Annotated in this window: 52 protein-coding genes (2 of these 52 running past the window's edge); 41 read left to right on the top strand and 11 right to left on the bottom strand. The window is 32.5% G+C overall.

What is annotated here, in order from left to right:
- Together P3U32_RS11160 and P3U32_RS11155 are read right to left on the bottom strand one after the other, a co-directional pair.
- Positions 1 to 188: the 5' end (the start) of a quaternary amine ABC transporter ATP-binding protein gene (locus tag P3U32_RS11160; RefSeq protein WP_323703247.1), read on the bottom strand. The gene continues 850 nt to the left of window position 1, outside the view; the window shows 188 of its 1,038 coding nt (coding positions 1–188); the start codon lies at positions 186 to 188; its stop codon lies off the left edge, out of view.
- A 371-nt stretch (positions 189 to 559) separates the two neighbouring features.
- Entirely contained in the window at positions 560 to 1,411 is an 852-nt protein-coding gene (locus tag P3U32_RS11155) for an oxidoreductase (protein ID WP_323703245.1), read from the bottom strand.
- Between the two features lie 61 nt (positions 1,412 to 1,472).
- On the opposite strand from P3U32_RS11155, the gene panB reads away from it, so the two are divergent.
- Positions 1,473 to 2,279, top strand: a complete 807-nt coding sequence (gene panB, locus P3U32_RS11150; protein WP_323703243.1) for a 3-methyl-2-oxobutanoate hydroxymethyltransferase — start codon at positions 1,473 to 1,475, stop codon at positions 2,277 to 2,279.
- On the top strand, positions 2,279 to 3,121 hold the full coding sequence (gene panC / locus P3U32_RS11145; protein ID WP_323703242.1) for a pantoate--beta-alanine ligase: 843 nt from the start codon (positions 2,279 to 2,281) through the stop codon (positions 3,119 to 3,121). The genes panB and panC overlap by 1 nt, the downstream gene beginning before the upstream one ends.
- Positions 3,122 to 3,989: 868 nt before the next feature.
- On the opposite strand, the gene P3U32_RS11140 is transcribed toward panC, so the two are convergent.
- A complete protein-coding gene (locus P3U32_RS11140; protein WP_323703240.1) occupies positions 3,990 to 4,745 on the bottom strand; it encodes a DeoR/GlpR family DNA-binding transcription regulator in 756 nt (251 codons plus the stop codon).
- A gap of 208 nt (positions 4,746 to 4,953) precedes the next feature.
- Between P3U32_RS11140 and P3U32_RS11135 the strand changes: the two genes are divergently transcribed.
- From P3U32_RS11135 to P3U32_RS10980, 32 genes are all read left to right on the top strand, one after another.
- Entirely contained in the window at positions 4,954 to 6,408 is a 1,455-nt protein-coding gene (locus P3U32_RS11135; RefSeq protein ID WP_323703239.1) for a CoA-acylating methylmalonate-semialdehyde dehydrogenase, read from the top strand.
- A 15-nt stretch (positions 6,409 to 6,423) separates the two neighbouring features.
- A complete protein-coding gene (gene iolB / locus P3U32_RS11130; RefSeq protein WP_323703238.1) occupies positions 6,424 to 7,242 on the top strand; it encodes a 5-deoxy-glucuronate isomerase in 819 nt (272 codons plus the stop codon).
- A gap of 13 nt (positions 7,243 to 7,255) precedes the next feature.
- Positions 7,256 to 8,215 (top strand): 5-dehydro-2-deoxygluconokinase, encoded by a 960-nt coding sequence (gene iolC, locus P3U32_RS11125; protein WP_323703237.1) that lies wholly within the window; start codon positions 7,256 to 7,258, stop codon positions 8,213 to 8,215.
- Positions 8,216 to 8,228: 13 nt separating this feature from the next.
- Positions 8,229 to 10,142, top strand: a complete 1,914-nt coding sequence (iolD, locus tag P3U32_RS11120) for a 3D-(3,5/4)-trihydroxycyclohexane-1,2-dione acylhydrolase (decyclizing) (protein WP_323703236.1) — start codon at positions 8,229 to 8,231, stop codon at positions 10,140 to 10,142.
- Between the two features lie 15 nt (positions 10,143 to 10,157).
- Complete coding sequence (gene iolG / locus P3U32_RS11115; protein WP_323703234.1) at positions 10,158 to 11,177, top strand: inositol 2-dehydrogenase; 1,020 nt, start codon at positions 10,158 to 10,160, stop codon at positions 11,175 to 11,177.
- Between the two features lie 10 nt (positions 11,178 to 11,187).
- Positions 11,188 to 12,072, top strand: coding sequence for a myo-inosose-2 dehydratase (gene iolE, locus P3U32_RS11110; protein WP_323703232.1), 885 nt, complete (start codon positions 11,188 to 11,190; stop codon positions 12,070 to 12,072).
- A 57-nt stretch (positions 12,073 to 12,129) separates the two neighbouring features.
- Positions 12,130 to 13,719, top strand: a complete 1,590-nt coding sequence (locus P3U32_RS11105) for a solute:sodium symporter family transporter (protein WP_323703230.1) — start codon at positions 12,130 to 12,132, stop codon at positions 13,717 to 13,719.
- Positions 13,720 to 13,728: 9 nt separating this feature from the next.
- Positions 13,729 to 14,751, top strand: a complete 1,023-nt coding sequence (gene iolG, locus P3U32_RS11100) for an inositol 2-dehydrogenase (RefSeq protein ID WP_323704882.1) — start codon at positions 13,729 to 13,731, stop codon at positions 14,749 to 14,751.
- Between the two features lie 27 nt (positions 14,752 to 14,778).
- Positions 14,779 to 15,621 carry a class II fructose-bisphosphate aldolase gene (locus P3U32_RS11095; RefSeq protein WP_323703228.1) on the top strand — a complete coding sequence of 281 codons (843 nt, stop codon included), beginning with the start codon at positions 14,779 to 14,781 and terminating at the stop codon, positions 15,619 to 15,621.
- Between the two features lie 466 nt (positions 15,622 to 16,087).
- The gene (locus P3U32_RS11090; RefSeq protein WP_323703227.1) at positions 16,088 to 16,756 is read left to right on the top strand and encodes a response regulator transcription factor; all 669 of its coding nucleotides are present in this window, start codon (positions 16,088 to 16,090) and stop codon (positions 16,754 to 16,756) included.
- Complete coding sequence (locus P3U32_RS11085) at positions 16,753 to 17,901, top strand: sensor histidine kinase (protein ID WP_323703226.1); 1,149 nt, start codon at positions 16,753 to 16,755, stop codon at positions 17,899 to 17,901. The genes P3U32_RS11090 and P3U32_RS11085 overlap by 4 nt, the downstream gene beginning before the upstream one ends.
- Before the next feature lie 78 nt (positions 17,902 to 17,979).
- Complete coding sequence (locus tag P3U32_RS11080; RefSeq protein WP_323703224.1) at positions 17,980 to 18,786, top strand: COG4705 family protein; 807 nt, start codon at positions 17,980 to 17,982, stop codon at positions 18,784 to 18,786.
- Between the two features lie 104 nt (positions 18,787 to 18,890).
- A complete protein-coding gene (locus tag P3U32_RS11075; RefSeq protein ID WP_323703223.1) occupies positions 18,891 to 19,601 on the top strand; it encodes a phosphatase PAP2 family protein in 711 nt (236 codons plus the stop codon).
- 268 nt (positions 19,602 to 19,869) lie between these two features.
- Complete coding sequence (gene galU, locus P3U32_RS11070) at positions 19,870 to 20,733, top strand: UTP--glucose-1-phosphate uridylyltransferase GalU (protein WP_323703221.1); 864 nt, start codon at positions 19,870 to 19,872, stop codon at positions 20,731 to 20,733.
- A gap of 17 nt (positions 20,734 to 20,750) precedes the next feature.
- Complete coding sequence (locus tag P3U32_RS11065; RefSeq protein ID WP_323703220.1) at positions 20,751 to 22,397, top strand: phospho-sugar mutase; 1,647 nt, start codon at positions 20,751 to 20,753, stop codon at positions 22,395 to 22,397.
- A gap of 295 nt (positions 22,398 to 22,692) precedes the next feature.
- Entirely contained in the window at positions 22,693 to 23,361 is a 669-nt protein-coding gene (locus P3U32_RS11060; protein ID WP_323703219.1) for a Wzz/FepE/Etk N-terminal domain-containing protein, read from the top strand.
- Between the two features lie 14 nt (positions 23,362 to 23,375).
- Positions 23,376 to 24,065, top strand: coding sequence for a polysaccharide biosynthesis tyrosine autokinase (locus P3U32_RS11055; protein ID WP_323703218.1), 690 nt, complete (start codon positions 23,376 to 23,378; stop codon positions 24,063 to 24,065).
- A 2-nt stretch (positions 24,066 to 24,067) separates the two neighbouring features.
- Positions 24,068 to 24,829 carry a tyrosine-protein phosphatase gene (locus tag P3U32_RS11050; RefSeq protein WP_323703217.1) on the top strand — a complete coding sequence of 254 codons (762 nt, stop codon included), beginning with the start codon at positions 24,068 to 24,070 and terminating at the stop codon, positions 24,827 to 24,829.
- 53 nt (positions 24,830 to 24,882) lie between these two features.
- The gene (locus tag P3U32_RS11045) at positions 24,883 to 26,652 is read left to right on the top strand and encodes a polysaccharide biosynthesis protein (protein WP_416361250.1); all 1,770 of its coding nucleotides are present in this window, start codon (positions 24,883 to 24,885) and stop codon (positions 26,650 to 26,652) included.
- Positions 26,653 to 26,695: 43 nt separating this feature from the next.
- Positions 26,696 to 27,724, top strand: a complete 1,029-nt coding sequence (locus P3U32_RS11040; RefSeq protein WP_323703214.1) for a nucleoside-diphosphate sugar epimerase/dehydratase — start codon at positions 26,696 to 26,698, stop codon at positions 27,722 to 27,724.
- Positions 27,725 to 27,733: 9 nt separating this feature from the next.
- Positions 27,734 to 28,846 carry a polysaccharide biosynthesis C-terminal domain-containing protein gene (locus tag P3U32_RS11035; RefSeq protein WP_323703213.1) on the top strand — a complete coding sequence of 371 codons (1,113 nt, stop codon included), beginning with the start codon at positions 27,734 to 27,736 and terminating at the stop codon, positions 28,844 to 28,846.
- A 1-nt stretch (position 28,847) separates the two neighbouring features.
- Positions 28,848 to 29,972 carry a non-hydrolyzing UDP-N-acetylglucosamine 2-epimerase gene (wecB, locus tag P3U32_RS11030; RefSeq protein WP_323703211.1) on the top strand — a complete coding sequence of 375 codons (1,125 nt, stop codon included), beginning with the start codon at positions 28,848 to 28,850 and terminating at the stop codon, positions 29,970 to 29,972.
- Between the two features lies 1 nt (position 29,973).
- Positions 29,974 to 31,059, top strand: a complete 1,086-nt coding sequence (locus P3U32_RS11025; protein ID WP_323703209.1) for a glycosyltransferase family protein — start codon at positions 29,974 to 29,976, stop codon at positions 31,057 to 31,059.
- Positions 31,046 to 32,452, top strand: coding sequence for a capsular biosynthesis protein (locus P3U32_RS11020; RefSeq protein ID WP_323703207.1), 1,407 nt, complete (start codon positions 31,046 to 31,048; stop codon positions 32,450 to 32,452). Before P3U32_RS11025 ends, P3U32_RS11020 begins: the two co-directional genes overlap by 14 nt.
- Positions 32,453 to 32,468: 16 nt before the next feature.
- A complete protein-coding gene (locus tag P3U32_RS11015; protein ID WP_416361225.1) occupies positions 32,469 to 33,011 on the top strand; it encodes an acyltransferase in 543 nt (180 codons plus the stop codon).
- A gap of 3 nt (positions 33,012 to 33,014) precedes the next feature.
- The gene (locus P3U32_RS11010) at positions 33,015 to 34,262 is read left to right on the top strand and encodes a lipopolysaccharide biosynthesis protein (RefSeq protein ID WP_323703205.1); all 1,248 of its coding nucleotides are present in this window, start codon (positions 33,015 to 33,017) and stop codon (positions 34,260 to 34,262) included.
- A gap of 1 nt (position 34,263) precedes the next feature.
- On the top strand, positions 34,264 to 35,508 hold the full coding sequence (locus P3U32_RS11005; RefSeq protein WP_323703204.1) for a nucleotide sugar dehydrogenase: 1,245 nt from the start codon (positions 34,264 to 34,266) through the stop codon (positions 35,506 to 35,508).
- 14 nt (positions 35,509 to 35,522) lie between these two features.
- Positions 35,523 to 36,728 carry a glycosyltransferase family 4 protein gene (locus P3U32_RS11000; RefSeq protein ID WP_323703203.1) on the top strand — a complete coding sequence of 402 codons (1,206 nt, stop codon included), beginning with the start codon at positions 35,523 to 35,525 and terminating at the stop codon, positions 36,726 to 36,728.
- A gap of 11 nt (positions 36,729 to 36,739) precedes the next feature.
- Positions 36,740 to 37,297, top strand: coding sequence for a sugar transferase (locus P3U32_RS10995; RefSeq protein ID WP_323703202.1), 558 nt, complete (start codon positions 36,740 to 36,742; stop codon positions 37,295 to 37,297).
- The gene (locus P3U32_RS10990) at positions 37,297 to 38,157 is read left to right on the top strand and encodes an NAD-dependent epimerase/dehydratase family protein (protein ID WP_323703200.1); all 861 of its coding nucleotides are present in this window, start codon (positions 37,297 to 37,299) and stop codon (positions 38,155 to 38,157) included. The genes P3U32_RS10995 and P3U32_RS10990 overlap by 1 nt, the downstream gene beginning before the upstream one ends.
- Positions 38,158 to 38,416: 259 nt before the next feature.
- Positions 38,417 to 38,743, top strand: coding sequence for a hypothetical protein (locus P3U32_RS10985; RefSeq protein WP_323703199.1), 327 nt, complete (start codon positions 38,417 to 38,419; stop codon positions 38,741 to 38,743).
- A 191-nt stretch (positions 38,744 to 38,934) separates the two neighbouring features.
- Positions 38,935 to 41,268: a CDP-glycerol glycerophosphotransferase family protein gene (locus P3U32_RS10980; protein ID WP_323703198.1), complete on the top strand. Its 2,334-nt coding sequence runs from the start codon at positions 38,935 to 38,937 to the stop codon at positions 41,266 to 41,268.
- A gap of 51 nt (positions 41,269 to 41,319) precedes the next feature.
- Here P3U32_RS10980 and P3U32_RS10975 read toward each other — a convergent pair whose 3' ends face one another.
- Positions 41,320 to 41,922 carry a DJ-1/PfpI family protein gene (locus tag P3U32_RS10975; RefSeq protein WP_323703197.1) on the bottom strand — a complete coding sequence of 201 codons (603 nt, stop codon included), beginning with the start codon at positions 41,920 to 41,922 and terminating at the stop codon, positions 41,320 to 41,322.
- A gap of 108 nt (positions 41,923 to 42,030) precedes the next feature.
- A complete protein-coding gene (locus P3U32_RS10970; RefSeq protein ID WP_323703195.1) occupies positions 42,031 to 42,846 on the bottom strand; it encodes a MerR family transcriptional regulator in 816 nt (271 codons plus the stop codon).
- A 153-nt stretch (positions 42,847 to 42,999) separates the two neighbouring features.
- On the opposite strand from P3U32_RS10970, the gene norA reads away from it, so the two are divergent.
- Positions 43,000 to 44,145 carry a multidrug efflux MFS transporter NorA gene (norA, locus tag P3U32_RS10965; protein WP_323703194.1) on the top strand — a complete coding sequence of 382 codons (1,146 nt, stop codon included), beginning with the start codon at positions 43,000 to 43,002 and terminating at the stop codon, positions 44,143 to 44,145.
- A gap of 540 nt (positions 44,146 to 44,685) precedes the next feature.
- Here norA and P3U32_RS10960 read toward each other — a convergent pair.
- Together P3U32_RS10960 and P3U32_RS10955 are read right to left on the bottom strand one after the other, a co-directional pair.
- Positions 44,686 to 45,828 carry a bifunctional cystathionine gamma-lyase/homocysteine desulfhydrase gene (locus tag P3U32_RS10960; RefSeq protein ID WP_323703192.1) on the bottom strand — a complete coding sequence of 381 codons (1,143 nt, stop codon included), beginning with the start codon at positions 45,826 to 45,828 and terminating at the stop codon, positions 44,686 to 44,688.
- Entirely contained in the window at positions 45,821 to 46,726 is a 906-nt protein-coding gene (locus P3U32_RS10955; RefSeq protein ID WP_323703190.1) for a PLP-dependent cysteine synthase family protein, read from the bottom strand. Before P3U32_RS10955 ends, P3U32_RS10960 begins: the two co-directional genes overlap by 8 nt.
- A gap of 215 nt (positions 46,727 to 46,941) precedes the next feature.
- Here P3U32_RS10955 and P3U32_RS10950 point away from each other — a divergent pair, with 215 nt between their 5' ends.
- The 4 genes from P3U32_RS10950 to mhqD all read left to right on the top strand — a co-directional run bounded on the left by P3U32_RS10950 (position 46,942) and on the right by mhqD (position 49,644).
- Positions 46,942 to 47,373, top strand: coding sequence for a MarR family winged helix-turn-helix transcriptional regulator (locus P3U32_RS10950; protein WP_323703188.1), 432 nt, complete (start codon positions 46,942 to 46,944; stop codon positions 47,371 to 47,373).
- Positions 47,374 to 47,446: 73 nt separating this feature from the next.
- On the top strand, positions 47,447 to 48,409 hold the full coding sequence (gene mhqE / locus P3U32_RS10945; RefSeq protein ID WP_323703187.1) for a ring-cleaving dioxygenase MhqE: 963 nt from the start codon (positions 47,447 to 47,449) through the stop codon (positions 48,407 to 48,409).
- A gap of 20 nt (positions 48,410 to 48,429) precedes the next feature.
- Complete coding sequence (locus tag P3U32_RS10940; protein WP_323703185.1) at positions 48,430 to 49,038, top strand: flavin reductase family protein; 609 nt, start codon at positions 48,430 to 48,432, stop codon at positions 49,036 to 49,038.
- Between the two features lie 15 nt (positions 49,039 to 49,053).
- Entirely contained in the window at positions 49,054 to 49,644 is a 591-nt protein-coding gene (mhqD, locus tag P3U32_RS10935) for a methylhydroquinone degradation carboxylesterase MhqD (RefSeq protein WP_323703180.1), read from the top strand.
- Between the two features lie 465 nt (positions 49,645 to 50,109).
- Here the strand turns inward: mhqD and P3U32_RS10930 are convergent, their stop codons facing one another.
- On the bottom strand, positions 50,110 to 51,408 hold the full coding sequence (locus tag P3U32_RS10930) for a YhgE/Pip domain-containing protein (protein ID WP_323703179.1): 1,299 nt from the start codon (positions 51,406 to 51,408) through the stop codon (positions 50,110 to 50,112).
- A gap of 155 nt (positions 51,409 to 51,563) precedes the next feature.
- On the opposite strand from P3U32_RS10930, the gene P3U32_RS10925 reads away from it, so the two are divergent.
- Positions 51,564 to 52,184 carry a TetR/AcrR family transcriptional regulator gene (locus P3U32_RS10925; protein WP_323703177.1) on the top strand — a complete coding sequence of 207 codons (621 nt, stop codon included), beginning with the start codon at positions 51,564 to 51,566 and terminating at the stop codon, positions 52,182 to 52,184.
- 896 nt (positions 52,185 to 53,080) lie between these two features.
- Complete coding sequence (locus P3U32_RS10920) at positions 53,081 to 54,499, top strand: MFS transporter (protein WP_323703176.1); 1,419 nt, start codon at positions 53,081 to 53,083, stop codon at positions 54,497 to 54,499.
- Positions 54,500 to 55,091: 592 nt separating this feature from the next.
- Here the strand turns inward: P3U32_RS10920 and P3U32_RS10915 are convergent.
- From P3U32_RS10915 to P3U32_RS10905, 3 genes are all read right to left on the bottom strand, one after another.
- Complete coding sequence (locus P3U32_RS10915; RefSeq protein ID WP_323703174.1) at positions 55,092 to 56,489, bottom strand: DHA2 family efflux MFS transporter permease subunit; 1,398 nt, start codon at positions 56,487 to 56,489, stop codon at positions 55,092 to 55,094.
- 89 nt (positions 56,490 to 56,578) lie between these two features.
- Entirely contained in the window at positions 56,579 to 57,019 is a 441-nt protein-coding gene (locus P3U32_RS10910) for a winged helix DNA-binding protein (RefSeq protein ID WP_323703173.1), read from the bottom strand.
- Between the two features lie 9 nt (positions 57,020 to 57,028).
- Positions 57,029 to 57,671, bottom strand: the 3' portion of a protein-coding gene (locus P3U32_RS10905) for an arylamine N-acetyltransferase family protein (RefSeq protein ID WP_323703172.1). 143 nt of this gene lie beyond the right edge of the window; only the last 643 of its 786 coding nucleotides appear in the window; its start codon lies off the right edge, out of view — the gene reads right to left on this strand; it ends in the stop codon at positions 57,029 to 57,031.

The raw sequence follows: 57,671 nt of genomic DNA, 5'->3' as shown, positions 1-57,671 counted from the left end.
CCGGAAAGACCCATAACAACGAATATCTCACCATCTTCAATTGTGAAGTTGGCATTTTTTACGGCGACTGTTGAACCAGTTTCTTTAAGGATTTCATCTTTAGATTTATTATCCTTAAGTAAAGATTTAACTTGGTTATTGTAATTGCCGAAGACTTTTGTAACGTTCTTAATTTCTATCTTGCTCATAATAACCAGTCCCTATTCATTTTATTGGTATACTTATAACGCTATCACAACAAAATTCAATAATCAAATTAATAAAGTACAATTTTTTAGTCAAAATAATATTATTTAAAACACTTAAAAATAACCGTAATTAATTATTTTAAAAAATATTCAATCGTGTTTGTTCCTTTGTTATACATAAAGAAAGCGCTTTTATTAATATAAAAATCCGGAAATCTTCATCTTAAAAATAAGCGCTAAAATTTATAAAGTTTGTTAGAAAAGTTTAATTTTATTTTTTTATAATAGGGTATTATGTCATAAAATTCACGATTAAATATATTACATTTTACCCATTAATTAATATATTAAACTCTCGTTTTTGTAAAATTTCAATCAAAAGTATTTAATAGTGCATAAGTACTATCGAGGTACGGTGTGTTGAGCTGATGTTTTTTACTTAAATGATACATATAACCTTGAATATATTGCGTTTCTAATGGCCGATGATTAATCATATCGTAGTACATGCTTGTGCCCATTTCATCTGGGTAGCCTTCATATATTCGCATAATACTTTCTTCTAAATTGTTGTCGAAAGAGACACCTTCAGCTTGCGCAATCAGCTTTCCTTCTATTAATAAATTGAAACAAAGTGATTTTATTTTTTCTGATTGTAAAACTTTTGCAGGTTGTCTCGTTAGAGCGGTAACCGTGTTAATTCCTAAATTCACGATCAGTTTATACCAAACTTGTTGTGCATAATCTTCTAGACATTCGATGTTAAGGAGACTATTTTGTGTCATCTGTTGAAGCGATAAAGTATGGTCATTAATCGGTAATTTAAGTGTCCAATCTCGATAATGCGTGATAAGGGAACCGTCTTTTTGCCCACTAATGTAAACGACTGCTTGATATTTATGAGGATGGTTTAATTTTTCTAGCTGTCCATAGCCATTTTGCGTTAAAATAATAACGCTATCTGCGTGTATGATATTGGATACGTATGGCATAATCGCATCGAGTTGTGTCGTCTTAACTGCTATGAATAATATATCGACGTTGCTATGCGTATCTTGTAAGGCATGAACGGGAATTTCGTGATGTTTCTTTTCATTATAATCTTGAAAAGTGACAGTCGAGTTTTCTTTTCCAAATAAAGTGACATGTTGACCAGATTCAATCAATGCAAATGCAATAGCTGAACCCACTGCGCCAGGACCAATAATTCCAAACTTTTTCATTTAATAATTTCCTTTCAATGGTAATATATACATAATAACAAAATATAAGTAGGTGGTACGTATGAAAACAATAAAACAATTGTTAACAATGAAAGAACAAAAAGAAAAAATTACAATGGTTACGGCATATGACTATCCAAGTGCAAAACAAGTGGAACAAGCGGGTATTGATACAATTCTTGTAGGTGATTCATTAGGTATGGTTGTACTTGGCTACGACAGTACAGTTCAAGTGACAGTAGACGATATGATTCATCATACGAAAGCAGTTAGAAGAGGCGCACCAGATAGTTACATTATTATAGATGTCCCATTCGGTGCTGTAGGTATTGATCATACAACAGATATGCAAAACGCAATTAAACTATATAAAGAAACAACAGCAAACGCAGTGAAGATTGAAGGCTTTCATTTGAAATTAATTGAAGGCTGTACGCAAATTGGTGTACCTGTTGTTTCACATCTAGGATTGACACCTCAAACGGTAGGTATTACAGGATATAAATTACAAGCTGGATCAAAGGAAGAAGCAGAGCAATTAATTATACATGCTAAAGAAGTTGAAGCAGCAGGTGCTGTCATGCTTGTATTAGAAGCTATACCAAGTGATTTAGCGGAGGTTATCAGCACACAATTAACGATTCCTGTCATCGGAATAGGTGCAGGAAATGGAACAGATGGCCAAGTATTGGTTTATCATGACCTTTTAAATTATGGTTCAGAGCATGTCGCTAAATTTGTTAAGCAATATGGTGACTTTTCAACGGGTGTAGATGCATTAAAACAATACAATCAAGAAGTTAAAAGTGGGGCATTCCCTTCAGAGGCATATACTTATAAGAAGAAAGTGATGGGAGAGAAAGAATAGTGACACAAGTAGTTGAACAAATTAAAGAAATGATGCAGATTTCATCGACCAATAAATCGAATGGGAAAAGTATTGGTTTCGTACCAACGATGGGCGCATTACACGATGGACATTTAAAAATGATGAAACAAGCCATTGAAGAGAATGATATAACCGTCGTGAGTATTTTTGTAAATCCATTACAATTTGGACCAAATGAAGATTTTGACGACTATCCACGTCCATTTGAAAGTGACTTAGAAAAGTTAAAACAAATCGGTGTGGATTATGTGTTTCATCCTTCAGTAGAGGAAATGTATCCTGGCGAATTAGAAATGACAATCACAGTTGGCCGTTTAGCAGAAGTGTTAGAAGGGAAAAAACGACCAGGACACTTTGACGGTGTGGTTACAGTAGTGAACAAATTATTTAATATTGTAGATCCAACACGCGCATACTTCGGTAAAAAAGACGCACAACAACTCGCGATTATTGAGAAAATGGTGCATGACTTCAATCATCAAGTCGAAATTGTACCAATAGATATTGTAAGAGAAGCGGACGGATTAGCGAAAAGCTCAAGAAATATATATTTAACTGACGAAGAACGAGCAGAAGCGGTTCATTTATCTAAAAGTTTAGCAATAGCTCAAGAGATGTACGAACAAGGAGAAAGAGAAAGTAAAACACTCATTGCCGCGATTACACAATATTTAGAACAAAACGTGAGTGGAGATATTGTAGAAGTCGCTATTTATAGTTATCCAGAGTTAGTAGAACAACAAACGATACAAGGACAAATCTTTATATCATTAGCCGTTAAATTTAGCCAAGCAAGACTCATAGATAATATAATTATTTGATCTGAGAGATAGTGTAGGGCGTTTTATGGAGATGAGATGGTCAACTTTAGACAGGACGTTTTGGAAAAGTGAGTGAGTCGTAGATTAACTTATGAATTAAGCGACGAGATGGGTAAAGTTGTAGATTAACTCCTGAATTAAGCGACGAGATGGGTAAAGTTGTAGATTAACTCTGTGGTTAAGCGACGAGATGGTTGAAGTCGTAGATTAACTTTGTAATTAAGCGACGAGATTGCTGAAGTCGTAGATTAACTTTGTAATTAAGCGACGAGAAGGTTAAAGTCGTAGATTAACTTTGTAATTAAGCGACAAGATGGCTAAAGTCGTAGATTAACTCCTGAATTAAGCGACGAGATGGTCAAAGTTGTAGATTAACTATGTAATTAAGCGACGAGATAGCTAAAGTTGTAGATTAACTTCGTAATTAAGCGACGAGATAGGTGAAGTCGTGAGTTAATGCCGAAGTTAATCCAAGAGAATGACAAAGTCGTGAGTTAACGCCGAAGTTAATCCAAGAGAAGCCTTAAGTCGTGAGTTAACGCCGAAGTTAATCCAAGAGAATCCCAAAGTCGTGAGTTAATACCGAAGTTAATCCAAGAAAAGGCTCAAGTCGTGAGTTAACGCCGAAGTTAATCCAAGAGAATCCCAAAGTCGTGAGTTAATGCCGAAGTTAATCCAAGAGAATCCCAAAGTCGTGAGTTAACGCGAAAGTTAATCCAAGAGGCAGGCCGAGTTATACTTCAAGTCATCAATCTTAGCTCATTAAAAATAAAATCAGTGTCAAAATACACTTCGATACGCCAATAACTTAAATAAAACATCAAAAAAGCGCACCTTTAAATTCACTTTAAAGGTGCGCTTTTTATATTTAATATTCAACTGAGATATTGTGTTCATTACAGTATTGGCTTATATCTTGAGGTGGGGTCTGGTCGGTGATTATTTTATCGATGTCTTTAAGATTGCAATATGTTAATAAAGTTGATTGACCCATTTTACTATAATCTGCGAGTACATAGGTTTCTTTTGCTTTTTTAGTAATGTGTTGTTTGATTAGATTTTCTTCCATTTCAGAGTTAGATAATCCGTTAGAAATATTTACGCCAGTTGCGGCCATGAAGCATTTGGTTATATTAAATCTTGTTAATAGTAAATTCGAATCTATACCAATAAATGATCTTGTTCGTGGTTTGTATTTTTCGCCAATAATAAATAAAGTTACATTTTCGAATTGAGATGCTTTATTCATAATATCCAAGCTGTTTGTAATGATAGTAAATGCCAGTTTCTTATCGACATAATCTAATATATGTATCGTCGTTGTACCAGTATCTACATAAACGATGTCGTTCGTTTCAATTTGTTTAGCAGCAAGCTGACCTATATATTTTTTGGCGTTGAAATTTTCAACGTTTCTTTCTTGATAATCGACGGCTTTATATTCCTCTTCGACGACTTCGATGCCTCCGTATACCTTTTTTACGATATTCATCTCTGCCAATAAATTCACATCACGTCTAATTGTGTTTACAGATACATTGAAAATTTCTTTCAATTCATCAATAGATGCGGTTTTGTTCTTCTTTATGAATGATTCGATTTCATAAATACGTTTTGATTTCATATGCGATTCCCCCATTTCTTACAATATACCCAAAAATTAGATGATTAACAACTATAAATATTAATAACTTACTCAAAAGTTGACATATTATTCAGTATATTATAATATAATCTCAACAAGTAACCAATAGTTAATCAAAATATACTCATTTTTTTAAATGTTCATGTAAGCGGTTACTTTATAAAAATAATAACTGGAGGATTTTAAAATGGCAGAAATCTTAAAGAATTATATTAATGGTGAATGGAAAGCGTCGAAAAGTAAGGAAACTATAGATGTTTTAAATCCAGCGACAAAAGAAGTTATTGCGAAAGTACCTGTTTCGACTAGAGAAGAATTAGACGAAGTAGCAAAAATTGCACACGAAGCTTTTCAAGAGTGGAAAGAAGTAGCGGTACCTAAACGTGCAAGACTACTATTCAAACTTCAACAATTGTTATTAGAAAATAAAGAAGAATTAGCAGAAATTATCACTAAAGAAAACGGAAAAAATACTACTGAAGCACTTGGTGAGGTTCAACGAGGTATTGAAAATGTTGAATTTGCTGCAGGAACACCTTCATTAATGATGGGAGACTCATTATCAAGTATTGCAACAAATATTGAAGGAACAAGCTATAAATATCCAGTAGGTGTTGTTGGTGGTATTACACCATTTAACTTCCCAATGATGGTTCCTTGTTGGATGTTCCCAATGGCGGTTTCATTAGGTAACACATTTGTGATTAAGCCATCTGAAAAAACACCGTTACTCGTAAACAGACTTGCGGAACTAGTCGAAGAAGCAGGTTTTCCTAAAGGAGTGTTTAACGTTGTACATGGTGCACACGATGTTGTAAATGGTATTTGTGAAAATGAATTTATTAAAGCTGTATCATTTGTTGGATCTAAACCAGTGGGTGAATATGTCTATAAAAAAGCAACTGAAAATTTAAAACGCGCGCAATGTTTAACTGGTGCTAAAAACCATACAATCATTTTAAATGATGCTGATATTGATGGTGCGGTTAAGGATGTTATAGGAGCAGCATTTGGTTCTGCAGGAGAAAGATGTATGGCCGCTGCAGTTGTTGCAATCCAAGAAGATGTATATGAAGAATTTAAAGAAAAACTTGTTCAAGCTTCAAAAGATATCATCATCGGAAATGGTATTGAAGATAACGTATTCTTAGGACCTGTTATCAGAGAAGAAAATGTCGAACGTACATTGAGTTACGTTGATCAAGGTGTTGCTGAAGGTGCAAAACTTGTGCTAGACGGTAGAGAAGACAATAACGAAGAAGGATATTTCGTTAAACCAACTATTTTTGAAGACGTAACAACGGACATGAAATTATGGAAAGATGAAATTTTTGCACCAGTTTTATCTATTGTAAAAGTCAAAAATTTAAAAGAAGGAATCGCTTTAGCGAATCAATCTGAATTTGCGAATGGTGCGTGCTTATTTACGGATAGTGCTTCATCTATTAGATATTTCAGAGAGAATATCGATGCAGGCATGTTAGGTATTAATTTAGGTGTACCAGCTCCGATGGCGATATTCCCATTCTCAGGTTGGAAATCATCATTCTATGGTTCATTACATGCGAATGGTAAAGACAGTATTGATTTCTACACACATCGCAAAGTTGTAACTGCACGTCATAGTAATCCACAATTTTAAGGAGTGAATAAAGACATGTCACGATTATTAAATAAACCTGTACATCATCCATTAAGTGATGATGTACAAGTGATACATGATTTGAAACCAGATGATATTCATTTAGATTATATAGGATTTAAGGTGCTCGATATTCGATCAGGAGGAAGTTACGAAGAAACAACAGGTGATTTCGAATTATGCATCGTCGCTTTAACTGGAAATATCGACGTATCTGACGGAGAAGAAACGTATAAAGACTTAGGAACAAGATCATCAGTATTTGAAAAAATACCTACAGATAGCATCTATATTTCTAAAAATCATAACGTGAACATTAAAGCGAATAGTGATGCTAGAGTCGTATTTTGTTATTCTCCTGCAGATGAACAAAGAGAAACTAAACTTATCCCTGCATCTGAGAATTCTGTAGAGGATCGTGGAAAGTATTCTAACAAAAGGCATGTGCATAATATCTTGCCAGATACACATACAGCAAGTGAAAAATTATTAGTTGTAGAAGTTTATACGGATCAAGGTAATTGGTCGAGTTATCCACCACATAAACATGATGTTGATAATTTACCGAATGAATCATTGCTAGAAGAGACGTACTATCATGAAATGAATCCAAGTAAAGGCTTTGTATTTCAACGAGTATTCACTGATGATCGTTCTTTAGATGAAACAATGACTGTTGAAAATGGTGACGTGGTTGTTGTACCAGAAGGTTATCATCCCGTTGCAGTTCCTGATGGATACGACGGTTATTACTTAAATGTTATGGCAGGACCGAAGAAAGTATGGAAATTTTATAATCAACCCGATCACGAATGGATTATCGATCGCGTATAAGGAGTGCACATAAATGAATAACAAAAAACATATTGTAGCCATTGGTCGTGCTGCAATCGATTTAAACGCAAATGAAATCAATAGACCTATGGAAGAAACATCAACTTTCACGAAATACGTAGGTGGTTCACCAGCAAATATCATGATTGGTACTGCTAAATTAGGTTTAGATGTTGGGATGATTGCTAATGTATCAGATGATCAACATGGCAGATTTATTACGAACTATTTTGAAAAAGTAGGTGTCGATACATCACAAATAAACGTCGATGAAGATGGACATAAAATAGGTTTAACTTTTACAGAAATAAAAAGCCCTAAAGAATCGAGTATTTTAATGTATAGGGAAGAAGTGGCGGATTTATATATTGCGCCTGAACAAGTAGATGAATTGTACATTAAGAATTCGGAATATTTGCTCATTTCAGGAACAGCATTATCAAAATCACCTTCAAGAGAAGCGGTATTAAAAGCGTTGCTCATCGCAAAAAAACATGATGTGAAAATTATTTTTGAACTGGATTACAGACCATATAGTTGGAAAAACGAAGAAGAAACGTCTATTTACTATGAATTAGTTGCGAATCAATCTGATGTGGTCATCGGAACGAGAGACGAATTCGACATGGTTGAACATTATAAATCAAAAACAGATCAAGAGATTAGCGCTTTATTATTCGAAGAACAACCGAATTTAGTTGTCATTAAGCACGGTGTGCAAGGATCACATGCTTTTGATAAAGAAGGTAATACATTTGAAGGTAAAGCGTTCAAAGCGAATGTTGTGAAGACGTTTGGCGCTGGTGATTCTTATGCAGCAGCATTTATTTACGCACTTGTGAAAGGTAAAACAGTTGAAGAAGCATTGAAATATGGTGCGGCCTCAGCAGCAATTGTTGTGAGTAGCCATAGTTCATCAGAAGCGATGCCGACTGTAGATAAGATAGAGCAATTAATTAAAGAACAATCATAAGGTGGTGTGCAATATGATCAAAACAGTGAAATTAACGACTGGAGAAGCAATTGTTAAATTTTTAACAAAACAATACATTTCTATCGATGGAGAAGAATCGAAATTTGTTGAAGGTGTTATGAATATATTCGGACATGGTAATGTGCTTGGCATAGGTGAAGGCTTATCACAATATCAAGATGAATTGAAGATTATTCAAGGTAAGAATGAACAAGGCATGACTCATACGGCTGTTGGATTTAGTAAACAATCCTTAAGAAAGAAAATATTTGCGGTGACATCATCAGTCGGACCAGGTTCAGCAAATTTAGTAACAGCTGCAGGAACTGCATTAGCAAATCATATACCAGTCCTATTGTTACCTGGTGATACATTTGCAACACGTCAACCTGATCCAGTATTACAACAAATTGAACATGCCCATAGTATTGGCATCACAACTAATGATGCGTTAAAACCAGTTTCTAGATATTTTGATCGGATAACGCGACCAGAACAAATCATGTCAGCTTTAATCCGCGCGTTCGAAGTCATGACGAATCCTCAGACAGCTGGGCCAGTAACGTTAGCTTTAAGTCAAGACGTACAAGGTGAAGTATATGATTTCCCTGAATCATTTTTTGAAAAGCGTGTTCATTATGTTGATAGACTAACGCCTTCATTAAGATCGGTAGAAGCGGCTGTAGAACGATTGAAAGAAGCCAAACAACCACTATTAATTGTAGGTGGTGGGGCTAAATATTCAGAAGCACAAGCTATCATTGAGACACTTATGGATCAAACGAATATACCAATGGCTGAAACACAAGCTGGTAAAGGAACGGTCGCAACATCACATCCATTAAATCTAGGTGGTTTAGGTGTGACAGGTAACTTAGCAGCTAATGTATATGCAAAGGATGCAGATGTAATCGTAGGTATAGGCACGCGCTATTCAGACTTTACAACAAGTTCTAAGACAGCGGTTAACTTTGATGCAGCCCAATTCATCAATATTAATGTTAACAGAGTAGATGCTTATAAGTTAGATGCTTTGCAAGTAGTAGGCGATGCACAAGCTTCTCTTGAACAGATCACGAAACTACTAAGCGAACATCAATATAAAACTTTATCTAAAGTTAAGCATTTGAAACAGCAATGGCATAAAGAAAGAACAAGGCTATCTCAAGTTAATATCCATAATAAAGATTTTGAAGCTGAAATTGCAGGTCATTTTGAACAACAAGCATTAAATAAATATGTAACTTCATTACAAACAGAACTGCCTCAAACAAATGCGCTTATAAAAGTAAATGAAGGCATAGATAAAGATGCAATTATAGTCGCAGCGGCTGGATCATTACCTGGAGATTTAGAAAGATTATGGGAGACAGACGTGTTCAATACTTACAACATGGAGTACGGTTACTCAACGATGGGATATGAAATCGCAGCAGCAGTTGGTGCTAAAATTGCGAACCCAAATAGTGAAGTGTATGCACTCGTCGGCGATGGTAGCTTTCTAATGTTACATACCGAATTAGTAACTGCACTGCAATATAACTATAAAATTAATATTGTGCTCTTTGATAATAGTGGATTTGGTTGTATTAATAATCTACAAATGGGTAACGGTAGTGAGAGTTTTTGTACCGAATTTAACGATTACAACGGAAATGTAATGAATATCGATTATAAGAAAGTTGCAGAAGGGTATGGCGCAGTTTCTTATAGTGTAAACAACCTTGAATCGTTAGAAGAAGCACTGAAAAAAGCAAAAAAAGAAACAAAATCGACGCTCATAGAAATCAAAACGTTGCCTAAAACAATGACAGATGGTTATGAATCATTTTGGAACGTAGGTGTCTCTGAACACAGTACGAAATCATCCATTAAAGAAGCTTTTAAAGAAAAAGCAGAATCAATGAAGACAGCAAAACAATATTAATTGGAGGCCAAGCTCATGTCACAAATAAAAATTGGTCAAGTTGGATTAGGTAGACTTGGAAAAGTACATGCTGGAAACATTGTGAACCATGTCAAAAATGCAGAATTATATGCTGTAACGAGTGTGGTTGAAGAAGAGTTGGTATACGCAAAAGAATCATTAGGCGTCGAAAAGTGCTATACATCTTATTCTGAAATGATTGAGGACACTGATTTAGATGCTGTCGTTATCGCTTCTCCAAGTGGATTTCATTCAGTTCAAATCACTCAAGCATTAGAAAAAGGTCTTCATGTCTTCTCAGAGAAACCAATTGGTCTTGATTTAGAAGACATTCAACAAGTTGTTGAAAACATTAATGACAACCAAGATAAAGTACTCCAATTAGGATTTATGCGAAGGTTTGATGAGTCCTATCAGTTTGCTAAAGAATCCATACAAAATGGAGATTTAGGAAAAATCACAACGATGAGATGTTATGGCATAGATCCTAGTACAGGATTAAATAGCTTTATAAATTTTGCGAAAAGCAGTGCGAGTGGTGGCATCTTTTTAGACATGTCTATTCATGATATCGATCTTATACGTTGGTTTACAGGTTCAGAGTTTAAGACTGTTTATTCCCTAGGAAATAATATAGCGGCACCAGAACTATCTGAATGTGATGAACTTGAAACAGGCGCTTGTTTAGCTGAATTAGAAGATGGCACAATAGCTTATTTATTAGCTGGAAGAAATGCGCAACACGGTTATCATGTTGAAACAGAAATTATTGGTACTGAAGGAATGATAAGAATCGGTAATGCACCGGAGAAAAATTTAGTCACTTTATATGACAAAAATGGTGTAGTAAGACCGACTTCAAGTCATTTTCCAGAACGTTTTAAAGCAGCATTTATTAATGAATTAAATGCTTTTGTAAATGCTATAAATGAAAAAGAAGCATCAACGGTCACTGGCGTTGACGGATTGAAGAGTACAGAAGTTGCAATTGCTATGCAAAAATCTTTTGAACAAAAAAAAATAATTAAGTTATGAGGTGAATGAAATGACTAAAGATATACGATTTGCTTGTGCACCAATTGCATGGACAAATGATGATATGCCTGAATTAGGACATGAAAATTCATTTGAACAATGTATTAGTGAAATGGCGCTTTCTGGTTACGAAGGCACTGAAATTGGTAATAAATATCCGAAAGATCCAGATGTATTGAAATCATTTTTGGAACCTAGAGGATTGTCCGTAGCGAGTGCTTGGTTGAGTTTGTATTTAACTTCAGAACCGTATGAAGTGACTGAAGCTGCATTTATCAAACATAGAGATTTCTTACATGCACTCGGCGCGAAAGTCATTGTCGTTTCAGAACAAGGTAATAGTATACAAGGTGATTTGAAAAAAGCTTTATTTAAAGAAAAACCTGTATTTACCGATAAAGAGTGGCAATTACTTGTTGAAGGATTGGAGAAGTTAGGAACTTTAGCACAAGAAAAAGATATGAAAATCGTGTACCACCATCACATGGGGACAGGTATTCAAACGACGAAAGAAATCGATGAACTTATGGAAAGAACGAATAAAGATAAAGTTTCTCTCTTATATGATACTGGACACCTAGTGCTATCTGGAGAAGATCCGATAGATATATTTAATCGACATGAAGATAGAATTAAGCACATACATTTTAAAGATGTTAGACCAGATGTGAAAGAAGCTGTCGATAAAGAATGTAAATGTTTCTTAGATGGGGTAAGACAAGGGATGTTTACAGTACCAGGTGACGGCGTTATAGATTTTAAACCGATATTAGACTTAATTTATCAATCGAATTATAGCGGATGGGTTGTTGTTGAAGCTGAACAAGATCCAGCAGTTGCCAATCCATTTATATATGCTAAAAAAGCAAAAGATTATATTGCACAATATCAATAAAAATAAATAAACACAAAGGTGTAGGAGTTGAAATGCTTCTAAAGGGAGAGGGTTATCATGAGTATGTTTGCGGCAATTTCATTTGTATTAGTAATATTTTGTGTAGGTTTATATGCTTACTTACGAAGCAGGAAGATTGATACACAAAATTCTGATGGATTCTTTATGGGTGGAAGAAGTTTAACAGGATTTACAATCGCTTCAACAATTATTATGACGAATCTTTCTACTGAACAAATCGTCGGTCAGAATGGTCAGAGTTTCATGGCTGGTATGGAAGTGATGGCTTGGGAAGTAACTTCGGCAGTTGCGATCGTTATCTTGGCGCTCGTATTTTTACCCAGATACTTTAGATATGGTGTAGATACGATTTCTGATTTTATAGAAATGAGATTTGATACATTTACTAAAAGACTCGTATCGCTGTTGTTTATCTTTACATATGTTGTATCTTTCTTACCGGTTGTACTTTATTCAGGTGCACTTGTATTTAATAAGATATTCAATGTAAGTGAATTGTTAAACATCAGTGACATGACTGCAGTAATTGTTATATCTACAGGAATTGGTATTGTAGGTATCATTTACTTGTTTATTGGCGGATTATCGTTAAGTGCCCACAGTGACTCAATTTATGGAGTTGGATTAATTGTAGGTGGATTAGCTATACCTGTTTTAGGATTAATACTGTTTGGAGATGGCAGTTTATTGAAAGGTTTCGATAAAGTTGTTCAGAATACACCAGAAAAACTGAATTCACTTGGTGCAATCGATTCGAAAATCGTACCTTGGCCAACGTTATTCTTCGGTATGTTCTTTAATAACTTATTCTTCTGGTGTACAAATCAGATGATCGTTCAAAAAGCACTTGCAGGTAAAAATCTTAAAGAAGCCCAAAAAGGTGCGATGTATGTAGGTGTATTTAAGATATTTGGTGCATTGTTCTTAGTATTCCCAGGTGTATTAGCTTTCAATATGTTAGGGGATAAAGTAACGAATCCTGATAATGCATATCCGATGTTAGTAAATGAGGTTTTACCTGGATGGGCTTATGGTCTATTCGGTGCAGTTATATTTGGTGCGATACTTAGTTCATTTGTTGGATCTTTAAATAGTACCGCAACGTTGTTCTCGTTAGACTTCTATAAATCAGTAATTAATAAAGAAGCTTCTAATAAACAAGTTTCTCGTGTTGGTAGAATTATTACGATTGTAGTCGGTGTAATTGTTGTTATTATTGCACCAATGATTTCACTATTTCCACAAGGTTTATACGCAGTCGTGCAAGAATTTAATGGTATTTATAATATGCCGCTATTAGTACTTGTACTGGTAGGATTTTTCGTTAAACGTACATCACAGCTTGGCGCTAAAGTGATGTTTATTTTACACATTATTTTGTATGCGCTTTCAAAAGTATTAATTACAGAAATACACTTCTTATATGTATTGAGTGTGTTGTTCTTTATCGATTTACTCGTAGTATTGTTATTCAATAAATGGAAACCATCTGATGAGTTTGATTTCAATGTGAATTACGCAAAGGTAGATATTACGCCTTGGAAACATAGATATTTAGTCGGTGTAATTATCATTTGTGTTGTTATATTCACGTATATCTTATTCTCACCACTTGGATTAGCATAGGAGGAAAAAATTATGACACTTACATTTGGCGTGGTAGGCGCAGGAAGAATTGGTCAGTTGCATATCAATTATTTAAGAACACATAAAGACGTTAGGATTAAATGGATTTCAGATTTATATTGTGACAAACTGACAGACTGGATTGAACAAGCAGGTATAGAAAATAAAACGAAAGATCATATGGATATTATTAATGATCCAGAAGTTGATGTTGTTGTGATTTGTTCTCCAACTGATACACATGTGGATATTATTAAAGCAGCATGTGAAAAAGGTAAGCACATATTCTGTGAGAAGCCGATTAGTTTATCTTTAGATGAAGCGAAAGAAGCATTAGAAGCGGTTCAACAAGCAAACGTTAAATTACAAATGGGCTTTAATAGACGATTTGATAGAAACTTTAAACAGCTTCAAAACATTTTAAATAATGGTGAACTTGGAAATATTCAAACATTGAGGATTACTTCTAGAGATCCAGAGCCACCACCAATTGAATATATTAAACGATCAGGTGGTCTATTTATGGATATGATGATCCATGACTTTGATATGGCGAGATACTTAATGCAATCTGAAATAACTGAAGTGTATGCTACTGGAGGTGCATTGGTAGATCCAGAAATAGCGAAATATGATGATATAGATACAGCGTTAGTAACACTTAAATTTGAAAATGGCTCAATGGCAGTTATTGAAAATTGCAGAAGAAGTGTATATGGATATGACCAACGCGTTGAAGTGTTAGGAGATAATGGCGCAATTGATATTGGTAATGAACAAGCATCCACATTGAACTATCATCGTGCAGAAGGTATTTCTAAAGATAATCCACCGTATTTCTTCTTAGAAAGATATAGTGAAGCTTATAAAGTTGAAGTAGACGGATTTATTGATGCGATATTAAATGATACAGATGTATTATGTTCGATTGAAGACGGTTATAAAGCACAAGAAATAGCAATGAAATGTAAAGAATCATTATTAGCAAATGAACCAAAATCACTCGTAACTGGCCATTCAAAAACACTATAAAGACAAAGAAAGGTGGAACGTTAATTAATGAATACATTTATACAAGAAGCGAAACAATCACATTACGCCATTCCTCAAATTAATGTTAATGGATTAATATGGATAGAATGTATTTTGAAAGCAGCAGAAAAAACACGTTCCCCAATTATTTTAGGAACGACAGACAAAGTTATTGAGTTTCTTGGCGGTTATGATTTCATCTGTAAAACAATCAAAAATAAAGTCGCATCAATGGATATAACAGTTCCAGTGATTATTCATCTTGACCATGGATTAACAGTAGAAGGATGTAAGCAAGCAGTAGATGCTGGATATGATTCAGTCATGTTTGATGGTTCGAAACTCCCTATTGAAGAAAATATTGCACAGACAAAAGAAATTGTGGAGTATGCACATAAACATCAAGTTATTGTTGAAGGTGAAGTTGGTGCTATTGGTGGTAATGAAGATGGTGTCATTGGGAATGTACAATATGCACGTTTAGAAGATTGTATTAGACTTGCAGAAGAAGCGAATTTAGATACACTTGCCCCAGCACTTGGATCTGTACATGGTAAATATCAAGGAGAGCCCAATTTAGGATTTGATGAAATGCAAGAAATTCAAGATGCCATTAATATCCCCCTAGTATTGCATGGCGCATCAGGAATTTCAGATGAAGATTTAGTAAAAGCAATTAAACTTGGACATGCCAAAATTAATTTTAATACAGAAATTAATATCGCATGGAGTCAACAATTGAGACAGACACTGACAGATAACCAAGAAATGTTTAATCCCCAACAAATATTGACACCAAGTAAAGCAGCGATACAAGAAACAGTAGAATCCATCATTTATAAATGCTTATCAAATCATCAAGTAGAATAAATAGATTTAATAACGACGTCAGCCTACATTGTATCTCGGACAATGTAGGCTGATTTTTAATGTGAGAGAAGGGAAGGATGAGTAAAGTCGTAGATTAACTTATGAATTAAGCGACGAGATGAGTAAAGTCGTAGATTAACTCTGCAATTAAGCGACGAGATGGTCAAAGTCGTAGATTAACTCTCGAATTAAGCGACGAGATGATCAAAGTCGTAGATTAACTCTCGAATTAAGCGACGAGATGATCAAAGTCGTAGGTTAACTCTGCAATTAAGCGACGAGAATGCCAAAGTCGTGAGTTAATGCCGAAGTTAATCCAAGAGAAGTTCAAAGTCGGGAGTTAATGCCGAAGTTAATCCAAGAGACCATCCCACATCACATATTCACCAACTGATACCACCACAATCAACCTAAAATGTGCAATTTAAAATCAAGAGAATTATAATATCCATTAAGAGGTGAAACGATGAAAGTTCTACTTATTGAAGATAATGAGACGTTAGGTGGTTTCTTAAAAGATATATTGGAGTTGAAACAATATTCTGTTGAGTGGTTACAAGATGGAATAGATGTTGATTTGTATTTTGCACATAGTGGATACGATATAGTACTCGTAGATTGGATGTTACCTTCATGCTCTGGGATCGAAATTATACAAATGTTGCGAAATAAGAAAGTACATGTACCTATTATTATGCTGACGGCCAAATCTGAACTTGATGATAAAGTAGAGGGATTAATGTCTGGTGCAGATGATTATTTAACTAAGCCGTTTGAAATAGAAGAACTAGAGGCAAGGATGATTGCTGTTACGAAACGTTATCAATCTGCATATCAAAATCAAAAATCAATTGGCAATGTAACATATGATTTTGTTAATCATCAATTTTCGGTTAATGGTACTTTAATAGATTTAACTAGGAAAGAATATACGTTACTTGAATTGTTATTCTTAAATCATACTGTTTCAAGAGATATGATGTTAGCGAAAATATGGTCATCGGATCAAATTGTTGGCGATAATAATATCGATGCACTTGTTCGATTACTGAAAAAGAAACTTCAAAGTAACAATACTGACCTGGAAGTTAAAAGTATTCGTGGTATTGGTTACAAATTGGATGTGAAAAAATGAAGACGTATGATTTTAAAAATGTATTTATAAGGTATGTTATTTTATTATCAGTCATCATGTTATTTATCTATGTATGTTTGACGATTATTTTTAATTGGCAAGTGAATAGTGAGATTAAGGAATCATCAACTAAAGAGCTTTCTAGTTTAAAAGCATCGTTGAATGAAGGTGAAATCATCAATAAAGGTACACTTTATTTCACTTTAAAAGATAATAAGATTATGCAAAATAAAACGGATGCTTCGCAAAAGACTTTGTACGCACAAATTGTTAAAAACAAAGATAAAAACTTCAATTGGAAATACGATTCGGAAGTCTATCACATTAATTATGGGAAAATGACGGATGGGTCAAAACTATATAGTTTCACTAATATCACAGATTATGAAGAGACAAAGCAATTACTTAATAATTTATTAGTGTTACTGTTTATTGTGACGGTTATACTTATTGTTGGCGCTGCATATTATATCGCTATTAAACCAGTGAGAGCATACGAGGCTATGTTAGTTCAACATAAGGAATTTATTCAAAATGCATCTCATGAATTGAAGACACCAATAGCATCATTATCATTAGGTATTGATTATATCAATGCACTAGAAGGAAACAGTTTGACTGAACAAAGTCGAAACTCCTTAAAGAAAATGAAATCGGAAATATCATATGCACAGTCGCTAATTGTAAAAACTTTAAACATAGAAATAAATAAACAGACGACAAGTACAATTGATATTTCGCAATTGCTAGACGACGTTATTGAGCAACAAAATGGTTTGAATGATATTCGAATCCAAAAAGATTATAAAGATGGAATTTTATATAATATAGATTCAGTAATCTTCACACAAATGATTACAATATTAGTTGATAATGCGATTAAACATAATGAAAGCAATATTCAATTGAGAATTAGCGCCAGAAAAACGAAAAAAGGATTAAAAGTCGATGTTGAAGATAATGGCAAAGGTATTCAACAAGATCAACTTAATAAAATATTTGATAGATATTATAAAGTAAATAAAGAAGAGGATGGTTCTGGTATTGGTTTGCACATACTTAAAAGCATCGTCTCTGAAGTGAATGGCACGATATCGGTCGAATCTTCGCCAAATAAAAAAACACGATTTATCTTAAATTTATAAGATAAATCGTGTTTTTTTCAGTTTCATTTCAGTTTTGTACTTTATATTGAACTTAAATAAAACAAAGGAGTTGAAATAATGATTAGAGAAGAACAGTTTTCGAAGACATTATTAAATAAAGTACCTCAAATTACGATTTTCTTTTGGATAATTAAAATATTATGTACAACGGTAGGAGAAACATTTGCGGATTTTATAAACGTTAAATTTGGATTAGGATTGACCGTAACAACAATTATAATGGGCGTTGCGTTAGCAGTTTCGTTATATTTCCAATTTAAATCTAATAAATATAGTCCAGGGATTTATTGGTTGACGGTTGTACTGCTTAGCGTATTCGGGACACTTGTTACAGATAATTTAACGGATAATTTAGGTGTACCACTCATCGTGAGTACAGTGCTGTTTTCAATTTTATTAGCAATTACGTTTATTGTTTGGTATATCAATGAAAAAACACTATCCATTCACTCTATCTATACAGTAAAAAGAGAAATATTCTATTGGATCACGATTTTATTCACTTTTGCTTTAGGTACGGCAGTTGGGGATCTATATTCTGAAGAATTAGGATTTGGATATTTAAATACAGGAATTGTAGTTTCATTAATCATTATCGCTGTTTACTTTGCTTATAAACTTGTAGGTATCAATAGTATCCTTGCTTTCTGGATTGGTTATATTTTAACAAGACCACTTGGCGCATCGTTAGGTGATTTATTGTCACAACCACAATCACATGGCGGTTTAGGACTAGGAACAACGATTACGAGCATCATATTCCTAGTTGCAATCTTAGGTAATATTATTTATCTATCGAAGACGAAAATAGACCATCTAGATGAACCACAGGAAGCAGAAAGAAAGATAGATCCAATACATTAAAATCAAAAATATTTTATAGTAACTTTACTGGGACGGGGCTTTGGAATCTCTGAGGAATAAGGAGATTTTAGTCTCGATCCCATTTTATAATTAGGAGAATTTATATGAATATATCAAGCAACAATCACAAATTTATCAATGTGACATTAAGCATATCCCTCGTCTTATTTTTATTTATATTAATGAGTATTTTAATTCATTCACCATTATTGAAAGTGATTGATACAGCGGCGCATGATTGGTTTCTAAATCATTCAGGATCTCCTGTAATGAATTTTCATAGTGGATGGCTGACAGGGTATTTCACAATATTTGCGCGATATTGCGACATTCCAACAATTATCGTAATTACAATATTTATCGCTATTTATTATTTCATAAGAAAGCAGTATTTGTTGAGCGTATGGATGATGTCCACAGTTGGGTTTGGGGGCATACTAGGTATAATAATGAAGCATATGGTACATCGTGAACGCCCAGTTAATCACCTTGCTTTAGATAGTGGATTTTCATTTCCGAGTGGTCATTCACTTGCAAGTACAATGCTCGTTATGATTGTATTATTATTAATTATTAATATAAAAAAGACCTCATTAAGATTAACGATTCGTTATGCCACATTGATTATTTGGATTAGCATATTGGTTAGTCGTTTATACTTTAACGCACATTATTTATCAGATGTAGTTGGAGGCGTTACATTTAGTGCATTCTGGGTGTTGTTACTATTTAATCTTTATCTATTTATTAATGAAAAGGTAACTAACAAAATATCACGTAACAAACCAATGATGAATACGCACAAAACAATTTAAATATAAATCGTACGATTAAAAGAGATAATCTCGTGAAATTTAGAGAATTTCTCTTTTTTTAGATTAACTCCTATACAAAATATAGAGTAGTCATCAGTTTTCACATATGGCGTTAGTTTTATAGCGAATTATGATAAAATTACGAATGGATATATATTTTACATAAGAATGATTAATGACGTTGAAAAAATATAAATGAAATAAAATAACATAGATAAGTGTTGAGTCTTTTTCAAAGTAAAGGTTAACGATGAAAGGATGTTTTAAAATGACGATTAAAAAAGCAATTATACCCGCAGCAGGATTAGGTACACGTTTCTTACCAGCAACAAAAGCAATGCCGAAAGAAATGTTACCTATATTAGATAAACCAACAATACAATATATTGTAGAAGAAGCGGCACGTGCAGGAATTGAAGATATTATCATCGTGACAGGTAAACATAAACGCGCGATTGAAGACCATTTCGATATTCAAAAAGAACTTGAAACAACTTTATTTGAAAAAGGGAAATTGGAATTACTAGATAAAGTACAATATTCAACAAATTTAGCGAATATCTTCTATGTTCGTCAAAAAGAACAAAAAGGTTTAGGTCATGCGATTTATACAGCGAAGCAATTTATTGGTGACGAACCATTTGCGGTACTATTAGGAGATGACATTGTAGAATCTGATAATCCAGCGATAAAACAACTAATGGATAAATACGAAGAAACCGAGAAATCTGTAATTGGCGTACAAACAGTACCTGAAACAGAAACACATCGATATGGTATTATCGCGCCACAATCACAAGATAATCGTTTATATGAAGTAGAAAAATTTGTTGAGAAACCAGCTAAAGGCACAGCACCTTCAAATCTTGCGATCATGGGAAGATATGTACTTTCACCTCAAATCTTTGATTATTTAGAAACACAAACAGAAGGAAGCGGTGGAGAAATTCAATTAACAGATGCGATTGAACGTTTAAATAAAGATGACAAAGTATATGCTTATGACTTTGAAGGTCAACGCTATGATGTTGGAGAAAAAATCGGATTTGTAAAAACAACGATTGAATATGCATTGAAAGATGAAGAAATGCGTGAAGAAATTAAAAGCTATATTCAATCATTAGATATTTAAGCAAAGGAGATAGAACTTTGAGAACACAATGGGAAAGTAAAGTTTCTGATAGCTTAGTCGAAAAATTTTATAAAATTCAATCTGAGAATGAAATTGAAGAAGGATTCACGGATGAATTGTCCTTTGGAACAGCAGGTATAAGAAGTACGTTTGGTATAGGACCGGGACGATTAAATAAATTTACGATTCAAAAATTCGCTCTAGGATTTGCGAAATATTTAAGAAAAGATAGTGAAGATGTAAATGTTTTGATTCATTATGATACAAGACATCTTTCTAAAGAATTTGCTGTAGAAATAGCAAAAGTTCTAGGCACTAATGGTGTTAAGGTGATATTGCCTGAATCATATAAATCAACGCCAGAATTATCATTCGCAGTGAGACACCTTGATACATCAGCAGGAATTATGATTACAGCAAGTCATAATCCTAAAAACTATAATGGTATTAAAGTATATGGTCCAGATGGTGGACAATTGTTGACTGCACCCTCATTAGAATTAAGTGAGTATATTGAGCGTGTCGAAAACCCATTAAATATCGAAACAAAGTTATATGAAGAACTAATTGAAGATAATATGATACAACCATTTCCTCAGACAGTAACTGAAGCGTATAAAGATTCAGTGAAACAATTAGTTGGAGATATTCACTTGAATAATCATAAGACTGTCCTAACAAGTTTACACGGGACAAGCTTACCGTTGTTGTCAGATATACTTGATGATTTATCTTATACGAATTATGTCGTCGTACAAGCACAATCAACACCAGATGGGGACTTTCCAACTGTGAATATTGCTAATCCAGAAATGGAAGACACATTTGATTTAAGTAAAAGACTCGCAGAACTAGAAGATGCACAATTCATCATCGCAACTGATCCAGATGCCGATCGAATTGGTATTGTCGAACGCTATGCAGATGGATCGACTATATACTTCAACGGTAATGAAATAGGATTATTATTATTGAAACTTCGTAATGATGAATTACCTGTAGATAAATCTAAATACATGATTAAATCCGTTGTAACAGGTGCGCTAAGTGAGAAGTTAGCAGAGTCATTAAATATAAATGTTGTAAATGTATTAACAGGATTTAAGTATATTTCAGAACAACTGAAACAATATGAAACAAGTGAGTCTCAACTTGTATTGGCATATGAAGAGAGTCACGGTTATTTAGTAGATGATTTCTCTAGAGATAAAGATGCGATACAAATAGCGGCTTTATTGATTAAATACAAAGCGTTGCTTGATAAACAGGGCCAAACATTTAAAAATGTATTGGATGATATATACAACATTCTTGGTCAATATCAAGATCGAACACTGTCACCGACGTTTGCTGGTGCAGAAGGCAGAAACAAGATTAATCAAATCATGTCACGATTTAAACAGATCGATACGATAGAATTAGATAATTTAAACCCACTTTATATTGAAAATTATATTACACAAGAAAAATTCGAAATATCAAGTGGAAAAACAGAACCAATCACATTACCACAAGCAGATTTAATTAAATTTATCTTCGAAGAAGGTTTCATCGCCGTAAGACCATCAGGTACAGAACCGAAGATGAAGTTGTACTTCTCATTAGATGTGGAAGATTTAGATAAAGTCATAGATGAATTTGAGAGAAAATATGAATTGAAATAGTAGGAATCCCGCTCAACACAGAACGTGTTGAGCGGGATTTTTGTATTCATTTACCAATTATCTCCTTATTAGTAATTTTTGTCTATTAAATACTATAGGTATATAATTTATTCAAAGAGTTAAACTAAATACGATTTAAAATAATTTAAGAATAAATATAAAACAATTGTACTATTTTTGATAGAGTAAAAGAAAAAGTGAATTTTTTGTAAATTTTCATAAATATAATTGTAAATCTAAAGAAATAATGTATAATCAAATTGTATTAAATATAAAGAGGTATTTGGAGGAATTTATGGAAGAATCAATTGATTTAAGCAAGTTATTTACAATTTTAAAGAAAAACATTAAATTTTTAATTATTTTACCAATTGTATTTCTTATTTTGAGTATGGTGATAACGTTTTTATTAATTACACCTAAATATGCATCATCAACTCAAGTCATCGTCAATCAAAAAGAAACAGATAACCAAATGATGGCGCAACAAGTTCAATCGGATCTACAACGTGTTAATACATATTCGGAAATTATTAAGAGTCCGAGGATATTGGATCAAGTATCAAAGAATTTAAAAGGTAAATATTCTAGTAAAGAAATCTCAGGAATGCTAACTGTCAGCAATCAAACAGAGTCTCAAATATTGAATATTACTGTTGAAAACGAAAGTCAGAAAGCTGCTGGTAAAGTAGCAAATGAAATTGCTAATGTATTTAAAAAAGATGTCAAAAAAATTATGAATGTCGATAATGTCTCAGTGTTATCTAAAGCAGACAGTAACGGCAGTAAAGTCTCACCTAAACCACTTATCAATGCTGTGGTTGGTATTTTTTTAGGCTTAATTGTCGCACTAATCATAATTTTCTTGAAAGAAATCTTAGATAAACGCATTAAAACAGAAGAAGACGTTGAAGAAATACTTGGATTACCTGTATTAGGTGTTATTCAAAGATTTGACCAATAGAAGAGGTGAAAAAAATGGCTAAAAAGAAAAATACAAAAATCACTCAACTCATTACTTATGAGAAGCCGAAGTCAGTAATTAGTGAGAAATTCAGAGGTATTCGTTCAAACATATTGTTCTCGACTGCAGATAATAATATGCAATCTTTGTTAGTAACATCTGATATGCCTTCATCAGGTAAATCTACAATGTCAGCCAATATTGCGATTACGTATGCACAAGCTGGCTTTAAAACGTTATTGATTGATGGAGATATGAGAAAACCAACACAACATTATATATTCAAAAAAAATAATGTTAAAGGCTTATCCAGTGTAGTAATTAATAAAAGTACTTTGAACGAAACTGTACAAAGTACGGATATTACAGATTTAAATGTTTTAACATCTGGACCTATTCCACCGAATCCGTCTGAATTGATTGGTTCATCGAATATGCTAGATATATTTGAAACATTAAAGAAAGAATATGACTTTATTATTATTGATACGCCTCCAGTCAATACAGTGACAGATGCACAACTATTTGGTGAATTAGCAAAACATGCCGTTTTTGTTGTTGATGCTGAAAAAAATAATAGAGATTCCGTAAAAAAAGGAAAAACATTATTAGAAAAAGCCGGAACAAAAATTCTTGGTGTAGTACTCAATAAAGCACCATTAGATAAATCATCTAGCTCATACTACTATTACGGAGAAGAATGATTATGATAGACATTCATAATCATTTAATTGTCGGTGTGGATGATGGGGCACAAACAGATGAAGATTTCATTTCATTGATAGAACAAGCACATGACCAAGGGATTACAGGAATTGTATTAACCCCTCATCATTTGCATCCAAGATATGATAATTCATTTGCTGATGTTACTAAAGCTGTTGAGGAATTAAAGCAACGTCAAGAAGTTAAAGATTTAAATATTGACCTGTATCCAGGACAAGAAATTAGAATTACAGACAAGATATTAGATGAGATTGATCAACATAAGTTAAGTGGACTGAATCATTCCAAATATTTACTCATAGAACTACCTTCTAATGAAGTGCCACATTACACCAAACATCTTCTGTTTGAAATACAAGCGAGAGGGTTCATACCGATTATTGCGCATCCTGAACGCAATAAAGCCATTGCGAAAGATATCAATTTACTTTATGAATTGATCAACAATGGTTCGCTGAGTCAACTAACAGCTTCATCACTTATAGGAACACATGGGAAGAACTTACAAAAATTATCAATTCAAATGTTAGAACACAATTTAGTACATTTTATTGCCTCGGACGCACATCACTCGGAAAGAAGACCTTTCAGCATGGATGGGCTTTTTGGCAATTCAAAAACAAAGCATTACGAACCTGAAATTAAACAATTATTAAACAATAATGAAAATTTAATTCAAGACAAAGATATTGCAACGGAAAGACCAATGGAATATAAGAAAAAGCGATTTGGTCTATTTTAATAAAGGAAATCGGGGAATGAGAATTGAGTTATTTATCAACTAAACAAAGACTGATGATGTTATTAATCATTGACTCACTTATTGTTACTTTATCGGTGTTTTTAGGATATTACATCTTAGAACCATTTTTCGCAGGGTATTCGATTAAGTTACTGTTGTTATCCTCATTAATCTTACTTATATCACATCATGTATTTGCGCAAATCTTTGATTTGTATCATAGGGCATGGGAATACGCGAGTGTAAGTGAATTAATATTGATTGTTAAAGCAGTGACCGGATCAATCATATCAACAACAATCATCGTTTCTATTATTATTCAGCACCCACCATTTTTAAGACTTTATTTCATCACTTGGATGATGCATTTGTTACTCATTGGTGGTTCGAGACTATCATGGAGAATATATAGAAAAGCATTTATCAGTAAAGAAGGTAAGAAGAAAGCGACTTTAGTAGTAGGTGGCGGTCGTGGAGGTTCTTTACTTATTAGACAAATGATGAATACACCATACATGGGCATGGAACCAGTATTGGTCGTAGATGATGATCCAAATAAGCAGAAGATGTCCATTACTTCGGGTGTTAAAGTCCAAGGTTATATTAAAGACATACCAAACTTAGTGAAGAAATTTAACATTAAGAAAATTATCATCGCTATACCAACATTGTCACAACAAAGATTAAGAGAAATTAATGGATTTTGTGAAAGATCACAAGTTGAAGTGTTCAAAATGCCAAATATCGAGAATGTGATGTCTGGTGAATTAGAAGTGAATCAACTTAAGAAAGTTGAAGTCGAAGATTTACTAGGACGTGAACCTGTAGAACTAGACATGGCTTCGATTTCGAAAGAACTGACACATAAAACGATACTTGTAACGGGTGCTGGTGGATCTATTGGCTCAGAAATATGTAGACAAGTATGTAAATTCAATCCAGATCGTATATTACTACTCGGCCATGGTGAGAATAGTATTTATCATATTAATCAAGAATTAAGTGGAATTTATAAGGATAAATTTGAAATCATACCAATAATTGCTGATGTTCAAGATAGACAGCGCATGATAGATATTATGCAAACGTACAAACCATATGTCGTATATCACGCAGCAGCTCATAAACACGTTCCATTGATGGAATACAATCCACAAGAAGCCATCAAGAATAATGTGATTGGTACAAGAAATACTGCAGAAGCAGCTAAATTAGCAGAAGTCAGTAAATTTGTAATGGTTTCAACAGATAAAGCAGTCAATCCACCAAACGTGATGGGCGCTTCTAAGAGAGTCGCAGAAATGGTCGTTCAAAGTATGAACAATGAAACGTCAAAGACAGACTTTGTAGCCGTACGATTTGGAAATGTATTAGGTTCAAGAGGATCAGTAATACCATTATTTAAGAAGCAAATAGAAGCGGGTGGACCAGTCACAGTCACACATCCAGATATGACTCGATATTTCATGACAATACCAGAAGCATCGAGACTTGTATTACAAGCAGGTGCATTGGCAACAGGTGGAGAAGTATTTGTATTAGATATGGGTAAACCAGTGAAAATTGTAGACTTAGCAAAAAATCTCATTCGATTAAGTGGATATAACGAAGAAGACATTGGTATTGAATTTAGTGGTATACGACCAGGGGAAAAACTATTTGAAGAATTATTGAATAAGGATGAAATACATCCAGAGCAAGTATACGAGAAGATTTATAGAGGGAAAGTTAAGGAAATTGATATGAGAGAAGTAAATGAAGTTATCGATGAATTACTTAATAATTTCAAAAAAGAAAACATTATCAAGTTTACTAATAACTAAATCAACGCATGTAACATTAAAAATACGATAAATGGGTGAGGAAATGTTCAAAGGAAAAACAATACTAATTACAGGTGGAACCGGTTCGTTTGGAAATGCAGTTATGAAAAGGTTTTTGCACACTGATATTAAAGAAATTAGAGTATTTTCACGAGATGAAAAGAAACAAGATGATTTAAGAAAAAAATATAATAACGATAAATTGAAATTTTATATAGGTGATGTAAGAGACGCTTTAAGTGTTGAAAGTGCAATGAGAGGTGTCGACTTTGTCTTTCATGCAGCAGCATTAAAACAAGTTCCATCTTGTGAATTCTTTCCAATTGAAGCTGTAAAAACGAATATATTAGGTACAGAAAATGTTGTGCAATCAGCAATTAGAGCAAATGTAAAAAAAGTAATTTGTCTTTCCACAGATAAAGCAGCTTATCCAATTAATGCTATGGGAATATCAAAGGCAATGATGGAAAAAGTATTTGTCGCAAAATCAAGAAATGTAGATGAAAGTCAAACGCTTATATGTGGTACGAGATATGGAAATGTTATGGCTTCAAGAGGATCAGTCATTCCTTTATTTATTGAAAAAATATTCAATAATGAGCCATTAACTGTGACAGACCCAGAAATGACAAGGTATTTAATGAGTTTAGAAGAAGCGGTTGAATTAGTGATACATGCATTTAAACATGCTGAAACAGGAGATATCATGGTTCAAAAAGCACCAGCATCAACAGTAGGTGACTTAGCACAAGCATTGTTAGAACTATTTGATGCAAATAATGAGATTAAAATTATTGGTACACGTCATGGTGAGAAAAAAGCAGAAACTTTACTTACAAGAGAAGAATATGCACAAGCAGAAGATATGGGTGATTATTACAGAGTACCTGCAGACTCAAGAGATTTAAATTACGGAAATTACTTTGAAGATGGTAAGGAAGAAATAACTGAAGCATATGAATATAATTCTGATAATACCCATCGATTAACGATTCCAGAAATTAAAGAAAAATTAATGGCACTTGATTATGTTAAAAATGAAGTCGAAAAATATAAAAGCCAAGTAAATTAGGAGGTATTTATGAAGACTATTGTTATAACAGGCGCAAATGGATTTGTAGGGAAAAATTTGAAATACGATTTAATGCAAACAACAGATTATCAAATATTAGAAGTTTCAAGAGAAACTTCTGTTGAAGATAGAAATAAATACTTGATGTCATCTGATTGTATCGTACATTTAGCAGGTGTTAATCGACCTGAGAATGATAGTGAATTTAATGAAGGAAATGTGGAATTATTAGCTGAAATGTTAGAAATCATTAAAGAAAATCCAAATAATCCGAGTATTATTTTATCATCTTCAATACAAGCAAACTCTGAAAATCCTTATGGCAAAAGTAAAAGCAATGCAGAAAAACTGCTAAAGAAATTTTCACAATCAAATGGAAACAATATTTATATTTATCAATTACCAAATTTATTTGGGAAATGGTGTAAACCAAATTATAACTCGGTTATAGCTACATTCTGTTATAACATCGCGAATCATAAAGAAATACAGATTAATGATAGAGAAATTGAATTATCGTTAAACTACATTGATGATGTCATCGTTGAAATTAAAAATGCGATTACCGGTAACCCAACTATCATCGATGGTCAGCCAACTGTATCAAATGTTCATAAAGCAACTTTAGGTCAAATAGGTGATTTAATAAAATCATTTAAAGCTACGAGAGAAAATAGAACATTACCAAAATTAGATAATCCATTCGAAAAAGCATTGTATAGTACATATTTAAGTTATTTACCGACAGATGAATTTAGTTATCCGCTCAAAATGAATGTCGATAACAGAGGGTCATTTACAGAATTTTTGAAAACACCAGATCGTGGACAAGTATCTGTAAATATATCAAAACCTGGAATCGTAAAAGGAAATCATTGGCACCATACTAAAAATGAAAAATTCTTAGTTGTATCAGGTGAAGGTGTAATTCGATTCAGAAAACCTGATACATCAGAAATTATTGAGTATCACGTTTCAGGAGAAAAATTAGAAGTGATTGATATACCGGTAGGATATACACATAATATTGAAAATCTAGGAACTGAAAATATGGTAACGATTATGTGGGTTAATGAAATGTTTGATCCAGAAAATCCAGATACATATTTCTTGGAGGTATAAAATGGAAAAATTAAAATTAATGACAATTGTAGGTACAAGACCTGAAATTATAAGATTATCTGCAACGATCAAAGCATGTGATAAATACTTTAACCAAATACTCGTTCATACAGGTCAAAACTATGACTACACATTGAATCAAGTGTTTTTTGAAGAATTAGAATTAAGAGAACCCAATCATTTTCTTGAAGCGGTAGGAAAAGACTTAGGTGAAACGATGGGTAATATCATTGCGAAATCTTATGAAGTACTAGCTGCAGAACAACCAGATGCATTATTAATCTTAGGAGATACAAACAGTTGTTTAGCTGCAGTATCAGCAAAAAGATTAAAAATACCTGTGTTCCATATGGAAGCGGGAAATCGTTGCTTTGATCAAAATGTCCCTGAAGAAATTAATAGAAAAATCGTTGACCATGTAAGTGATGTGAACTTACCATACACAGAACATAGTAGAAGATACTTGTTAGACGAAGGATTTAAAAAAGAAAACATCTTCGTTACAGGATCTCCGATGCGAGAAGTGTTAGAAGAATATGAAGAGAAAATAAATGGTAGTAAAGCATTAGATACATTAAATTTAGAAAAAAATAAATATATTTTAGTATCTGCACATAGAGAAGAAAACATTGATATTGAAGATAACTTTAATTCTTTAATGAACGCGATTAATGAAATAGCTGAGAAATATCAATTACCAGTTATATATTCAACACATCCAAGAAGTTGGAAGAAAATCGAAGAAAGATCATTTGAATTTCATCCATTAGTAAGACAACTAAAACCATTTGGATTCTTTGACTATAATGCACTTCAAAAAAATGCATTTGTCGTATTATCCGATAGTGGAACACTTTCAGAAGAATCATCAATGTTAAAATTCCCAGGCGTTTTAATCAGAACATCGACAGAACGACCAGAAGTATTAGATAAAGGAACAGTCATCGTTGGAGGAATCAAATACGATAATCTTGTTCAATCAGTTGAATTAGCAAGAGCAATGCAAGAAAACAACGAACCAATGAAAGATGCAATTGATTACTTAGACACAAATGTATCTCAAAAAGTTGTGAAGATTATACAAAGTTATACGGAGATAATTAATAGAAATACATGGGGGAAATAATTTGAAAATATGTATATTAGGTGCAGTTAATATTAAGCACATGACTCTAATTTCACATTATTTAGATAATATTGATTCTTCCAAACATGATGTTGATATTATTTATGTTGATAAATATGGAATTGATGAAGATATTGAGGTGGTCAATAAATATAAGTATTCTATAAAAATTGATCCAAATTGGTCTAAGTTAAAAAAAATAAAAAATTATTATAAATTCAAACCATTTGCAGAAGCTATTATTAAAAAAAATAAATATGATCTTGTTATAGTTTGGGGAACATATACTGGTCATTTGTTCAAAAACTTTCTAATTAGAAATTATAAGGAAAGATATATTTTAAATATAAGAGATTATTTTCATGAAAATAATAAACTTATTTTCAATAGGATGAAAAAATTGATTAATAATAGTTTATTAACAACATTATCATCAGAAGGATTTTTAAAATTTTTACCTGATTCAGAAAAGTATCAGGTCATTTATAGCTTTAATGAAAAAATATTAAAAAATTGTAATAACAAAAATGATATAAGATATGAAAAACCAATAAGAATAAGTTTTATAGGAAATAATCGGTTTTATGATGTCAATAAAAAATTTATGCTTTCATTAAAAAATGATAATCGGTTTTTATTACAATACTTTGGCACAGGATCAGATGTATTAAAGAAATTTGCTGTAGAAAATAATATTAATAATACAAAATTTATAGATGGTTTTCCAATTGAAAAAACATCAGAATTATTAAATGAAACAGATGTATTAAATAATGTTTACGGTAATAATGAAATAGCCTTAGATACCGCACTTTCTATTAGGTTATATTACGCTATATATTTAAATAAACCTATACTAACTTCTGCAAATACGTTCACATCTAAGAAAGCGGAAGAATTGGGATTGGGGAAAGATATAAATGTATATGATGGTGAATTATTGGGTGACATGATTGAGGATTGGTATTTTAATTTGGATTTAATAAAAATTGAGGCATTAACGAATAAGGAATTAATTAGAATCAGTAATGCTAATAACGATTTTTATATAAAGCTAAGAAAGGTACTCGAAAATGAAGCTATTTAATTATTTTTCCATTTGTGTTTCTTTCGTATCTTTATTATTGATTTTATTATTAAATCAAGAGCTATTAATATTACTAATTTTGCCTATAGTTTATTTATTTTCCAAAATACTACTTTCTTCTATTAACAATACTAATATTAAATTTACTAAATTCATCTTTGATTTATATGGTTTCATTAGGTTGGTTGTAATACCAATCTGTATTGTAATGTTTAATGATAAAATAGTTGATAATTTACCATTAGGAATTGATTATTTTGATAAAGGTGCAATATTAATTTGTATTGAATATTTAGTTGGAACAATCTTTTTATTGATTTTGTCATCTTATAGATTTAAAAAAGGGATTATAAATCATCAAAAGTATTCAGATTATACTTTACTGGGAAATAAATTCGTTTATTTAATATTCATTTTGATTTCCTTGGGATTATTTATAGTAATACCAGGTGTTAGAGAAACAGTTTCTTTTTTCGTTATAAAAACTAATGCTACTGGAAGAGGAACTGAAGATGCGTCAAGTATAGTTATATTGGTTAGAATGTGCATACAATTATCATTACTACTAATTTTTGTATTAACTTCTTTACATTTTTATAAAAAGTATATAAAAGTTAATAAAATCATTTATGTGATAATACCGTTAGTTATCGGTCTGATTAATATATGCTTAATTGTAGGTGAAAGAAGGACAGTACAACTTTATACATTAATTGCAGTATTAGCCATTACTTCTATTCTATTTAAGAAGCATAAATTTAAAATTAATATGGTGATAATATCTTCTGGAGTTGTAATATTACTCTTAATGACTCTATATAAAGAGCTATATATATTTAACTATGCTTCGTACAGTGATGCTTTATCAAGTAAAAGTGTATCGGATATTAAATTTGTTGATCAGTTACAATCTTATTTTTATGGACCACATAATGTGGGAGCATCAATAGATTATTTGAATTATTATACAGGTAATATTAAGGAGTTTTTTTACGATCTAGTACGATCAACGTCAGGATTGAATATGTTTGTAAATAAAGATGGGTTAATCACAAGTCAATTATTTAATAAATTAATTTATGGTAATAAACAATTAACCGGACATCTTATCTCAAGTGCGGGTTATGGCTATATATATTTAGGTCCAGTGTTATTCCCATTAATTTTGATTTTTAATCTTACACTATCAACAATTATAGAAAATTTAGTTAAACGTACTAATAAATTAGAAATCATTTTTATTGGAACATATGTTTATATGAGAGTAGCAACAAATATATTTGGAAATCCAATGCCAATAATAAGCATGCTAAGTTCAATCGTTGTTGTATATGGAACTGTTGTATTTATTGCATTTCTAATTAAAAATTTAAAATTAAAGGTGTTGGTATAGAATGATTCGATTCATAATGAAAACTAAATTATTTAGAATTTTAAATTTACCCCTACTATTATTCTACAAAAAAGAATTTTTAACAGGTTATTATTTTAATGAGAAAGTCATGGGATGGTTATGGGCATGGAAGGCAGTGCCTTTTAAAATATTGGGAATTAATAGAAAGTTACCATGGCCAGCAGATATTAGTGTTCGAATCCATAAACCTCAAAATATAATATTTGATCATAATGATATTAATATATTTCAATCACCAGGTACCTATTTCAATAATTTTTCTGCAAAAATTTATATTGGTAGTGGAAGTTATATAGCACCTAATGTAGGAATAATTACAGCAAATCATGATTTTAAAAATCTTGAAAAGCATTTAGATGGTAAGGACGTTCACATCGGAAAAAATTGTTGGATAGGTATGAATTCAGTTATTTTACCAGGAGTAAAATTAAAGGATAATACCATAGTTGGTGCAGGCTCAATTGTTACTAAAAGTTTTGAAGAAGGCAATATTGTAATTGCTGGAAATCCAGCGAAAATAGTAAAAAATTTGGTGTAATTAATGAGTAAAAATAAATTTTTAAATGATTCTTTAATTATGGTTTTGTCGAGTGGGATAGCACAAATTATTTTAATAGCAACTATACCAATTATTTCAAGATTATATTCGCCAAGTGAATTTGGTGTATTCACTATTTTTTCGAATGTCGTAACAGTGTTAATTCCTATTATTAATGCTAGATATGATTTATTAATCATAACTGCTAAAAGTGATAAAAGAGCTAACATTCTTTCATCAATTAGTTTTGTAATATCTTTAATAATAATATTGATTTTGCTTCCTGTGGCTGGTGTTTATATTGTTCTACATCCGGAATATATGCTTGAAACTATATTAGTGATTGTCATTTTGTTATTAGTTAGTCTTACTAATATTTTCACTAGTTATTTAAATAGAGAGAAAAATTATAAAATGCTTGGAATTATAAATATATCTCGAGCATTGTTTATGTCATTAATACAAATCATATTAGGATATATGTACTTTGGAAGTGTAGGGTTAATAATTGGTTTTGCTTTTTCTTATATTGCAGGAGTTACAATAGGATATAAATCATTTAAAAACCACTTTAAAATTATAAAAAATAAAAATCAAATCATTAACGAATTTATCAAGAATAAAAATCAATTAATATTTTCTACTCCTTCGATATTTTTGAACAGTCTGTCTTTTTCAGTTGTAATATTTTTTATAGGTATTTTATTTACAAATGAAGATGTTGGTATTTATGGAATGGTCACAAGAATTCTTGGTGTACCGATCACAATAATAACCTTAGGGCTGTCAAAAATTTTTATGCAAAGTTCACACGAAAATTATATGTCAACGGGTAGTTTTCGAGGTCAACTAACTAGTATTTCAGGAATATTAATTGTTTTGAGTTTATTTTTGTATCTTCCATTCTACTTTATTAATGATAAATTAATTACTGCTATTTTAGGTAGTGATTGGGTAGATACAATTTTTATTATCAAAATTGTTATTCCAATGTTTATGATAAGAATGATTGTATCGACAGTATCATTATCAGTTATTGTATTTAATAAACAACATATAGAGTTAATATTCCAATCTATATTTTTAGGGGTAACAATTGTTGGTTACTTTTTAACCGTAAATATAGGGCTAAGTTTTCTAGAATTTATAGTGTTTAATAGTATTGGTATGTTTTTAGCTTATCTTGCTTTTTATATCATGATTTATATTAATGCTAAAAATAAAAATTTTAAGGTAAAAGAGGAAAAATAATATGAAATTAACAGTAATCGGGTTAGGTTATATTGGTTTACCCACTGCACTATTATTTGCATCAAAAAATGTAGATGTAGTAGGTGTAGATGTAAATGAATCTGTTGTAAATAAATTAAACAATGGACAATTACATATTGAAGAAAACGGGATGGAAGAGTTGCTAGTACAATCTTTAGATTCTAAAAAATTTAAAGCTTCTACAACAGTTGAAGAAGCTGATTACTACATTATTGCTGTACCAACACCTCATTTAGAAGATAACTCTTGTGATGTTTCTTATTTAAAGAGTGCTGTTGAGAAGTTACAAGGTGTTATCAAAAAGGGTGACACAGTGATCGTTGAATCTACAATTGCTCCAAGAACTACAGAAGATGTTGTTCAACCAATGATAGAATCTTATGGATTTGAAGTTGGGAAAGATGTTTATTTAGCACATTGTCCTGAAAGAGTATTACCCGGGAAAATTATTCATGAGATGGTTCATAATAATAGAATTATTGGTGGTATTACAGATGCATGTACTAAAAAAGCTATAGATTTATATAAAGTTTTAGTTCAAGGAAAGCTTCTAGAAACGAAAGCAAGTACTGCTGAAATGTCTAAATTAATGGAAAACACTTATAGAGATGTGAATATTGCGCTAGCAAATGAATTAGTAAAAATTAGTGATACTTTAAAAGTAGATGCATTAGATGTAATTAAACTTGCTAATGAACATCCTCGTGTGAATATACATTTACCAGGACCTGGAGTAGGTGGTCATTGTCTTGCTGTTGATCCTTACTTTATTGTTGCAAGTGATGAAAAAAATGCTCAGATTATTTCTAAATCTAGAGCAATCAACAATAGTATGCCGAGTTTCGTAATTGAGAAGGTAAATGAAATTATGAAATCAATTAAGGGTAAGAAAATCACAGTATTAGGTTTAACTTATAAAGGTAATATCGATGATATTCGTGAATCACCAGCTTTAGATATATATCATGAATTAAAGTTGAAATCTGAATTCGAAGTTGTAGCACAAGATAGTCATGTCCATTTAGATTGGGTTGAAAATGATATTGAAAAAGCACTAAACGATAGTGATTTAGCATTAGTTTTAACAGATCATAATGAATATAAAAATATATCGGTGGAAGTTCTTTCTGCAATGAAAAACAAAGTTATATTTGATACTAAAAATATAGTTAACTCGGATGATTCAGTTACTTATTATAATTTTAATAATATTTATGAAATCTAAAGAAGAGGTTGATTATGAAAAATAAAAAGATATTAATCCTTTGTCAGTATTTTTATCCTGAATATGTATCTTCAGCAACATTACCAACTCAAATGGCAGAAGATTTAGTTGAAAAGGGTTTAAATATTGATGTAATGTGCGGATGGCCATATGAATATGCTAAATCAAAAAAAATAGTAAAAAAAGAAACATATAAAGGGATAAATATTAGAAGGTTAAAATATGCTCAGTTTAACAATAAATCTAAAGTAGGAAGAATCGTTAATTTCTTCTCATTATTTACAATGTTTTTAGTAAATATGCCTAGAATGTTGAAGTATGATCATATCCTTGTATATTCTAATCCACCGATTCTACCGTTAATTCCAGATTTATTATATAGAATTCTTAAAAAGAAATATTCGTTTGTGGCTTATGACATTGCTCCAGATAATGCGATTAAAACAGGCGCAACAAAGCCAGGTAGCATGATTGATAAAGTAATGAAATATATTAATAAGCATGTTTATACAAATGCAAAGCACGTAATCGTATTAGGAACAGAAATGAAAAATTATGTTTTAAGTAATAAAATTTCTGAGAATGAAGATAATATTCACGTTATTCCTAATTGGTATGATGAAAAAGCAGTAAATAACGAAGAAGTTTTAAACGAGAAGTTTCAAGAAATACGAAGTAAATATAATAAGATATTACTTTATAGCGGGAACATGGGGCAACTGCAAGATATGGATACGATTATGAAATTCTTAGATTCTGTTAAAGGCAATAGTGAGATATTTACAATCTTATGTGGACATGGAAAAAAACAAGACGAAGTAAAACAATATATTAAAAATCAAAGTATTGATAATGCAGTCGTATATGATTTCTTAACAGGTACAGATTATTCTGACGTATTAAATATTGCTGATTGTTGTATTGTTTCATTAGTCGAAGAAGGTACAGGTCTTGGCGTTCCTAGTAAAAATTATGCCTATCTAGCAGCTGGAAAGCCACTGATAGCGATAATGAATAAAGAAACTGATATTGTGAAACAACTCATAGATTATAATGCTGGAATTCAAGTAGAAAATGGCGATTTTTCAGAAATGAAAAAATTTATTGAAACTAATAGTACTGAAAATCTTAAAGTAATAGGAACAAACGCATATCATTTATTTAAAGATAATTACACAAGAAAATTAAGTACAGAAAAATATTTTGAATTATTAAAGTGAGGTCATAAGGGATGAAAAGATTATTTGATTTTTTTAGTTCGCTTTTTGTGATTCTAGTTGCTTCTCCGATTTTAATGATAACGTCAATAATCATTAAATTAGAATCTAAGGGTCCAATTGTATTTAAACAAAAAAGACCTGGTTTAAATAATAAGATATTTAATATTTATAAATTTAGATCTATGAAAGTAGAAACACCAGATGTAGCAACAGATAAAATTGATGCAAGTATGTATATTACAAAGTCAGGGCGCTTTATTAGAAAAACGTCTATAGATGAATTACCTCAATTATTTAATATCATCAAAGGTGATATGTCTGTAGTTGGTCCACGACCTGCGCTATACAATCAATATGATTTAATTGAAAAAAGAACAAGTGAAAATGTACATACAGTTAAGCCGGGGCTAACTGGTTTAGCACAAGTAATGGGTAGAGATGACATTTCAGATGATCAAAAAGTGCAATATGATAAATATTATGTTGAAAATCAAAACTTTACTTTAGATATGTTTATTATTTATAAGACAATCAGAAATACGATAACTTCTGAAGGTGTGAAACATTAATGAGTAAATCAATATTAATCACTGGAAAGCATGGTTATGTAGGTAATCGTTTAGAACAGTATTTAACAAATCAGGATTACTTAGTAGAAAGTATTAGTGTAAGAGGAAATGAGTGGAAGCATTTAGATTTTGGAAAGTTTGATGTTATTATTCATCTCGCTGCACTTGTACATAATAATGAACCAAATGCTAAAATGGTTGATTATATGAATGTTAACTATCATTTAACAAGAGAATTAGCTGAAAAGGCTAAAACAGAAGGTACAAAACAATTTATATTCTTCAGTACAATGTCAGTATTTGGTGTCGAAGGGAAAATTGGAGAAAATATAACGATTGATAGAAATACAGCTAAGAAGCCAACAACAGAATATGGTATTTCTAAACTACGAGCAGAAGAAAAATTATATGAAATGAAATCTTCAAAATTTAAAATAGCAGTAGTTAGACCGCCAATGATATATGGATCGGAAGCACCAGGGAATTTTCATAGATTAATTCAAGTTTCGAAATTATTACCTTTATATCCTCAAATTGATAACCAACGTAGTAGCATTTATATAGAGAATCTAGAAATCTATATTGGTGAATTGATTCAGAAAGAAAGTTCAGGAACTTTCCATCCACAAAATCAATATTATTTAAATACTAATGTAGCTATAGTTAAAATGAGAGAATTAAATAATAAGAACAGTAAAATTTTGAAGTTACCTAGTAGTTTAATAAAATTATTTTCAAAGGTTAGCTTTTTAAATAAAATTTATGGAAATTTGGTATATGATCACAATATAGATAGCTTCAGCATAGAAGAAAAATTTATAAATGAAGATGCAACATATAGCAGAACTATTTTAAATTAAATATTAAGCACTACCGATAATCAAATCCAAAATGGATACGATATGGGTAGTGCTTTTTATTATGGAGACTAACAGGCTATGAAACATCAAACTGTCTATTTCAAAATATTGTATATTAAAAAAGATTTAATCTTAATGTAATTGTTTACATTTCGTATATTTGTAAATTTAAGATTAAAATTGTAAATGTAAATTTTACAAATGTGATAAATTGTAGTTTAATATTAATATTGCTTAAAATTTGAGGAGAGATTCAACAATGAGAAACATCATTCTCGTAGTGATCATTTTTTGCTTAACTATTGCATCTGCTTGGTATATGGAAACAACTGATCATTCAGAACATAGCAAAAAAGGAAGCAAAAAAGAAAAAACTGAACAAGTTAAAAAGAAAAATCAAGCCAATGATTTAAATATTAAAAATCAAAAAGATTTATCTAAAGTGATTTATAGTCACAAAGATGAGCAGACTAAAATGAATGCTTATAATGAAGCGGTTGATCATGGCATCATACCAAAAAGCAATCATTATCAAGAAGCGGTTAAAGCTTATGAAGAATCTGTTTGGCTAAAAAATAATCAATAGAATACGTTTGTGTGGAAAAAAAGATTTACAAAAACGTAAATGGGTTGTACTATAACTGTTTGAAGGATCCCCGTTAAACTCTCTATTAATGATTATTAATAGGGAGTTCTTCTTTTTTATAGGTGAATTTTATAATGAATGCCAAACAAAACAATGAACAATAGATAAGTTTAAATTATGGAGGGTTAAGTGTGACAGTAATAAAATTTTCAAATAAATTTGATTTTGAAATACAAGATAATGCAATATTATTTAACGACAATATATCAAAGGAAGATAAATTTAAATATATACCTAAGGATGACAAGGTTTTATTATGCAAAACCAACGATATAAATGATGAAATTATTGCATGTATAGATGATAAAACATTCATTTATGCATGGAATGGTCATATATATGCAGATAGTCAAGAAATAAAAGATTCGATTTTTAATTATGAAGTGATTATAAATAAATGTTTGGATATCCAAATAGCAAATAGACATATTGGTGAATTTTATTTAGAAGGTAAACTTTTATTTACATTGAACGATTTGTTTAGTGAAAAAAATGATACAAAAACCATTGTATATACACATGATTTTGATTTAGGTATTGAGTCGGAAAGACAAAGATACATTACAATAGCGAAGTTAAAGTTCAATAATTTAGTTGTTATTATTACCTATGATCGATTTTTAAATGAAATTATTTATAGAAAGTTTATCTTTAAACTTCATTATCAAAATGAAAACTTTAGCTTAAGAATGATTAATTCTAATAATATAGAGCTAACAAATAAAGAAAATGATGACAGTGTAATTTTAAATGTAAATAAAATTGGTTTATCACCTACGTTAATAAGAGAATTAAGAATGACAGAAAAAATTAAAAAAGAACATATATTATTATATTTCAGTTTTAAAAACAGAAAATATTTTATTTTTAATAATAGTAATGGGGTACATGTATTGAGATCTAATCCTAAATTGATTTCGAGATATACATCACTTTTATTACCATTTAAATTGAAAAAATCTTTTTATCTAATCGGACGATTTAAACATAATGGTTATCGTGCTAAACATAAATATGACTATATTTATTTACAAGATAAAGATAATAAAGTTGGGAAATTTAAACGACCATTTAAAAATTTGAAAGTATTAAATCAATTTGTAGTTGGTAAAGTTCCGTTTGAGGAAATTGAAAAATTAGATAGAATTCATACAAATATATTATGTGGTAGTGAAGATTTTGTTCTGCATAATGTTGGTTTATCAAGTTTGGCAAAACCAATGCAGACATTGAAATCATCAGTGTTTAAAGATAATGTAATGATTTTAAGAAATAATTTAGGCGCAAATTTAACACTTACTTCAATACCTTATTCAGAAGAATATAGTATGAGTAATAAAATTAAAATCAAAGTTGCAAAACTTTTCTCTAAGAAAAATAAAAATAAGAATACTAATATTTACTTTGAAAAGAAAAGTGAGAGAGCGGAAGAATCATCAATCAAAGTTTTTGATAAAGTCATGGAAAATAAAAATATCAATTCTAATAATTACTTTATTTTAGATAAAAATGCGAGTTACTTTAAAGAAATGAAAAAGAAATACGGGAAATTCTTATTGAAAAAGTACAGTTTCAAGCATTACTTAAAATTATATGAATCTGACTATTTTGTTTCTTCAGAGTTACCAAATCATATCATCAATGACAGAATTTATATTGATTCATTAAGAGATAAAATAATGGATACACCAAGTGTCTTTTTACAACATGGAATAATGTTCGCGAAGCCAGTAGATAATCCAATGGCCTTTGGATTCCATAAAAATTATAACAAGTATAATAATATAAAAAATGTTATATCATCTGATTTAGAGGCTGAACAATTTTATAAAATGGGTTACGACGATAATGATTTAATTAAAACAGGATTAGCTACATTTGATAATATTACTTTATCAGAAGGCGCTGATAAAATAGCATATATGCCAACTTATAGATATTGGGAAGAACGATTGATTTATTCTGGAGATATAACTAAAACAAGTTATTTCAGATCACTTATTAAAGTGATAAATGAATTCGAAAAAGCTGGTTTAAAAGATAGATTACTTGTTGTACCTCATAATAAGTTTTCTGAGTATATTTATGATAAACTCCCAGAATATAAAGAAATGATTGAACCTAATCCAAGTGAGGCTTTGAAGGATTCTATCATATTTATAACTGACTATTCTTCAGCAATTTATGATAGTATTTATAGAGGAGCATACCCAATATTCTATTGGGAAGAAAAAGATTATTTAATTGAAAATTATAAAGCGATACCACCAGTTAATGATAATAACGCACCAGGAGAAATTGCGTATTCAGCAGAGTCATTAGTAAATATTGTGCAAAAAGCTATTGCCAATAACTATAAGGTTCCTGAAAATATCATGCACAAATACAGACAAATTAATGAATTTCAAGATAATAAAAACACAGATAGAATAATAGATGAATTGAAGAAATTAGAAATACTATAAGTAAAAAACAAAGCTGAACTCGAAATTTCCTTCGAGTTCAGCTTTTCTATTTTAACCAATTTCACCATACTTCAATTTATATGCGACATATCCTGATTTATAGAAGTATTTATTCTTCTCAGCTTCTTTACGATCGAGAAGTCCGAGTGCTTGTATGATATTGAAAGCAAAGTCCACGCTGCTGGATCCGTTTGAAGTGACGAGGTTCTTATCTGCTACACTGTCTTCGTTCACAAAGTCTAATGAATTATGATATTGCTTATAATCTTCGACTGTCGTCCAAGTGTTGAGGTCATTACCCGTATGTTTGTAACCAGTGAGTAAGCCATTTTTAGCAAAGAAGTCTACAGCACCACATATCGCACCAACGACGATAGACTGGTCTAAATATGACTTGATCAGTGAGACGAGTTGTTCGTTTTCAATCGTTGACCAGCTATTTCCACCGATAACAATGAGTGCATCATAAGTTTCTGAAATTTGGTCAATAGTATAATCGACCACCGTCTTGATTTGACCGATTGACGTGACAGTAGATTCACCTAAAGAGACCGTGTTGATTTCAAATTCATGTGACATGGAAAGTTCTGCGGCGATATACGCTAATTCCCAATCCGCATATTCTTCTGTAAGTACGATTAATGCTCTTTTCATAAAAAACACCCCTTTGTTTAATTTTGAAAATGATTTAATTTTATCATGATATAAATATCATTTTTAAGCAAATGATAATGATTGGTGCAAGGGGAAATGTTACTATACTTATTCAACTTCAATCATAATCTTCGTAATATATTCATTTTCATTATTTTTAATGACAGAATCAAACACAAATTCTTCATACACATATTGTCCGATGTTTAAATGCATGTTTTCGATTTCTTTGATCATTTTTAAGTACGTTTCTTCTATATTAGTATCTCTCCCTAAATGGTAACCGATGAGGTATTGGCCTTTTAAAGTAATGGTGTTTTCGTAATGTCGTTTGGCGTTTGGAATTTTGACGTATAGATGACTGTAATTGTGGTATCTATGATTGATAATGTCTGCTCTATTTGAAATGACGCCAATCGGTTGGCTAGTAAATAGCTCGTGTGATTTGAGTTCATCGATAAATTGATTAATGGAAAGTAAGAAATCAAGTTCTGACGCATTTGCGATATCATCACTGATGTAGAAAGTCGATTCTTCTATTTCTTGCAGTGTGATTTCATCGAATGGCGTTTGTATCGCTTCTTTAATGAGTTGGATTTTATCATCGATGATCATTTCGTTATATTCTAAATGCTGCTTTTGCGCTTGAATGGTCTTCTTCTGTTGTGTCATTAAATTTAAAAAGTATTCGGGAGATTTGTTTTGCGTATATTCTTTAATCTCTTTAAGCGGCATGCCTAATTCCTTGAGTAATGTGATAACGCTGATGAATTCAATTTGTTTAATGGAGTAATAACGGTAACCCATGTCATTGATATAATCCGGTTTGAAAAGGTTGATTTTATCGTAATAGATAAGAGTTTGACGAGTCACATTTGTTAAACTAGCAAACTCACTTATAGGAATTTGATTAATTTTTTGCATAAATTGGTCTCCTTCTCTTGACTGTATAGTTACTATACACTATAAATTGTATATATTAAAGATTAAGGAAAGTTAGAAAAAGAAAAATAATTAAATTGGATTACAATGTAAATAACTATTTGTTTACAAACGTAGCAATTAAGGAGGTCTATAATGAAGAACAAATTAAATGTTTTATATTTTAATATATTTTTGATGTTTTTAGGAATTAGTATTGTCATACCCGTGTTGCCAACAATTTTACATGATTTAGATTTAAATGGAAGTGATTTAGGCCTGCTTGTTGCTGTGTTTGCCTTGTTCCAAATGATAGCATCGCCATTCGGTGGTCGCTTTGCAGATAAATTTGGTAAGAAAATCATTATCATCATCGGGTTGTTATTATTCTCCATTTCAGAATTTATTTTCGCAATGGGGGATTCTTTCTCAGTATTATTATTATCAAGAGTATTAGGTGGTATCAGTGCAGCATTTGTCATGCCTGGTGTAAACGGAATGATTGGTGACTTATCAACATCTGAGAACCGTGCGAAGAACTTTAGTTACATGTCAGCAGTTATCAATACAGGGTTTATTGTAGGGCCAGGTGTCGGTGGATTTTTAGCAGAAATCTCTCATCGCATGCCTTTTTACTTTGCAGGAGGTCTTGGATTAGTCGCATTATTATTCTCAATTGTGTTGTTGAAAGAAACAAATGACGATGACAAGACAGAAGAACAGAAGACAACAGTGAAAGAACCATTCCCATATAAATTGTTTGTCGTACCAGTGATCATTATGTTAATTCTTTCATATGGGTTGGCATCAACTGAAACGATGTATTCATTATATACAGCTGAGAAAGGTGGATTTGAGCCGAAAGATATTTCCATCGCCATTACTGGTGGTGCGATCATAGGGGTCATCTTCCAATTATTCTTATTTGAACGCTTAGTCGGTAAAATCGGGGAAATCAAATTGACACTATTCTCTCTTATTTATTCAATGGTTATATTGGGCGCTTTCTTAATGGCTTCTAAATATATAACATTGATGCTTGTGAGTTTCGTTATATTTATCGGCTTCGATTTAATTCGACCATCAATGACGAATTACTTTTCAAAATTAGCCGGGAATAACCAAGGTACAGCTGGCGGATTGAACTCCGCAGCGACAAGTGTCGGGAATTTAATCGGCCCATTAGTGGCAGGTGCAGCATTTGATATTAACATCAACTTCCCACTCATGATCGCAATCGGATTCTTCTTCATCGCCGGTATTATCATCGTATTTTATAAGCCAGACAAATTAAAATTCTAAAAAACAATTCGAAAATATATGATTTGTATTTGGACACACCTCGCTGAAAAGTGGGGTGTTTTTTTGTGTTGTGAGGTTTGGGGTATGGTGAGTACGGGTGAAGGTGTGCTGGGGGCATGTTGTGTTTAGCAGGAAGTTAGCGGACAGGTGCGGGCATGTTGTATTTGGGGGATACGTGTTCTAAGGGACAGAATTCTAGATTGTGTCCGTTACGTGGTTCTAAGGGACAGAATTCTAGATTGTGTCCGTTACAGTGTTCTAAGGGACAGAATTCTAGATTGTGTCCGTTACAGTGTTCTAAGGGACAGAATTCTAGATTATGTCCGTTACAGTGTTCTAAGGGACAGAATTCTAGATTGTGTCCGTTACAGCATTCTAATGGTCATAATCCAGAATAGTGACACTTACAGCTCTCTAACGATCATAATTCGGAATAGTGACACTTACAGCCTCCCTAACAATCAAAAATCCTGCACACATCCCACAAACCTCACAAAAAAATCCCCCGGACACGTACATGTCCGGGGGATGCCTAATATTTTATATTTGGTTTAATGCATTATTTAAATCAGCGACTAAGTCTTCTCCGTCTTCGATACCGATAGATAGTCTGATCATACCGTCAGCAATGCCTTCTTTATGACGGATTTCTGCTGGGATTGAAGCGTGTGTCATTAAACTTGGAACAGATATTAAACTTTCTACTGCACCGAGACTTTCAGCAAGTGTGAATAGTTTTGTATGTTTGATGACTGCTTTTGCTTTTTCTACATCTGCTACTTCGAATGAAATAATACCTGGATATCCTGAGGATTGTTCGAAGTGAATGTCACGATTCACATGTGATTCGTTTAATGGGTGTATTGTTTTAACAACGTTTGAATGTTCATTTAAAAGATCTACAATGGATTTAACGTTTTTGTTGATTTGTTCAACACGTAATCCTAATGTTTTTATACCTCTAATTAATAGGTAGCTATCTTGTGGTCCAAGTACGCCACCTGTTGAATTTTGAATAAAGCCAATTCTTTCTCCTAATTCTTCAGTAGATGTAACAACAAGTCCTGAAACGACATCACTGTGTCCGCCTAAATATTTAGTTGCTGAGTGAAGTACGATATCTGCACCTAAATCTAAAGGATTTTGGTAATAAGGTGTCATAAATGTATTATCAACAACTGTTAAAATATCATGTTCTTTAGCGATTGCACTTGCCGCTTTAATATCTGTAATTTGTAGTAATGGATTTGATGGTGTTTCGATGAATAGCATTTTTGTTTCTGGTTTAATTGCAGATTCAATGTTTGCTACATCTGTTGTATTAATGAAATCAAATTCAATACCGAATCTTGTGAAGACTTTTGTAAGTGCGCGATAAGTTCCACCGTACACATCAGAATTAATTAAGATGTGATCGCCTTTATCTAATAGCATAATAACTGCTGAAATGGCAGCCATACCAGAACCGAATGCAAAACCGTTTGTACCATTTTCTAAATCTGCGATTAAAGTTTCTAATGCAGAACGCGTTGGGTTAGCTGTACGAGAATATTCGTAACCTTGTCTTAATTCACCGATTGCATCTTGTTCATACGTACTTGTTTGATAGATTGGTGTTGTAACAGCTCCTGTGTAAGCATCTGTTGTTTGACCACCATGTATAAGTAAAGTTTTTTTATTCATTATTGTTTCCTCCATAATTTAAAATATTTTTTGACATGTAACGATCACTGCTGTCTGGAAATACGACAACGATATGACCTTCGTCAATGTCTTCTGCAATATCCATTGCTGCTTGTAATGCTGCACCTGATGAACTACCAGCAAGGAGGCCTTCTTTCAATGCTAATTGTGATACGTTATGAAAAGCATCTTGATCACTGATGACTTTAATATCATCAATAAGTGAGCGATCTAAAAATGACGGCCACTTCTCAACGCCAATACCTTCCGTATCATGTGCATGTGCTTCACCACCTGCTAAAATGCTGCCTTCAGGTTCTACGATGATATTTTTAACATTGTGTTGATGCATGACTGAAGCAGTACCTGAAAATGTTCCGCCTGAACCTGCACCAGCAACGAAATAATTAATATCCGGGCACTGGTCGAGAATTTCTTGTGCTAATGTATGTACGTAAGCACGTGGGTTCTCGTCATTATTAAATTGATTAACGTAGTATGCTTGATGTTTCTCAGCATATGCTTTCGCTTGTTGTTGTGCACCAATCATACCTTCAGAACGTGGTGTACGTCTAACATCTGCACCTAATGCACGCATGATTGACATCTTCTCTTCAGAAAAATGTTCTGGTGCATATATGACACAATTGATGTGATAATGATTTGCCACAATGGCTAGCCCGATGCCTGTGTTTCCCGCAGTTGCTTCAACAATCGTGTCTCCAGTAGAGAGTTCCCCTTGAGACATCGCATGTTCAATGAGGTGTTTCCCTAATCGATCTTTGATGCTGCCACCTAAGTTATACATCTCAAGTTTGGCATAAATCTTCATAGCCTCAGTACTAAATTGTTCAAGTAAAACAAGTGGTGTATTACCGATTAAATCAAAAGCTTTCATCTCATTACTCCAATATATTTTTCTATATCTTACCTTTTCAATAAGAATTATAAGTTAATCGATTTGTAAAAGCAATTTATTTCCATTTGTTAGAAAATTGAAAAAATACCCGTTCAAAACTAAGTATACTTTTTATATCAAGAATGGTTGACTTTTAAAATCAGGCGCGTTACAATTACTTCGAAATCGAAATAAATGTTTGAAGAGGTGATGAGATGGATAGAACAAAGGAGTCCTTAAAGGCTTTAGTAGGTATTAAACGAACGAATGATACTTTAGACCGTATTGTTAAGCAAGATATGGTGAATTATGGACTAACGATAACGGAATTTGCAGTAATGGAATTGTTATTTCATAAAGGCGATCAACCGATTCAAAAAGTAAAAGAACGCATATTAATTGCGAATAGCAGCACGACATACGTCATTGATCAGCTAACGAAGAAAGGGTATGTCAATCGTCGACAAGACACGAAAGACAAACGTGTCACTTACGCTGTTCTAACTGAAGCGGGTCACACTTTAATGAATAATATTTTCCCTCAACATGCTGAAGCGATAGAAGCTGCATTTTCAGTGTTAGATGATGAAGAATTAACGGTATTAAGAAAAGCTTTAAAAAAAATCAGCGCTTATGAAAAAGTTTAAGAGCGAAAATTTTTTACAACGAAACTAGTTCGAAATCGAAATAAATATAAAAAATCGAAAGAAGGAATTTTAAATGAAAAATAATGAACTTTTAGGAATCCACCACGTAACAGCGATGACAAACGATGCAGTAAGAAACTATAAATTCTTCACAGAAGTACTCGGTATGCGTTTAGTTAAAAAAACAGTGAACCAAGATGATATTTATACGTATCATACATTTTTTGCAGATGATCAAGGTTCTGCAGGAACAGACATGACATTCTTTGACTTCCCAAATAATCCAAAAGGTCAAAGAGGTACGAATTCAATTACACGTGCAGCATTTAGAGTTCCAAATGATGCAGCTCTTGAATATTATTTAGACCGATTTGAATCATTCGGCGTTAAACATGATGGCATACAAGATCTATTTGGTAAAAAAGTATTGCCATTTGAAGAAGAAGACGGACAAAGATATCAATTGATTTCAGATGAATTAAATGAAGGCGTTGCCCCTGGTATCCCTTGGAAAAATGGTCCAGTACCAGAAGATAAAGCAATTTACGGATTAGGACCTATTGAAATTACAGTGAGTTATTATGATGATTTTAAAGCCGTATTAAAAGAAGTTTATGGCATGAAACCTGTTGTTGAAGAAGAACAAGTAACATTGTTTGAAGTAGGAGAAGGTGGTAATGGTGGTCAAGTGATTTTAAGAAAAGACGACCAAGGTCCTGAAGCAAGACAAGGTTACGGTGAAGTTCATCACGTATCATTTAGATTGAAAGACCATGAAGCAATTAAAGCATGGGAAGAAAAATATAACGAACGTCGTATTGGTAATTCAGGTAATGTTGATCGTTATTATTTTGAAGCATTATATGCAAGAATAGGACATATATTAATAGAAGTTTCTACAGATGGACCTGGATTTATGGGAGACGAACCTTACGAAACATTAGGTGAAAGTCTTGCATTGCCACCATTCTTAGAATCAAAACGTGAGTACATTGAATCAGAAATTAGAATGTTCGATACAAGCAGACAACATTAATTAAACTAGAGGTGGTTCAAATGAAGAAACTACGACCAGACGCATTAACACAAAAAGAAAATTATAAATTGCTAATAGGATCCATTATTCCTAGACCGATTGCACTTGTGACATCACAATCAGATAGTGGGTTATTAAATATTGCCCCGTTTAGCTTTTTTAATATCGTGTCTTCGGAGCCGCCTATATTATCTATTGCTGTACAACGTGTCGAAGGTGAGATGAAAGACACGGCGCGAAATATTTTACAGAATAAAGAAGCGGTCGTGCATATTGTGGATACAGACAATGTTGCAGATGCCAATCAAACAGCAGCTAGGCTTGGACCAGACGAAAGTGAAATTGATCGTACTGAATTTGATCTCGTAGGTTCTGTTGAAGTTGCAGTGCCAGGATTGAAGCAAAGTAAAGTGCGATTTGAAACGCAATTATATGATCATATCGTCATTGGAAAAGAGGAAGAACCCATTTCCGATTTGATTCTATTAGAAGTGAAGTATTATCATTTCGATGAAGCAATTTATGAAAATGGCTATATCAATAAAGATGAATTAGGCGCAGTAAGCAGATTAGCAGGTAATGATTATGCGGAGATTGGGCAAACATTTACGATAAAGAGACCACAATAGAAATGGAGAGATACAATGAAACACATTTATAAACAAGGTGAACACGGTAAACCAGTATTTGTAATGTTACATGGAACAGGTGGAGACGAAAGAGATTTGTTACCACTTGCTAAAATATTAGACCCAACATACGGCATTCTAAGTGTGAAAGGTGAAGTATCAGAAAATGGAATGGCAAGATTCTTTAAACGCCGCGGTGAAGGTGAGTATGATTTAGAAGATTTGGAATTTCGTGGACAAGAATTGTATGAATTTATAGAAGAATCATCACGAAAATATAAATTTAATTTAGAAGATGTTGTACTTGTAGGATTCTCAAACGGATCGAATATCGCAATTAATGTCATCTTAAGAGAAGAATCACCATTTAAGAAAGCATTGCTGTTTGCGCCATTGTATCCAGTAGACTTACAACAAAATACAAAAGATTTATCAGCATTTAATGTATTCTTATCAATGGGAGAGAATGACCCAATCGTGACACCAGAACAAAGTAAACGCGTCATAGAAATATTTAAAGAACGCGGAGCAGAAGTGCATGAAACATGGGTGAATAGTCATGAAATTACACAAGAATCTTTAAACGAAGCGAAAAAATTATTATAAATATAGTATGGAAAAAGCTAGGACACCATTTGAGGGGGTCCTAGCTTTTACTTTGTGAATGGGAATTTATAGGATGTGGAGATATCGTGCGATTCAGGTTCAATCGCACGAAGAGTTAGGGGTAGGAGCAGAGATATCGTGCGATTCAGTATCAATCGCACGAAGAGTTAGGGGTAAGAGGCGAGATATCGTGCGATTCAAGGTCAATCGCACGAAGAGTTAGGGTTAGGAGCAGAGATATCGTGCGATTCAAGGTCAATCGCACGATATCTTTTATCCCAAATAAAAAGGGAGCGGGACAGAAATCTAATTTATAAAAAAAGATTTCGTAGTCCCGCCCCGGCAAGGATGACTAGAGTTAAAAAAAGCTTGATACAAGCGCATTTTTAACTCAGTCATCTACTGCCAAGATACTAAAAGAGACTGAGACATTATTAATGTCCCAGCCTATTCATAAATATTTTATTATGATGGTACTTCTGTTCTTTTTGAACTGTGCTTTCTAATAATTGCTGCTGAAATTGTAGAAACACTACCAAATATAATGAATCCGATAAACATCCACATTGTGCTGTTTAATTCAATTGGATGATTAAGGTATATAAGTGATCTTAAACCTTCAGCGTAATGTCTGAATGGGTTCCAACTTATCATATAATCTTGATAGAACTGAGGTAACATTTGTTTTGGTAAAGCTAACAGTTGCATACTAAAGAATAGCAATATCATAAACAGTGGTATCGCTTTTATTCCAAGCCATGTCATGACACCAAGTATTAAACTGATGAATGCTAGTAATGCGATGGCAATGTATAGGCCAACTTTATTTGGATCGTCAATTGTGACATTCAATACGCCAGTTAAGAAGTAAATATATCCAAATCCACCAACTAATGCTGATAAAATGGCAAGCCCAAGTTGTCCAATTGATCCAATGATACGGTCTTTTATAGTAATGAGGTTACTTGATCTAAATGAGAAGAACAAGATAACTGATGTAATTAATGAGCCTAACCAAATCGGTGTAAACATTAAGAATGGTAAGTTCCCGTTAGCTTGATGAGATTTAACTTTATTCATTGATTCTTTTTCCACATTAATTGGGTTAGTAAGGTCTTGAATATCAGAAGCAGAAACAGATACGTCTGTTTTATCTAATATTTGTATACCTTGTTTAGAGATTTGATTGTTTAACTGATCACCAATTGTTGTAAGCATTGTATTCGCAAGTTGTGCGCCTTGCATACTTGAACCTTCATTAACAATGACGCGGATTTGTCCTTGTTTTACTTGAACAGGTTCTGGAGCTTGTTGCTTGCTTTGCATTTGCTTAACTTGCTCAGGCGTCATTGCTCCACTTTTAATTTGTTTTTCTACTTTAGCTTTCATTTCTTTCATTTTTGCATCTTGAACAGTTTTTTGAACTTTACTTAAGCTATCTTTTGAAAGATTTTTATCTAAGATAATCGCGCCATAGTATTTGTTGTCTTTAAAACCTTGGTCTAAATCTTTTTTGTTATCTACAGAAATCCATTTAACTTTTTCTGAAAGATCTTTGTTGTCTTTAATCTTATCTTCAAAAGATTTCCCGATATTGACTTGTTTATCTTGCATCGCAGTGCCGTTATCTTGGTTCATAATAGCAATAGGTACTGATTTAGGTTCTGGATTATACGCTGGTAAAAATGCAACAGCAAGTATTAACAAAATGACAGCAACTAGTACAGGTGCCATCCAAAATAATTTCTTTTTAAATATTTGCATGATTTATTCTCCTTTATTGAACATAGTGTTGATTATTAATTACATTGTTTATTATAATAGGGTTTAAAGATTATACAATCGTCAATACATTACAATTGGTTCATTAATCAACAAAAATATTAATATTGTTCATTAAATAAGGGAGGATTTTTAAAATGGCTGAAGATCGTCGAGTTAGAAAAAGTAAAAATGCGATTAAAAAAGCATTTATTGAGTTGTTGAAAGAAAATAGAATTGAAAAAATTACGATTCAAGAAATTTCAGATTTAGCGGATGTAAATAGAGGTACATTTTATTTAAATTATGAAGATAAGTATGCACTTTTAGATGAAATGGAAAATGAGCAAATTGAAAAAATTAGAGGCATGGTAGATATCAGTAAAATGGCTTTAGATCAAACATCTACGGCATCGTTCATAGACGATTTCGCTAAGAAAATAATTGGAAAAGTAATTACGCACATAGATGATAATATAGATTTTTATAAAGTGATATTAACATTAGAAAGAAAAAGTAAAATAGAGAATCAATTTAGCGTTTTTGTAAGAAATAATTTGGAATTTTTAATAGATGAAGGAGAAGATGTATTCGGAATTCCTGAAGAATATTATTTAAGTTACATTACAGGATCGATGATATCGATGATTAAATATTGGGTGAACGACGAAAATCGTGTTTCGGTTGATGAACTCGTCAATTATTCAGCAACAATTGCAGGAACAGGTCCATTGACTATCATGAGGAAACTTGTTGATAAAAAATTTAATCGAGATTAATGATAAAGAGTCGCCAACTATTGTGAAGTTGAAGGAACACACAAAGTTGAGCGGCTTTTTATGTTGTTTGTGGTGTGGAATTTGCTTTAGAAATGGGAGAAATTATGTGAGGTGGGCATAAGTTGGTGAAAGTCGTAGATTAAGTGTGGAGTTAACGCTGGAATTAATCCAAGAAAAGGGTCAAGTCGTGAGTTAACGCCGAAGTTAATCCAAGAGAAAGGGCAAGTCGTGAGTTAACGCCGAAGTTAATCCAAGAGAAGGTCAAAGTCGTGAGTTAACGCTGGAATTAATCCAAGAAAAGGGTCAAGTCGTGAGTTAACGCTGAAGTTAATCCAAGAGAAAGGGCAAGTCGTGAGTTAATGCCGAAGTTAATCCAAGAGAAAGGGCAAGTCGTGAGTTAACGCCGAAGTTAATCCAAGAGAAGGCCAAAGTCGTGAGTTAATTGCGAAGTTAATCCAAGAGAAAGGGCAAGTCGTGAGTTAATTCCGAAGTTAATCCAAGATACGCCCCATACCAAACATTTCCTCATGCAATATAATCGATCCCACAAAAAAATCCCCGCTCAACCCAAATTTCTCAACAAAATAATTCCCATTATATGACTTATTATTCCAGTCGATTTATCTTCGAATCATCATGTCTCCGTAGGTATATAAAATTTTCTAAAAATTTATTTCCCTATGAAAAACGTGTATAAATCTTGGAAAATAATAAAAAAACACATAGAAAATAGTGCAATTTTACAATAGTGGTCGACCACTTACAAACCTAATAAACTATTGTGATTGTTTTGTTTTTCACAATTTTAATATTTTAAAATTGTGTAATTTTACAGTTGTTTTTATTTTTCAATCTGTTATTATACATAACTATATCGAAAGGGTGTTTATAAAAACATGAAATTTAATAAAAATAAAGTCAATGTTGTAGACATGAAACAAACTAAGAAAAGTGTTTATGCAACAGGTATTGGTAATGCGATGGAATGGTTTGACTTCGGGTTATATTCTTATTTAGCAATTATCATTAGTAAAAATTTCTTCTCTTCTGTAGAAAATGATGAGTTGAAATTAGTATTTACATTTGCAACGTTTGCCATTGCCTTCTTAATGAGACCATTGGGTGGTGTCATCTTCGGAAGAATTGGCGATAAATTGGGAAGAAAGACTGTTTTAACAACGACAATTATTTTAATGGCATTTTCAACGTTATTAATTGGATTATTACCAACTTACGATCAAATTGGTGTATGGGCGCCAATTCTATTACTGATTGCTAGAATTATTCAAGGTTTCTCAACTGGTGGGGAATATGCTGGTGCGATGGTTTACATTGCAGAGTCTTCTCCAGATAAGAAGAGAAGTGTTCTTGGTAGTGGATTAGAAATTGGTACTTTGGCTGGTTATATCCTTGCTTCTTTATTAGCAACTGGATTAACAATTGGTTTATCTGATGCTCAAATGCAATCTTGGGGCTGGAGAATTCCATTTATCTTAGGTGCACCACTTGGACTATTCGGTTTATATTTAAGAAGACATTTAGACGAAACACCTATATTTGAAAACGAAATTTCAGACAATGATGATGAACAAGAGTCATTAGGGTCAATCCTTAAAAATCATAAAAAAGATATCGTATTATGCTTCATTGCAGTAGCATTCTTCAATATCACAAACTACATGTTATTATCATACATGCCTTCTTACTTAGAAGGAGAAATTGGTATTTCAGCATCATTAAGTACAATTCTTATTACAAGTGTCATGGTAATCATGGTTCCTTTAGCGTTCTTATTTGGACGTTTAAGTGATAAAATTGGTAACAAGAAAGTTGTTCTTGTCGGTACATTTGGCTTAACAGCATTTTCATTATTAGCATTTTACTTGATTGGCATGAATCAATTGATGTTTATTTCATTAGGTATATTCATTCTTGGTTTCTTCCTTTCAACATATGAAGGTGCAATGCCAAGTCTATTACCAAGTATATTCCATACAGATGTTCGTTACCGTACACTAGCAGTTACGTTTAATGTATCTGTATCAATTTTTGGTGGTACAACACCATTAGTTTCTACTTGGTTAGTACACGCAACAAATAATCCATTAGCACCTGCATATTATTTAACAGCAGTAAGTATTATTGGATTTGTAGCAATTCTTGTACTATTTGAAACAACTTCAGGAAAAGCTTTAAAAGGTTCATACCCAACAGTATCTTCTAAAAAAGAATTAGAAAAAGTAGCTAAAAACCCAGAAGATGCACTTTGGTGGAATGAATCAGAAGTTCCAGAAAACAAAGTTAAATTAGATTAATATACATTAAAAGAGACTGGACATAATATAATGTCTCAGTCTCTTTTAGTATCTTGGCAGTAGATGACTGAGTTAAAAATACGCTTGTATCAAGCTTTTTCCAACTCTAGTCATCCTTGCCGGGGCGGGACTACGAAATCTTTTTTATAAATTAGATTTCTGTTCCGCTCCCTTTTTTATGGAGGCATTTTAGATCTTCCTAGATGGATTTCAAGTATAGAAGATATCGTGCGATTGATACCGAAACGCACGATATCTTGGCGAAATCCTGAAGTCTTCGTGCGATTGATACCGAAACGCACGATATCTCGGCGAAATCCGGAAAGTCTTCGTGCGATTGCCCCTGAAACGCACGATATCTTGGCGAAATCCTGAAGTCTTCGTGCGATTGATACCGAAACGCACGATATTTCGTCGAAATCTGGGAATTCTTCGTGCGATTGATACCGAAACGCACGATATCTCGGTGAAACCTGGGAATTCTTCGTGCGATTGCCCCTGAAACGCACGATATCCCCACACCACACTAAATATTTCAAATAGAAAAAGCTGGAACGACATTTTTCAATGTGTTCCAGCTTTCTTCTATACTTTATGCTTTTTTCACAAATAATGATGTGATGAATCCTAATGCTGCGACACCTGTTATAAAGTAAAAGACAAATTGTACACCGTGAGCGATTATTTCTCCGCCGTCTAAATGACTAGAATGACCAGTGACTTGTTGTTGACCTACTGTATAAAGTGTAATAGCTAATGCTGTACCAGCTGATCCTGCTACTTGCATTAACGTATTCATTGCTGCTGATCCATCTGCATATAAATGAGGTGGTAGCTGATTTAATCCATTAGTTTGTGCTGGCATCATTATCATCGTAGAACCTAAAAATAGTACGATGAATAAACTAATGATTAACCAAACTGGTGTTGTGGCTGTAATGGATATTGAGAATCCAATACTTGCTACAAGTAATAATAAATAGCCAGCGATTCCAAAATATCTTGCACCATATTTATCAAATAAACTACCAACAACTGGAGACAATATAAAGTTGATAGCATTACCTGGTAATAGTACGAGACCAGCCAGTGCTGCTGTTAATAATAAACTGCCTTTTAAATAAATGGGTAGTAAAATAGCTGTCGATAATATAACGAGCATTAAGAAGAAAATCATGAGTACACCTAATGTGAACATAGGGTGTTTAAATACAGTCAGATTCAACATTGGTTCTGACATTTTTGTTTGTCTAACACAGAATAATGTTAATGAGATGATCGCGATTACTAGTGGCAACCATACAATAGGTGAACTGATTGAAACTTCAGCCATTGTACTTAACGCATAAATTAATCCGGAAAAACCAATTGTTGATAAAATGATAGATGTGAAATCTATTTTTGGCTTAGTGATTTCTGATACATTACTTATCTTAATAAAAGCAATAACTGTTAATCCTACATAAAAGATGGCACTAAACCAGAAGATGAAATGCCAGTTTAATGTTGTAATAATGACACCTGACAATGTCGGGCCGACTGCTGGTGCTAAAGTAATGACTAATCCCATAATACCCATGACAACGCCACGTTTATTAACAGGGAATATGTTGAGCATAACGGTCATCATTACGGGTAAAATAATGCCTGTTCCAATTGCTTGAATGACACGTCCGAGCAACAATACCGCAAATACAGGTGATATTGCAGCAAAAAATGTTCCTATTATAGAAATCATAAATCCGCCTAATACGAGTTGTCTCGTTGTAAACCAACGTGTTAAGTAAGCTGAAATTGGTACGAGGATAGCGAGGACTAATAAGTAGCCTGTTGTTAACCATTGTGCGGTAGGTGCGCTAATACTGAAATCTTGCATGACGTTTGTTAAGCCCATGTTGAGTGCGGTTTCGCCAAATAAACCGATAAAAGCGCCTAACATTAAAATGAGGGCCATTGTTTTTGGGTGCTTTACTTGTACTTCTGCTTTCATAATATGCTTTAATCTCCTTCGTACCTAAAAATAATAACTTACTCACTTTAGCAGAATAACATCCTTATTGTCAACTTGGTTTACAAAACTTAATTTTGAATATCCCAATCCATTTTCAAAATGTCTCTCAGTTTATTAACGTTATCTAAGCCAATAGATTCAATTAAATGTTGTTCTAACATTTTTTTCTGACGTGTCACTTCTAAAAAGTATTCTTCACCAAGTGCTGTTAATTGGATGGCTTTTTCTTTTTTATTACCTTCAACATCTTGAATATCTACTAATCCTTTTTGATGTAATTGTTTAATGGATTTATGCACAGCTTGTCTAGAAATCGTGACACTTTTAGTAATGGTAGAGATGTTGCACTTATGTTGATAAACTTTGGCCATAATATACCATTCAGAACTAGACATATGGACATCATGTGTATCATTCCACATCGATTCTATCTTAGTACGGATGATGCCATGACGTTCGCTTAATATATCAAATAAATCTAAGTCTTGTAATTCTTGATTAGTTATCACTGTTGGTCCTCAACTTTCTAATGTTTTAATTTGTTCTTCTATTCCAAAATAATGCTTTAAAATATTTTTATAATTGTCATGAGTGACGGGTTCCTTTTGTTTGCCGTCATTCGTCGTAATCGTTAAGTGCGCTTTAGACATACTTACTCTACCATATTCTTTAGGGATTGTAATAATGAGATTTTGAACAAATATAGAATCTGGGTTGAGTGCGTTAAAAGCTAAATGATCTTCAAAGAAGTCCCATGATCTGGGTGTGAATTGTGTTTGGTAAGACGTACGCCACTCCATGTTTTCTAATTGTTTTTGAAGTTGAATGGAGCCAGATGCATCAGAAATCGCACGATAATTTCCATTAATATCATTAATAACAGTAGGGTCTTCGTGTGTAGAGATAGGTATCGCTTCAGTCGGTAAATCACCAAACCCAACATCAGCAATATAAGGGCGGTCTAAATGTACAATCGTCGACATGTGAGAACCATCGCGCGTCCAGCTATCGTCAGGCGCATGAACTGTGCCAGAGATACAATCAACGTTAAATCCCTTTTTCTTTAAATAAGCTTGAAATAGTGTATTCATTTCATAGCAAAATCCACCACGGTTTTGATAGACGATTTTATTGAATAAATCATCAATACTTACTGAAATA

The sequence above is a fragment of the Mammaliicoccus sp. Dog046 genome, assembly GCF_034039665.1.
Classification (GTDB): domain Bacteria; phylum Bacillota; class Bacilli; order Staphylococcales; family Staphylococcaceae; genus Mammaliicoccus.
Note: the sequence above shows the minus strand (reverse complement) of the source record. Positions and strands in the feature narration are given on the sequence as shown.

Coding starts and splice junctions, on each gene's coding strand:
- P3U32_RS11155 (WP_323703245.1), bottom strand. CDS start 1,411: ATGAAAAAGTTTGGAATTATTGGTCCTGGCGCAGTGGGTTCAGCTATT.
- panB (WP_323703243.1), top strand. CDS start 1,473: ATGAAAACAATAAAACAATTGTTAACAATGAAAGAACAAAAAGAAAAA.
- P3U32_RS11140 (WP_323703240.1), bottom strand. CDS start 4,745: ATGAAATCAAAACGTATTTATGAAATCGAATCATTCATAAAGAAGAAC.
- P3U32_RS11135 (WP_323703239.1), top strand. CDS start 4,954: ATGGCAGAAATCTTAAAGAATTATATTAATGGTGAATGGAAAGCGTCG.
- iolB (WP_323703238.1), top strand. CDS start 6,424: ATGTCACGATTATTAAATAAACCTGTACATCATCCATTAAGTGATGAT.
- iolC (WP_323703237.1), top strand. CDS start 7,256: ATGAATAACAAAAAACATATTGTAGCCATTGGTCGTGCTGCAATCGAT.
- iolD (WP_323703236.1), top strand. CDS start 8,229: ATGATCAAAACAGTGAAATTAACGACTGGAGAAGCAATTGTTAAATTT.
- iolG (WP_323703234.1), top strand. CDS start 10,158: ATGTCACAAATAAAAATTGGTCAAGTTGGATTAGGTAGACTTGGAAAA.
- iolE (WP_323703232.1), top strand. CDS start 11,188: ATGACTAAAGATATACGATTTGCTTGTGCACCAATTGCATGGACAAAT.
- P3U32_RS11105 (WP_323703230.1), top strand. CDS start 12,130: ATGAGTATGTTTGCGGCAATTTCATTTGTATTAGTAATATTTTGTGTA.
- P3U32_RS11095 (WP_323703228.1), top strand. CDS start 14,779: ATGAATACATTTATACAAGAAGCGAAACAATCACATTACGCCATTCCT.
- P3U32_RS11090 (WP_323703227.1), top strand. CDS start 16,088: ATGAAAGTTCTACTTATTGAAGATAATGAGACGTTAGGTGGTTTCTTA.
- P3U32_RS11085 (WP_323703226.1), top strand. CDS start 16,753: ATGAAGACGTATGATTTTAAAAATGTATTTATAAGGTATGTTATTTTA.
- P3U32_RS11080 (WP_323703224.1), top strand. CDS start 17,980: ATGATTAGAGAAGAACAGTTTTCGAAGACATTATTAAATAAAGTACCT.
- P3U32_RS11075 (WP_323703223.1), top strand. CDS start 18,891: ATGAATATATCAAGCAACAATCACAAATTTATCAATGTGACATTAAGC.
- galU (WP_323703221.1), top strand. CDS start 19,870: ATGACGATTAAAAAAGCAATTATACCCGCAGCAGGATTAGGTACACGT.
- P3U32_RS11060 (WP_323703219.1), top strand. CDS start 22,693: ATGGAAGAATCAATTGATTTAAGCAAGTTATTTACAATTTTAAAGAAA.
- P3U32_RS11055 (WP_323703218.1), top strand. CDS start 23,376: ATGGCTAAAAAGAAAAATACAAAAATCACTCAACTCATTACTTATGAG.
- P3U32_RS11050 (WP_323703217.1), top strand. CDS start 24,068: ATGATAGACATTCATAATCATTTAATTGTCGGTGTGGATGATGGGGCA.
- P3U32_RS11045 (WP_416361250.1), top strand. CDS start 24,883: ATGATGTTATTAATCATTGACTCACTTATTGTTACTTTATCGGTGTTT.
- P3U32_RS11040 (WP_323703214.1), top strand. CDS start 26,696: ATGTTCAAAGGAAAAACAATACTAATTACAGGTGGAACCGGTTCGTTT.
- P3U32_RS11035 (WP_323703213.1), top strand. CDS start 27,734: ATGAAGACTATTGTTATAACAGGCGCAAATGGATTTGTAGGGAAAAAT.
- wecB (WP_323703211.1), top strand. CDS start 28,848: ATGGAAAAATTAAAATTAATGACAATTGTAGGTACAAGACCTGAAATT.
- P3U32_RS11020 (WP_323703207.1), top strand. CDS start 31,046: ATGAAGCTATTTAATTATTTTTCCATTTGTGTTTCTTTCGTATCTTTA.
- P3U32_RS11015 (WP_416361225.1), top strand. CDS start 32,469: ATGAAAACTAAATTATTTAGAATTTTAAATTTACCCCTACTATTATTC.
- P3U32_RS11010 (WP_323703205.1), top strand. CDS start 33,015: ATGAGTAAAAATAAATTTTTAAATGATTCTTTAATTATGGTTTTGTCG.
- P3U32_RS11005 (WP_323703204.1), top strand. CDS start 34,264: ATGAAATTAACAGTAATCGGGTTAGGTTATATTGGTTTACCCACTGCA.
- P3U32_RS11000 (WP_323703203.1), top strand. CDS start 35,523: ATGAAAAATAAAAAGATATTAATCCTTTGTCAGTATTTTTATCCTGAA.
- P3U32_RS10995 (WP_323703202.1), top strand. CDS start 36,740: ATGAAAAGATTATTTGATTTTTTTAGTTCGCTTTTTGTGATTCTAGTT.
- P3U32_RS10990 (WP_323703200.1), top strand. CDS start 37,297: ATGAGTAAATCAATATTAATCACTGGAAAGCATGGTTATGTAGGTAAT.
- P3U32_RS10985 (WP_323703199.1), top strand. CDS start 38,417: ATGAGAAACATCATTCTCGTAGTGATCATTTTTTGCTTAACTATTGCA.
- P3U32_RS10975 (WP_323703197.1), bottom strand. CDS start 41,922: ATGAAAAGAGCATTAATCGTACTTACAGAAGAATATGCGGATTGGGAA.
- P3U32_RS10970 (WP_323703195.1), bottom strand. CDS start 42,846: ATGCAAAAAATTAATCAAATTCCTATAAGTGAGTTTGCTAGTTTAACA.
- norA (WP_323703194.1), top strand. CDS start 43,000: ATGAAGAACAAATTAAATGTTTTATATTTTAATATATTTTTGATGTTT.
- P3U32_RS10960 (WP_323703192.1), bottom strand. CDS start 45,828: ATGAATAAAAAAACTTTACTTATACATGGTGGTCAAACAACAGATGCT.
- P3U32_RS10955 (WP_323703190.1), bottom strand. CDS start 46,726: ATGAAAGCTTTTGATTTAATCGGTAATACACCACTTGTTTTACTTGAA.
- P3U32_RS10950 (WP_323703188.1), top strand. CDS start 46,942: ATGGATAGAACAAAGGAGTCCTTAAAGGCTTTAGTAGGTATTAAACGA.
- mhqE (WP_323703187.1), top strand. CDS start 47,447: ATGAAAAATAATGAACTTTTAGGAATCCACCACGTAACAGCGATGACA.
- P3U32_RS10940 (WP_323703185.1), top strand. CDS start 48,430: ATGAAGAAACTACGACCAGACGCATTAACACAAAAAGAAAATTATAAA.
- mhqD (WP_323703180.1), top strand. CDS start 49,054: ATGAAACACATTTATAAACAAGGTGAACACGGTAAACCAGTATTTGTA.
- P3U32_RS10930 (WP_323703179.1), bottom strand. CDS start 51,408: ATGCAAATATTTAAAAAGAAATTATTTTGGATGGCACCTGTACTAGTT.
- P3U32_RS10925 (WP_323703177.1), top strand. CDS start 51,564: ATGGCTGAAGATCGTCGAGTTAGAAAAAGTAAAAATGCGATTAAAAAA.
- P3U32_RS10920 (WP_323703176.1), top strand. CDS start 53,081: ATGAAATTTAATAAAAATAAAGTCAATGTTGTAGACATGAAACAAACT.
- P3U32_RS10915 (WP_323703174.1), bottom strand. CDS start 56,489: ATGAAAGCAGAAGTACAAGTAAAGCACCCAAAAACAATGGCCCTCATT.